This is a genomic window from Acinetobacter sp. ANC 7912, assembly GCF_039862785.1.
In the GTDB taxonomy this organism is placed as follows: domain Bacteria; phylum Pseudomonadota; class Gammaproteobacteria; order Pseudomonadales; family Moraxellaceae; genus Acinetobacter; species Acinetobacter thermotolerans.
Genome location: NZ_CP156795.1, coordinates 2,188,067 through 2,245,737, shown reverse-complemented (window position 1 = coordinate 2,245,737; position 57,671 = coordinate 2,188,067). Strand labels below are relative to the sequence as shown.

The 57,671-nt window shown below is 44.7% G+C and carries 50 protein-coding genes, 2 tRNA genes and 1 pseudogene (2 of these 53 running past the window's edge); 30 read left to right on the top strand and 23 right to left on the bottom strand.

Features of this window, described 5'->3' with window-relative positions:
* The 3 genes from ABEF84_RS11090 to ABEF84_RS11080 all read left to right on the top strand — a co-directional run.
* A protein-coding gene (locus tag ABEF84_RS11090) for a multidrug efflux RND transporter permease subunit (protein WP_034585319.1) crosses the window boundary here: on the top strand, positions 1-1,354 show its final stretch. Its footprint begins 1,748 nt before the window's first position; only the last 1,354 of its 3,102 coding nucleotides appear in the window; the start codon falls outside the window, past its left edge; it ends in the stop codon at positions 1,352-1,354.
* 109 nt (positions 1,355-1,463) lie between these two features.
* The gene (mgtE, locus tag ABEF84_RS11085; protein WP_347452980.1) at positions 1,464-2,795 is read left to right on the top strand and encodes a magnesium transporter; all 1,332 of its coding nucleotides are present in this window, start codon (positions 1,464-1,466) and stop codon (positions 2,793-2,795) included.
* 75 nt (positions 2,796-2,870) lie between these two features.
* On the top strand, positions 2,871-3,458 hold the full coding sequence (locus tag ABEF84_RS11080) for a DUF4112 domain-containing protein (protein ID WP_347452979.1): 588 nt from the start codon (positions 2,871-2,873) through the stop codon (positions 3,456-3,458).
* Positions 3,459-3,532: 74 nt separating this feature from the next.
* Here the strand turns inward: ABEF84_RS11080 and htpX are convergent, their stop codons facing one another.
* Both htpX and ABEF84_RS11070 read right to left on the bottom strand, forming a co-directional pair.
* Positions 3,533-4,438 (bottom strand): protease HtpX, encoded by a 906-nt coding sequence (htpX, locus tag ABEF84_RS11075; protein WP_034585327.1) that lies wholly within the window; start codon positions 4,436-4,438, stop codon positions 3,533-3,535.
* Between the two features lie 191 nt (positions 4,439-4,629).
* Positions 4,630-5,511, bottom strand: coding sequence for a lytic transglycosylase domain-containing protein (locus ABEF84_RS11070; protein ID WP_034585330.1), 882 nt, complete (start codon positions 5,509-5,511; stop codon positions 4,630-4,632).
* A 502-nt stretch (positions 5,512-6,013) separates the two neighbouring features.
* Between ABEF84_RS11070 and ttcA the strand changes: the two genes are divergently transcribed.
* A complete protein-coding gene (gene ttcA, locus ABEF84_RS11065) occupies positions 6,014-6,943 on the top strand; it encodes a tRNA 2-thiocytidine(32) synthetase TtcA (protein WP_034585332.1) in 930 nt (309 codons plus the stop codon).
* Between the two features lie 123 nt (positions 6,944-7,066).
* On the opposite strand, the pseudogene ABEF84_RS11060 reads toward ttcA, so the two are convergent.
* Together ABEF84_RS11060 and tnpA are read right to left on the bottom strand one after the other, a co-directional pair.
* A pseudogene (locus ABEF84_RS11060) lies at positions 7,067-8,296 on the bottom strand (transposase).
* 185 nt (positions 8,297-8,481) lie between these two features.
* Positions 8,482-8,895, bottom strand: a complete 414-nt coding sequence (gene tnpA, locus ABEF84_RS11055) for an IS200/IS605 family transposase (protein WP_347454804.1) — start codon at positions 8,893-8,895, stop codon at positions 8,482-8,484.
* 20 nt (positions 8,896-8,915) lie between these two features.
* Here tnpA and ABEF84_RS11050 point away from each other — a divergent pair, with 20 nt between their 5' ends.
* Both ABEF84_RS11050 and ABEF84_RS11045 read left to right on the top strand, forming a co-directional pair.
* Complete coding sequence (locus tag ABEF84_RS11050) at positions 8,916-9,974, top strand: transposase (RefSeq protein WP_347453584.1); 1,059 nt, start codon at positions 8,916-8,918, stop codon at positions 9,972-9,974.
* A 194-nt stretch (positions 9,975-10,168) separates the two neighbouring features.
* On the top strand, positions 10,169-10,552 hold the full coding sequence (locus ABEF84_RS11045) for an SCP2 sterol-binding domain-containing protein (protein WP_034585080.1): 384 nt from the start codon (positions 10,169-10,171) through the stop codon (positions 10,550-10,552).
* Positions 10,553-10,626: 74 nt separating this feature from the next.
* Here the strand turns inward: ABEF84_RS11045 and ABEF84_RS11040 are convergent, their stop codons facing one another.
* Positions 10,627-11,739 carry a transglycosylase SLT domain-containing protein gene (locus ABEF84_RS11040; protein ID WP_034582405.1) on the bottom strand — a complete coding sequence of 371 codons (1,113 nt, stop codon included), beginning with the start codon at positions 11,737-11,739 and terminating at the stop codon, positions 10,627-10,629.
* A 367-nt stretch (positions 11,740-12,106) separates the two neighbouring features.
* Between ABEF84_RS11040 and greB the strand changes: the two genes are divergently transcribed.
* The 5 genes from greB (at position 12,107) to epmA (ending at position 15,364) form a co-directional block, all read left to right on the top strand.
* The gene (gene greB / locus ABEF84_RS11035; RefSeq protein WP_034582408.1) at positions 12,107-12,601 is read left to right on the top strand and encodes a transcription elongation factor GreB; all 495 of its coding nucleotides are present in this window, start codon (positions 12,107-12,109) and stop codon (positions 12,599-12,601) included.
* Between the two features lie 88 nt (positions 12,602-12,689).
* A tRNA-Ser gene (locus ABEF84_RS11030) sits at positions 12,690-12,780 on the top strand.
* A gap of 240 nt (positions 12,781-13,020) precedes the next feature.
* Positions 13,021-13,111: transfer RNA gene (locus tag ABEF84_RS11025), tRNA-Ser, on the top strand.
* A 214-nt stretch (positions 13,112-13,325) separates the two neighbouring features.
* Complete coding sequence (locus ABEF84_RS11020) at positions 13,326-14,393, top strand: 4-phosphoerythronate dehydrogenase (RefSeq protein ID WP_034582410.1); 1,068 nt, start codon at positions 13,326-13,328, stop codon at positions 14,391-14,393.
* A complete protein-coding gene (epmA, locus tag ABEF84_RS11015; protein ID WP_347452978.1) occupies positions 14,390-15,364 on the top strand; it encodes an EF-P lysine aminoacylase EpmA in 975 nt (324 codons plus the stop codon). The genes ABEF84_RS11020 and epmA overlap by 4 nt, the downstream gene beginning before the upstream one ends.
* A gap of 38 nt (positions 15,365-15,402) precedes the next feature.
* On the opposite strand, the gene ABEF84_RS11010 is transcribed toward epmA, so the two are convergent.
* From ABEF84_RS11010 to radA, 10 genes are all read right to left on the bottom strand, one after another.
* Positions 15,403-15,843: a GNAT family N-acetyltransferase gene (locus tag ABEF84_RS11010; RefSeq protein ID WP_034582414.1), complete on the bottom strand. Its 441-nt coding sequence runs from the start codon at positions 15,841-15,843 to the stop codon at positions 15,403-15,405.
* A gap of 152 nt (positions 15,844-15,995) precedes the next feature.
* Complete coding sequence (locus ABEF84_RS11005; RefSeq protein WP_347452977.1) at positions 15,996-17,228, bottom strand: multifunctional CCA addition/repair protein; 1,233 nt, start codon at positions 17,226-17,228, stop codon at positions 15,996-15,998.
* Positions 17,229-17,311: 83 nt separating this feature from the next.
* Positions 17,312-19,591, bottom strand: coding sequence for an NADP-dependent malic enzyme (locus ABEF84_RS11000; protein WP_034582418.1), 2,280 nt, complete (start codon positions 19,589-19,591; stop codon positions 17,312-17,314).
* A gap of 140 nt (positions 19,592-19,731) precedes the next feature.
* Positions 19,732-22,608, bottom strand: a complete 2,877-nt coding sequence (locus ABEF84_RS10995) for an EAL domain-containing protein (protein WP_347454806.1) — start codon at positions 22,606-22,608, stop codon at positions 19,732-19,734.
* A gap of 193 nt (positions 22,609-22,801) precedes the next feature.
* Positions 22,802-23,512 (bottom strand): 16S rRNA (uracil(1498)-N(3))-methyltransferase, encoded by a 711-nt coding sequence (locus ABEF84_RS10990; protein WP_034582422.1) that lies wholly within the window; start codon positions 23,510-23,512, stop codon positions 22,802-22,804.
* A gap of 34 nt (positions 23,513-23,546) precedes the next feature.
* A complete protein-coding gene (gene metF / locus ABEF84_RS10985; RefSeq protein ID WP_034582425.1) occupies positions 23,547-24,380 on the bottom strand; it encodes a methylenetetrahydrofolate reductase [NAD(P)H] in 834 nt (277 codons plus the stop codon).
* 191 nt (positions 24,381-24,571) lie between these two features.
* Positions 24,572-25,954, bottom strand: a complete 1,383-nt coding sequence (gene ahcY, locus ABEF84_RS10980; protein WP_347460925.1) for an adenosylhomocysteinase — start codon at positions 25,952-25,954, stop codon at positions 24,572-24,574.
* A 306-nt stretch (positions 25,955-26,260) separates the two neighbouring features.
* Positions 26,261-26,785: a tetratricopeptide repeat protein gene (locus tag ABEF84_RS10975; protein WP_034582428.1), complete on the bottom strand. Its 525-nt coding sequence runs from the start codon at positions 26,783-26,785 to the stop codon at positions 26,261-26,263.
* A 148-nt stretch (positions 26,786-26,933) separates the two neighbouring features.
* Positions 26,934-27,938: a Tim44 domain-containing protein gene (locus tag ABEF84_RS10970; protein WP_034582887.1), complete on the bottom strand. Its 1,005-nt coding sequence runs from the start codon at positions 27,936-27,938 to the stop codon at positions 26,934-26,936.
* Between the two features lie 122 nt (positions 27,939-28,060).
* Positions 28,061-29,446, bottom strand: coding sequence for a DNA repair protein RadA (radA, locus tag ABEF84_RS10965; protein WP_347464185.1), 1,386 nt, complete (start codon positions 29,444-29,446; stop codon positions 28,061-28,063).
* Positions 29,447-29,634: 188 nt separating this feature from the next.
* On the opposite strand from radA, the gene ABEF84_RS10960 reads away from it, so the two are divergent.
* Positions 29,635-30,063 carry a hypothetical protein gene (locus ABEF84_RS10960; protein WP_034582882.1) on the top strand — a complete coding sequence of 143 codons (429 nt, stop codon included), beginning with the start codon at positions 29,635-29,637 and terminating at the stop codon, positions 30,061-30,063.
* A gap of 69 nt (positions 30,064-30,132) precedes the next feature.
* On the opposite strand, the gene ABEF84_RS10955 is transcribed toward ABEF84_RS10960, so the two are convergent.
* Entirely contained in the window at positions 30,133-31,479 is a 1,347-nt protein-coding gene (locus tag ABEF84_RS10955; RefSeq protein WP_034584741.1) for a sodium:alanine symporter family protein, read from the bottom strand.
* 322 nt (positions 31,480-31,801) lie between these two features.
* Here ABEF84_RS10955 and ABEF84_RS10950 point away from each other — a divergent pair, with 322 nt between their 5' ends.
* The 7 genes from ABEF84_RS10950 (at position 31,802) to ABEF84_RS10920 (ending at position 38,151) form a co-directional block, all read left to right on the top strand.
* A complete protein-coding gene (locus tag ABEF84_RS10950; protein WP_347454807.1) occupies positions 31,802-33,205 on the top strand; it encodes an amino acid permease in 1,404 nt (467 codons plus the stop codon).
* Between the two features lie 132 nt (positions 33,206-33,337).
* Positions 33,338-33,571, top strand: coding sequence for an LPS translocon maturation chaperone LptM (locus ABEF84_RS10945; RefSeq protein ID WP_347454172.1), 234 nt, complete (start codon positions 33,338-33,340; stop codon positions 33,569-33,571).
* Between the two features lie 24 nt (positions 33,572-33,595).
* Entirely contained in the window at positions 33,596-34,840 is a 1,245-nt protein-coding gene (lysA, locus tag ABEF84_RS10940; RefSeq protein WP_347452973.1) for a diaminopimelate decarboxylase, read from the top strand.
* A gap of 12 nt (positions 34,841-34,852) precedes the next feature.
* The gene (dapF, locus tag ABEF84_RS10935) at positions 34,853-35,698 is read left to right on the top strand and encodes a diaminopimelate epimerase (RefSeq protein ID WP_347454808.1); all 846 of its coding nucleotides are present in this window, start codon (positions 34,853-34,855) and stop codon (positions 35,696-35,698) included.
* An 82-nt stretch (positions 35,699-35,780) separates the two neighbouring features.
* A complete protein-coding gene (locus tag ABEF84_RS10930; protein ID WP_347473682.1) occupies positions 35,781-36,596 on the top strand; it encodes an enhanced serine sensitivity protein SseB C-terminal domain-containing protein in 816 nt (271 codons plus the stop codon).
* A 31-nt stretch (positions 36,597-36,627) separates the two neighbouring features.
* Positions 36,628-37,557: a site-specific tyrosine recombinase/integron integrase gene (gene xerA / locus ABEF84_RS10925; protein ID WP_347454810.1), complete on the top strand. Its 930-nt coding sequence runs from the start codon at positions 36,628-36,630 to the stop codon at positions 37,555-37,557.
* Between the two features lie 225 nt (positions 37,558-37,782).
* Positions 37,783-38,151 (top strand): hypothetical protein, encoded by a 369-nt coding sequence (locus tag ABEF84_RS10920; RefSeq protein WP_347452970.1) that lies wholly within the window; start codon positions 37,783-37,785, stop codon positions 38,149-38,151.
* Positions 38,152-38,206: 55 nt separating this feature from the next.
* Here ABEF84_RS10920 and ABEF84_RS10915 read toward each other — a convergent pair whose 3' ends face one another.
* A complete protein-coding gene (locus ABEF84_RS10915; protein WP_034584726.1) occupies positions 38,207-38,701 on the bottom strand; it encodes an Lrp/AsnC family transcriptional regulator in 495 nt (164 codons plus the stop codon).
* A gap of 113 nt (positions 38,702-38,814) precedes the next feature.
* Here ABEF84_RS10915 and ABEF84_RS10910 point away from each other — a divergent pair, with 113 nt between their 5' ends.
* From ABEF84_RS10910 to ABEF84_RS10885, 6 genes are all read left to right on the top strand, one after another.
* The gene (locus ABEF84_RS10910; RefSeq protein WP_347454811.1) at positions 38,815-39,420 is read left to right on the top strand and encodes a LysE family translocator; all 606 of its coding nucleotides are present in this window, start codon (positions 38,815-38,817) and stop codon (positions 39,418-39,420) included.
* A 534-nt stretch (positions 39,421-39,954) separates the two neighbouring features.
* Positions 39,955-40,707: an electron transfer flavoprotein subunit beta/FixA family protein gene (locus ABEF84_RS10905; protein ID WP_034584721.1), complete on the top strand. Its 753-nt coding sequence runs from the start codon at positions 39,955-39,957 to the stop codon at positions 40,705-40,707.
* An 18-nt stretch (positions 40,708-40,725) separates the two neighbouring features.
* A complete protein-coding gene (locus ABEF84_RS10900) occupies positions 40,726-41,658 on the top strand; it encodes an electron transfer flavoprotein subunit alpha/FixB family protein (RefSeq protein WP_034584718.1) in 933 nt (310 codons plus the stop codon).
* 255 nt (positions 41,659-41,913) lie between these two features.
* Entirely contained in the window at positions 41,914-42,099 is a 186-nt protein-coding gene (locus ABEF84_RS10895; protein ID WP_347454812.1) for a hypothetical protein, read from the top strand.
* A 580-nt stretch (positions 42,100-42,679) separates the two neighbouring features.
* Positions 42,680-45,646: a DNA gyrase subunit A gene (gene gyrA, locus ABEF84_RS10890; protein WP_034582707.1), complete on the top strand. Its 2,967-nt coding sequence runs from the start codon at positions 42,680-42,682 to the stop codon at positions 45,644-45,646.
* 67 nt (positions 45,647-45,713) lie between these two features.
* Positions 45,714-46,130, top strand: a complete 417-nt coding sequence (locus tag ABEF84_RS10885) for a DUF4878 domain-containing protein (RefSeq protein ID WP_034582715.1) — start codon at positions 45,714-45,716, stop codon at positions 46,128-46,130.
* 8 nt (positions 46,131-46,138) lie between these two features.
* Here the strand turns inward: ABEF84_RS10885 and ABEF84_RS10880 are convergent, their stop codons facing one another.
* The 4 genes from ABEF84_RS10880 to ABEF84_RS10865 form a co-directional block, all read right to left on the bottom strand.
* Positions 46,139-47,248, bottom strand: a complete 1,110-nt coding sequence (locus ABEF84_RS10880; RefSeq protein ID WP_034582704.1) for an ABC transporter permease — start codon at positions 47,246-47,248, stop codon at positions 46,139-46,141.
* Complete coding sequence (locus ABEF84_RS10875) at positions 47,245-48,387, bottom strand: ABC transporter permease (protein ID WP_034582703.1); 1,143 nt, start codon at positions 48,385-48,387, stop codon at positions 47,245-47,247. The genes ABEF84_RS10880 and ABEF84_RS10875 overlap by 4 nt, the downstream gene beginning before the upstream one ends.
* Positions 48,388-49,419, bottom strand: a complete 1,032-nt coding sequence (locus ABEF84_RS10870) for an HlyD family secretion protein (protein ID WP_404798881.1) — start codon at positions 49,417-49,419, stop codon at positions 48,388-48,390. It abuts the gene before it with no gap.
* A gap of 62 nt (positions 49,420-49,481) precedes the next feature.
* A complete protein-coding gene (locus ABEF84_RS10865) occupies positions 49,482-50,945 on the bottom strand; it encodes a TolC family protein (protein WP_347454814.1) in 1,464 nt (487 codons plus the stop codon).
* Between the two features lie 384 nt (positions 50,946-51,329).
* Between ABEF84_RS10865 and serC the strand changes: the two genes are divergently transcribed.
* Positions 51,330-52,412: a 3-phosphoserine/phosphohydroxythreonine transaminase gene (gene serC, locus ABEF84_RS10860; protein WP_034582698.1), complete on the top strand. Its 1,083-nt coding sequence runs from the start codon at positions 51,330-51,332 to the stop codon at positions 52,410-52,412.
* A gap of 620 nt (positions 52,413-53,032) precedes the next feature.
* Here serC and ABEF84_RS10855 read toward each other — a convergent pair.
* Positions 53,033-53,962, bottom strand: a complete 930-nt coding sequence (locus ABEF84_RS10855; RefSeq protein ID WP_347454815.1) for a hypothetical protein — start codon at positions 53,960-53,962, stop codon at positions 53,033-53,035.
* A gap of 248 nt (positions 53,963-54,210) precedes the next feature.
* On the opposite strand from ABEF84_RS10855, the gene ABEF84_RS10850 reads away from it, so the two are divergent.
* Together ABEF84_RS10850 and ABEF84_RS10845 are read left to right on the top strand one after the other, a co-directional pair.
* Entirely contained in the window at positions 54,211-54,699 is a 489-nt protein-coding gene (locus tag ABEF84_RS10850; protein WP_161788370.1) for a YaiI/YqxD family protein, read from the top strand.
* A gap of 12 nt (positions 54,700-54,711) precedes the next feature.
* The gene (locus tag ABEF84_RS10845; protein ID WP_034582692.1) at positions 54,712-55,611 is read left to right on the top strand and encodes a DMT family transporter; all 900 of its coding nucleotides are present in this window, start codon (positions 54,712-54,714) and stop codon (positions 55,609-55,611) included.
* A 13-nt stretch (positions 55,612-55,624) separates the two neighbouring features.
* Here ABEF84_RS10845 and ABEF84_RS10840 read toward each other — a convergent pair whose 3' ends face one another.
* Entirely contained in the window at positions 55,625-56,191 is a 567-nt protein-coding gene (locus ABEF84_RS10840) for a PilZ domain-containing protein (protein WP_034582689.1), read from the bottom strand.
* A gap of 26 nt (positions 56,192-56,217) precedes the next feature.
* On the opposite strand from ABEF84_RS10840, the gene ABEF84_RS10835 reads away from it, so the two are divergent.
* The gene (locus ABEF84_RS10835) at positions 56,218-57,453 is read left to right on the top strand and encodes a lipoprotein-releasing ABC transporter permease subunit (RefSeq protein WP_034582685.1); all 1,236 of its coding nucleotides are present in this window, start codon (positions 56,218-56,220) and stop codon (positions 57,451-57,453) included.
* Positions 57,446-57,671, top strand: partial view of a lipoprotein-releasing ABC transporter ATP-binding protein LolD gene (lolD, locus tag ABEF84_RS10830; RefSeq protein ID WP_347452957.1) — the beginning only. Its footprint extends 458 nt past the window's final position; 226 of the gene's 684 nt are visible here — the first part of the coding sequence; it begins with the start codon at positions 57,446-57,448; its stop codon lies off the right edge, out of view. Before ABEF84_RS10835 ends, lolD begins: the two co-directional genes overlap by 8 nt.

The window sequence follows — 57,671 nt, the reverse complement described above, 5'->3', positions numbered from 1 at the left end:
TGCCGCTGGTGAAAAGATTCGTGAATATTTCCTTGAGCAGGAAAAAGACAATATCAATCTAGTCATGATGCGTTATGGCCGTAACTTCTCTGGTACAGGCCAGAACCTGGCGACGGGTTTCGTGGCACTAAAACACTGGGATGAGCGTCAAGGCGAGGAAAACACAGCTCAGGCGATTCGTGAACGGGCCATGAAACATTTCCGTGGCTTTAAGGATGCACAGGTCAATATCAATATGCCAGCTTCGGTCAGTGGGCTGGGGCAAACCGATGGTCTGGAATTCTGGATTCGGGATGTAGAGGGTAATGGCCGCCAGTATTTAGAAGATCAATATAAGTTGATTGATGAACAGGCCAAGCGCTACAGTACCTTTGAAAATCTGGGCAAGCGAGCCAATCCGGAAAAAGCTGAACTCAAGGTCAATATCGACCAGAAACAGGCGATGGCCAATGGTCTGAGCCAATCTGCCATTAACAGCACCTTGTCTGCGGCTTGGGGCGGCAATTATGTGAATGACTTTATTGACCGTGGCCGCATCAAACGGGTGATGATGCAGGGTGATGCCGAATTCCGTTCTAAACCGGAAGATCTGGCGTTGTGGCATGTACGTAATGACCAGAACCAGATGGTGCCGTTTAGTAACTTCTCTACCGTGAATTGGAGTGGTGGTCCAGAAGTGGTGAATCGCTTTATGGGCTATACAGCCTTACAAATGGAAGCCGATGTCAGCAAAAATACCAGCAGTGGTGAAGCCATGCGTGATATCGAGCAGCTGGTAGCGGAGCAGAAAGGCATTGATGTGACCTGGAGTGGCCTGTCTTTTGAAGAAAAACAGTCTAGTAATCAGGCAATCATCCTGTATGCGGTGTCGATTGGCTTTATCTTCCTGTGTCTGGCGGCACTTTACGAAAGCTGGAGTATTCCAACCGCAGTAATGTCGGCGATTCCACTCGGCATTGGCGGTAATATCATATTTAGCTTTTTGGCCGGTTTCCCGAATGACATCTATCTCCAGATTGCTTTACTGACCACGATTGGCCTGTCCTGTAAGAATGCGATTTTGATTGTGGAATTCGCGGCGCTGGCCGAACAGCAGGGTAAATCGATTGTGGCTGCAGCACTAGAAGGCGCTAGCCTGCGTCTGCGTCCAATTTTGATGACTTCATTAGCCTTTGGTGCTGGAATTCTGCCACTGGTATTTGCCTTTGGTGCCGGCGCTGCCAGCCGTCAGGAAATCGGTGTCAGCGTGCTTGGTGGGGTGATTTTCGGAACCATTCTGGTCCTGATCTTTATTCCATTTATGTATGTGATGGTACGCAGACTGTTTCAGAAGAAAAAGATGCAACTCAACTAAACCATTTTACTTAATATAAAAATATTACAACGACAATGAGATAGAGCATGCCTGACTGAGGTCGGGCATGCTAAATTTCAGATCAAGCAAAAAATAATAAGAGGGCGGCATGCCGGATCAGCATCTTACACAGGTACGTGAATCGTTAAAACAGCAACAAGCCAATGTGGATCAGCAACTGTCTGAGCTAAATGTGGCCGATCAGGCTCGCCTGCTGTCTGAATTAAAACCCGGTGACCGGCAGTACCGTTTTGAACAGGTCAAGCATCCCGCACAGGTATTGGAATTCCTGCCTTTGGATCAGCAGCTGCAAATCGCGAATCAGCTTACTATTGAGCAGTTGGCGAATGTTCTAAATGCCATGCATTCGGATGATTTTATTGACCTGTACAAACAGTTGCCCATTGAAAAGCAGCAGCAATTGCTAAGTAAACTTTCAGTTCAAGCACATCATTCCCTAAAAGTTCTGCATGCCTATCCGGAAGAAACCGCCGGCGCTTTGATGAGTTCAGACTATGTGACCTTGTCACCTGAACTAACCATGCATGAGGCGATTGCAACCCTACGCGATATTGCCGGTAATCATGACACTCTATATCTGATTTATATTGTGGATGCCGAGCAGCACCTGGTTGGGGTGATTTCTTTACGCCAGATTGTTCAGGCCCAACCCACCGCAACAATTGCCGAAGTGATGACCCGAGAAGTGATTTATGGCACGGTGGATGAAGACCAGGAACTGATTGCCCGCAGGCTGGCTTACTATGACTTCATTGCCTTGCCAATTGTCGATGCCGAGCAGCGTCTGGTCGGGATTGTGACCTATGACGATGCCATGGATATTGCCGAAGCAGAAAGCACCGAGGACTTCTTGAAAGCGGGTGCGGTTGAGCCACTAGATCAGCTTAGCCTAAAAACTGCACCGATTCTGTCCCTATATCAGAAGCGCGTGTTTTGGCTGGTACTCTTGGTGTTTGGTAGTCTGCTTTCTAGCTTTGGCATCGCCAGATATGAAGATATTATTTCTGAACATATTGTCTTGGTCTTTTTTCTGCCACTACTTGTCGGGAGTGGTGGGAATGCCGGTTCACAATCTGCGACCTTGATGGTTCGTGCATTGGCAACAGGAGATGTGCAGTTTAAGGACTGGTTTAGGCTGATTAGACGGGAAACCTTGGTCGCATTGTGTCTGGGACTTACCATGGCACTGGCTGTGTCGATTCTCGGCTATATCCGTGGTGATCTGATGGTGGCTGTGGTACTGGCGATCAGTATGATGGGCATTGTACTGCTCGGTTGCCTGATTGGAATGAGTTTGCCATTTGTGCTAAACAAACTGAAACTCGATCCGGCCAGCGCCTCTGCGCCGCTGGTGACGTCGATCTGTGATGCTAGTGGGGTAGTAGTCTATCTGTTTGTGGCTTCCCAGTTATTATTTTAAGTAAATAAAAATACTCTATATTTTGGCTGCAATTTCAGTAGGCTGGAAATCATTAAAAGAAAAACGGTTAACTTAATGATCGAAACAGGTAATAAAAATCCCAAGAAGATGACTCAGCAGGAAGTGATCCGCCTGGAACGTGATCTGGCCAAGTTCGCCAACATGATGGACTCTGTGGTGCGGATTCCTTTTACCAAGCAGGGTGTTGGTGCGGATGCTGCGCTCAGTACTGTACCAGTAGCGGGGGATTTAGCCGGTTTTGCCATGACCTGTTATGCGATCTATAAGGCGCATCAGATTGGCGTGCCGCAGTCCAAGCTGAATCCGGTCATGAAACTGGCAGTGATGGACGCCTTGGTAGGATTTATCCCAGTGGTTGGAACGATTTTTGATGTGTTCATTCGTCCTAGCCGGAAAGCACTAGACATTGTGCATGAACATATTCGGGAAGAATACCAGATTCGCAGTGAACATCATGTGGTGCATCCTTTTCTGCATGAAAAACTGGAACAGAAACAGCAGCAATCCCCTTTCTGGCGTAATCCGGTGGTGGCCTGGATTTGGATTCATATTCCCGACATTTTAGGCACGATTTTCCTGATTCTGTTTATCCTCGCCATCGGTTGGGGCGTCATGGCGATCTATCAGTGGTGGAATCCATAATTACCATTTAATTGAGCCTAAAGAAAAAGCCTCCATTTCGGAGGCTTTTTTTATGTATCAGAGCAGTTAGCTGATTAAGGCAGATTCAGCTGTTGCAGCGCTGCAACACGTTGTTCGATGGTCGGGTGAGTCTGGAATAAAGCAGCTAGGCTGAAACCTTGTTCCTGACCTGCAGAGATGGCAAATGCTTTCATTTCTTTAGGCATCGCATCTGGCATTTCAGATTCAGCTTGTAAGCGTAACAGGGCAGAAATCATCGCCTGTTTACCTGCTAAACGTGCACCTGCTTCATCGGCACGGTATTCACGGTAGCGAGAGAACCACATTACGATCGCAGACGCCAGGATACCAAATACAATATCCAGCACGATGGTTGTTACGAAGTAAGCAATCCCCGGTGCTTCGCCATCTTCACGGCCGAAGACGTTACGATCGATAAAGTCACCCACCACACGTGCAAAGAACATCACGAAGGCGTTCACCACACCCTGAATCAGGGCCAGTGTCACCATGTCACCATTGGCAACGTGACCAATTTCGTGAGCCAGTACTGCACGCAGTTCATCTTTGTTCATGCGTTCCAGCAGACCGGTTGAAACCGCAACCAGTGCATCATTTTTGTTCCAGCCGGTCGCGAATGCGTTGGACTGGTAAGATGGGAAAATACCCACTTCCGGCATGCGAATGCCTGCACGCTGAGACAGCTGTGCAACTTCCTGTAATAACCATGCTTCTGCCTGGTTACGTGGAGCGTTGGGATCAATCAGTTCCGTACCGGTAGTCTTCTTTGCCATCCATTTTGACATGAACAGCGAAACCAGAGAGCCCACCATACCGAACACAAAACAGATCACCAGCAGGTTGCCTAGATTCAAGCCACCCGCGCCATGGTAACTACCGACACCGAAGAGTGACAAGATAATGCCAGCTACAACCAGTACCGCGAGGTTGGTTAGCAAGAACAAACCAATCCGCATCATTGAGAAATCCTCTTATTATATAAAAATAATCTGATTATCAAATTACAATCATTACCCTCAATATGAGGCGAAATGACTCAGATTTCAAGGAAAAAATAGCAATTTACTCAGAATTTCCCCAGCCTTTCATGAGGTTGTCTGACAGTTTGCAGACATCATGAACAAACAGCAGGGGAGTTTTGTGTGGTTATTTAGTCATGAATATAAATTCGGGCAGATGCCGTGGCATGCGCCGTTGCATAAGAACCTGCTGGTGCATCGGTAAAACTACCATCTCCATTGACAATAATTTTACGCTGATAATTATTGGCTTTCAGCGTTGGCGCAGCCGGTTCATGGTAATTGGCTGAGCTGGCAATCACCTTGTTATGCTCTGGTGATGCAGGTGTAGAAGAGGAGGATGCAGACGAAGCACTCAGGCCCACTCCATTTGAATACAGGTTGTGATAGCGGCTAGTGACACGACGCACATAATCCTGGGTTTCGCGGAAAGGCGGTATACCACCATATTTGGCGACATTACCTTCACCTGCATTATAGCCAGCCAGGGCTAAAGAAGTATTGCCATTAAAACGCTTGAGCAACCAGGCCAAATATTTGGCACCGGCCATAATGTTCTGATGCGGATCATAGGCATTGCTGACATTGAAACGGCGAGCGGTAGCAGGCATCAGCTGCATCAGACCCTGCGCACCTACAGGTGAACGCGCATGCACATTAAAGCCAGATTCAGTATGCATCACTGCCTTGATCAGTCCTTCCGATACACCGTGCTGCTGTGCGGCCTGTTTAATAATCGAGTCAAAGGCATTTTTATTTTTGCTATAGCTTGGCAAGACCGAAGCTTCGCTTGAGCCCCAGTTGCTGTAGCTATGAATATTACTATCGGGATAGTAGGTCACTTTAATTTTTTTTAAGGACTTGTCGGAGGTTTTTTTGTTGGTTAATAAGGTCGTGCCATTGTGATCTTTATACATGTAGATTTGTCCTGCATGCGTAAAGACAGAATTTCCTATCAAAAAACACAGACAACCGAGTACAGAAGTCCCCTTAAACCATGAATATTTTTTCATTGTAAGTATATGTCTTGAACATTTGTCCCCAAAACTTAATACAGAGTTTAACAAAATCTCCGGCAATGAAAAGTGACGAGCGGCGCATTTATAAACAAGTTTGTAAATGCAAGTCCCTAATGTTGAAGAACTAACCAAAAAAAAATTATTTTTTTTTTTAATATGATGTTCTTGACACACATAAAGAATTGATTTTAAATGTAAAATAAATTGGTTAAAAAATGATCAATTTAAATGGAAGCCTTAATTTTGCGGACGATAAAGCTGTCAAGTAGTTTTAAATCCACAAAGTTATCCACAGCTTTTGTGGAAAACTGTGGAAAAGTCCAAAAGATAAGCATCTGGGTCAAAAAATGAACTGTTTCGTTCAATTTATCAATATAAATAAAACATGAAAATGAAACTGACACATCCACTAAATGAAAATAAATTCTTTTAATGCGGGATCGGCACGAATCAGCTAAAATTGCGCGGTATTTTTATTTATGGGTTATTCTCGTCTATGTACTCACCAGTTGAATCCGAACAGGGATTTAATTTCAAACCGGAATTGCCAACAAGCTCTGCGTATTACCGTTTGTTGAAAAAGCTGCGCCGTCAGGTCGGACACGCCATTCGTGACTTTAAAATGATCGAAGACGGTGACAAGGTCATGGTGTGTATTTCTGGTGGTAAAGACAGTTATACCTTGCTGGACATTTTGCTGCAGTTCAAACGCATTGCACCGATCAACTTTGATGTGGTGGCAGTCAACCTGGACCAGAAGCAGCCGGGCTTCCCTGAAGATGTATTGCCACGTTATTTAGAAGAAAATAACATCCCGTATTACATCCTGGAAAAAGATACTTACAGCATCACCAAGAAGCTGACGCCAGAAGGCAAGACTTACTGTGCAGTATGTTCACGTTTGCGCCGCGGTTCGCTATATGGTTTTGCCCAGGAAATTGGCGCGACTAAAGTGGCGTTGGGTCACCACCGTGATGACATCCTGGCAACATTCTTCCTGAACCTGTTCCATGGCGGTAGCCTGAAAGCGATGCCACCAAAACTGCTGTCTTCAGACAAGAAAAATATCCTGATTCGTCCACTGGCTTATGTGGAAGAGAAGGACATCATCAAGTACGCACAAATGCGTCAGTTCCCAATCATTCCATGTAACTTGTGTGGCTCTCAGGAAAACCTGCAACGTGCCATCATCAATGACATGCTGCGTGAATGGGACAATGCTCATCCAAAACGTCTGCACAGTATTTTCGGGGCGCTGCAAAACGTGTCGCCATCACAACTGGCAGACCGAGAACTGTTTGACTTTGAAGCATTGGATAAAGAGCGTATTTTTGACTTTAAAGGTGGGGCGTGCTCAACCGAAGGTGCTGAAGAAGGCGAAAGCAAACGCATTAACATGGTCAATCTAGGCTACGCCGCTGACTAAGCATTGCTAACGCACTTTTAAAAATGATGTTTGGGCGGGCATTTAACTGGTTTGGATGCCCGCTCAGTTTTATCCCTTTAGCCGTAAAACCTCGCCCTTCAGGGCATAGGTATCTACACATCTTTAGGTACCTAGTGCAATAGTTGCGATTTCATTCAGTTCATCTATTGAATATTCTGAGAGCAGTTGAAGAGTATTTAGTAAAATCGAGAGTCCTGCCAATATGGCAGGCGCACTCTCTACCTTGCCTCTTTTCTGTTGTCTACCTGAAAGTCTAGTCAAAAATGCACGGACTTTCTGATTTTGTTCATCTGTACAACGCTGTACTCTCCACGTCAACACACAAGCCATACAACTGATTAGCAAACGCCTTAAAATCGCTTCTGGCGTAGTCTGAAGTCATGACTCAATATCATGGCCTGCTTGCTTGAGAAGTTTGAAATAACATTCGATTGACCAACGCCAGTAATACCAAGTCGTCAGTTCTACTGCGGTAATCTCAGTTGGTACATTACTGATCAATGACCATCTTGCAACTGTCTTTTCATTAATATCTTTAACCACCGCAATAATCAGTCTAGCCTCAATTGCAGCACCTTTCTGAGGAGCAACTCTTTGACCTAAACAATCTTTTTTATTTGATTTTGCAGCACGGGTAAGCCGAACATTGGTTTCTCCAACATAAAGCATATGTTGATTACCCTTATAAGAAATGGGTTTCACTTGCTGTATTTCGATACGTTCAGCAACTTCTCCAACTTTACATATTTCACCCTGATACTCAATCCGATTTCCTTCCTTTGCTCGAATAAGCCATTGAAAACCATGACTGCTTAATTCCCTGAGATGAGCAATGGAATCTCCTTCACGATCAATAATATGTACGCAGGTTTTATCAAGAGGAAACTGTTCAACTTTTTGAATTTGTTCAGAAAGGGAGTCTAAATGGGTTTTACGTTCGGTCTGTTGCTCATTGAATGTCGAATAGCAACCTGAAGCACTAGAAAGGGTCTGAGCTAATGGAGCAACAGGTAGTCCAGAAGCAGCATCAACAAGTAAGCTCGTTTGTAATTCATAGCCTGAGTCGTACTGATGTGTCCTTTGGAGTTTTTGGGTTTTATTACAATGTGTCACATATTGGATTTGTGACCAATCATGAATAACTAAAGCATAACGATGCAGCGATGTCTTAATCTGATCACAAGCAAGTTTTTGAATAGGTTCATTTAATTGTTTAAATGAGATTTTATCATTATTTAAAAACCGCCATACAGCTTGCGTCGTTGCGAAACTATTTTTTTGAGCAGAGGCAATATCTTTGATTGCAGGAGCAAGTGAAGCAAGAGGATTCATATTGAGTTGAACGAGGTTGTTGTAACGTTTGACAAGGCGCTGATCTAAGCGAGAGATGTTAAAATTGAAGAGCATGCTCTTCAATTTAACGCAAAACATGGAAATTGTGTAGATACCTATGCCTTCAGGGCGGGGATATAAGGCTGCAATCCGCTAGTCCCCCTTGTGGGGATTAGCTAGGATTGCTAATGCGGTGTTTGCTGTTGTTGGATATATTGTTTAATAATCCCAATGGGAGCACCTCCACACGATGCAGCGAAATAACTAGGCGACCACAAAGCATTCCTCCATAATTTGTTTTTAATTTCAGGGTGTTTAGTTCTTAAAATACGACTAGATGCACCTTTTAGGCTGTTAACCAAGCTAGAAATAGCTACTTTTGGTGGATAGTTCACAAGTAAATGAACATGATCATGCTCACCATCAAATTCTACCAACTTAGCTTCAAAGTCTAAGCAAATGCGCTTGAATACTTCATTCATAGTTTCGAGCATAGCTTTGGTAAAAACATCTCTACGATATTTAGCCACAAAGACTAAATGAACGTGCATATTAAAAACACAGTGACGACCTGTTCTAATCTCTTGACTATTATCCATAGACCAAATATATTTTAGTGATGAAGACACTTAAATTACGCATAAAAGACAAACATTGCAAGGTGCTAGACCAATTGGCATCTGAAGTTAATTTTGTCTGGAACTATGTCAATGATTTGTGTTTTAAACACTTGCAAAGAAAACAACAATTCTTTTCAGCTTACGATATTGCTAAATACACGAAAGGTACATCAAAAGAGTGCAATTTGCACAGCCAAACCATACAGGCAGTTGCGGAAGAATTAGTTACTCGAAGAAAGCAATTTAAAAAAGCCAAGCTAAAATGGCGTGTCAGTAACAAAAAAAATGCTAGACGTTCTCTCGGTTGGATTCCATTTAAAAAAGTGGCGGTGAAATATGCCGATGGGTATGTCCAATACGGCAAGCATCAATTCAAGCTATGGGACAGTTACGGACTAAGTAAATACAATGTTAAAACAGGCTCGTTTGTCGAGGATAGCCGAGGGCGTTGGTATGTATGTCTTGTGGTTGATTCAATTAAAACAGAGAAAACCACCGCTAAAACCTCAATTGGCATTGATCTAGGACTCAAAGACCTTGCGACTTGCTCAGATGGTGTAAAGTTCAAAGCGCCTAAAATCTATCGTCAATATGAACAAAAACTTGGTATTGCTCAAAAAGCAAGAAATAAAAAACGTGTCAAAGCGATTCATGCCAAGATCAAAAATCTACGTCAAAATATGCTGCATCAATTCAGTCATAAACTGGTGAATGAACATGCAGCCATCTTCGTTGGTAATGTGAATGCCAAAGCATTGGCACAGACAAAATTAGCTAAGTCTGTACTCGATGCAGGTTGGACGACCTTAAGAACCATGCTCAAGTATAAATGCGAGAACGCAGGGGTATGGTATGAAGAAGTCAATGAAGCCTATACCACCCAAACTTGCTCGTGCTGCGGCTCACGCTCCAGTAGTCTGAAAGGTAGAGCAGGACTTGGAATAAGAGAATGGCAGTGTGTGGAGTGCGGTACATTCCACGATAGAGATATAAACTCAGCACTGAATATTCTTGCGCTCGGACATGGGCGTCTTGCAGGAGGAATCTCCGTCCTTTAGGTCGGAGAGGATGTCAATTGTGGAAAGTAGAATACAGAAAAATAGTAAGTTCCCCACAAAAATTGAACGCTGCGTACAAAATTCGATAGCCATTCTGTAAATGATCGTGATATAACAATCTGCAAGCAAAATAGCTGCAAGATGATGTTGTCTGGATAGACGACACACACAAACTAATAAATTGAGGAAAGATCATGCCTGCTTTTTTAACTGATGATTGGTTTTCAACTGTAGAAACTCTAACTGCTCAGGCAGGTGACCTGAATCTGGCACCAGCGCTTGCAAATCTTGCAATTAATCTGGTGGTAACTGACACTACAGGTAATACTGAATTATCTTTAGATGGTGGATCGATCAAAAAAGGGTTGTCTGAAAATGCCAAGACAACTTTAAATATGGACGCAGAAACACTACGTAAAGTTTTCCTTGAGTTTGACATGGCTGCTGCAATGCAAGCTTTCATGACTGGCAAAATCAAGGTGCAAGGGGATATGTCCCAGTTGATGGCACTGCAAACTGCCAAGCCAAGCCAAGAACAAAAAGACCTGTTCAAAAAAGTGCTTGAGCAAACTACCTGATAGATTGCTACGAATAAAAAAGCTTACCCAAGGGTAAGCTTTTTTAATGTCTGCTTTTTTAGATTAGCCATAGCTTAGATGTTGACCAGCTCGGAGCTTTTGATCTGTTCCAGATAAGAACGGATACGGGTCACATATTGCAGTGCCTGGCGATAACGGCCATTGCTGGCTTTATTACGTTCCAGATAGCTATAAATATTTACCCAATTGTCCGGATCCTTGCCTTGGCTACGGATACGGCTTTGGATTTTCTCTACTGCACCGGGCCCCATGTTATAAGCCACCAAGGCATACCAGTTACGGTCCGGCATCGGGATATGATCAAAGCGTGATAGCATCTGGTCATAATATTTCGCACCACCCTCAATGCTCTGCGCAGGGTCGGCACGGTTACTTACGCCCATCGCTTTCGCGGTTGAGCTGGTCAGCATCATCAGACCACGGACACCGGTCGGGGATACTGAGCTTGGCTTGAGATAAGATTCCTGGTAGCCGATCGCGGCGAGCAGGTGCCAGTCCAGACCGTATTGCTGAGCAGATCTCTGGAAGCTGGCCTTGTAAATGGGGAGGCGCTGACGCAGATCCTGATGGATATCATCCTTAAAATGATCTTCGACTACATTCTGATTGTAAAAGGAAGCGAGCTGATTGATTGCGCCGCTTTGCTTGCTGTTACAGACGAAATTACTAGCAGTCTGACTTAGAGGATCATTGGCGGACTTAAATACCCAGTTCAGATTGGAATTCAGGCCTTTGGACGATAGCGCACTGCCATCACCACAAGTTGCAGAGAATGCTGTCAGTTTTTTGCCTTCAATGCTGCTGATGCTGGTTGTGGTCATTGCCATATTGGCCTGGCCTTGAGCCACCATTTTCAGTGCAGTAGCATCATCATTTACAGTTTTGAATTCCAGTTTGACATTCATGTCTTTGGCATAGTTACGCACCAGGTCATAACCAAAGCCATGCAGGTGCCCGCCATCTTCAAACACGGTGGTCGGACTCTTGACCGCAACGACGGTCAATTTGTTGCTGTTGACGACATTGTTAAATTGTGCCGTGGTCTTGCTTGCATTGATGGCATGGAAGGGAACCATGGCAGTACCTAATACAAGCGCTTTTACAGGGAGAGAGTTTAATAAAGATCTTAGGCAAAGCCTCGACCCAGAAGATGAACTACTGTGCATGTTGTCTCCGCTACAAGTAATTTATGCCCTCGAAAGTTTTAGGCAAAAGAAACCACAGAACTTTCTTAAAGTTGATAAATTCAATTAGGGTTGGGCAGTCATGACGTCATTCAAAATGACTTGGGATTAACGGTATATGTGTAGAAAAACTACACAGAATAAAAAATAAGCAAAGTGAACAAGATGTGCGCATGGTAATGGTCAAAAAATGAATTGTCAAATTTTGTACTGAAAATTGTTTTAAAATGTAATTTAAGTGATTAAAATCATTAGAGAATTTTTTTGGTCTTATTTCACCTGTAGAAAATAGTGAATAAAATAGGGCTGTTAGGGAGGAAATTATGGTCATGCAAGGTGCTGAAACGCGATGAAATCGAATCTGATTACCCGGGCTGGACATGATAAATTGGTGGCAGAACTTAAATATCTGTGGCATGAAGAGCGGCCGGAAATCACCAAAAAAGTAAACTGGGCAGCCAGCCTCGGCGACCGTTCGGAGAACGCAGATTACCAGTATAATAAGCAGCTGTTACGCAAGATTGACCGCCGGGTGCGTTATCTGGGGAAGCGTCTGGAAGAACTGCGGATTATCGATTTCTCTCCAGAACAGGAAGGCAAGGTGTATTTTGGTGCCTGGGTGGAAATTGAGAATGAAGCTGGTGAGCAGAAAACCTTGCGTATTGTCGGAGTGGATGAAATTTATGATCATCATCCGCAGCATATTTCCATAGATTCTCCGATGGCGCGTGCCTTGCTAGGCAAGCAGGTGGATGATGAAGTAGAAGTGATGACGCCATCAGGCAAAAAACTCTGGTATATCAATTCCATTCGTTACGAAAAGCCGGAAGATTCCGCAAAGTAAGAAGATTGATTTTATTTTGCGCAATTGATGCTGAAATTGCTGAAAAATAATTGCCAAGCCGGATTTTTATTTATATGATTGCCGGCATGGAAGCGTGGCAGAGCGGTTTAATGCACCGGTCTTGAAAACCGACGAGGGCTTATACCCCTCCGTGAGTTCGAATCTCACCGCTTCCGCCAGATTTGCAAAACCCCAGTCGAAAGGCTGGGGTTTTTTTTATGGCGATATTTTATTAATAGATTTTCTTCACCTTAATTTTACCCGTTCGAAGTCTGCCTCTAGACCATTTTCAGGAGGATATTGTGAATATGTGGATCCGCTACTATCTGACTGAAAAATAGCTGATCGAAAGGAAATTTTTATAAGTTTTACGAAAATTTATTGCCAAAAAACAGAAATATTTATATGATGGCGGCCATGGAAGCGTGGCAGAGCGGTTTAATGCACCGGTCTTGAAAACCGACGAGGGCTTATACCCCTCCGTGAGTTCGAATCTCACCGCTTCCGCCAGATTTGCAAAACCCTAGTCGAAAGACTGGGGTTTTTTTATCGGTTTAGGAAGTGGAGTGTTTTATTTACCCGATTTCCTTAAAAGTCGATTGGCTTTTAAAGATATATAAGTCACCGCAAAATTGAGAGTACTGCTTGGAGAAGATACGGCTATACATTGGTCATTGCGTACATCCCGCGTTAAGATAGAGAAATTGTGTTGTTGGAAGGCCTTATGAAAATTGTCGCAGATGAAAATCTGGCATTCACCGATTATTTCTTTCAAGAATTTGCCGAGATTCAGCACCGTGCAGGCCGTACCTTAACTGCGGCAGATGTACAGGATGCCGATGCCTTGCTGGTTCGTTCAGTGACTAAAGTCAATGCCGAGCTGTTGGAAAGCAGCAAAGTAAAGTTTGTCGGCAGTGCGACTATTGGTACCGATCATCTGGATATTGCTGCACTGGAAAAACTAGGCATTAACTGGAGTAATGCAGCCGGTTGCAATGCACAGGCTGTCGCTGAATATGTGATTACCGCTTTATTAAAACTGCGTCCTGCATTACTCGAAGCAGGGCAGAACTTTACCTTAGGTATTATTGGTCTGGGCAATGTTGGTCGCCGTCTGGTATATATGGCAGGTTTACTCGGTTGGCGCGTGATCGGCTGTGATCCTTTTGTACAGCGTGACAATATTACACAGGTCAATCTACAAACTTTATTGGCTCAGGCAGATGCCATCAGTATTCATGTGCCCCTGACCAAACAGGGCGAACATCCTACTTATCATCTGATTAATGCCGAAGCCTTGGCACAGATGAAACCCGATACCATTCTGATTAATTCTGCACGTGGCCCGGTGGTAGAAGAAGCTGCTTTGATCGCTGATATCAAGACAACTGGGCGTCAGGTGGTGCTGGATGTATTTGAGCATGAGCCAGTGATTTCTGCGGAAGTACTGGATCTGGTCAGTCTGGTGACGCCACATATTGCCGGTTATAGCCTGGAAGGCAAGGCACGCGGTACGCAAATGGTTTATGAAGCTTTCTGCCAGCATTTTGGTTTTGCAAGCAATAAACAGTTTGAAAGTCAGTTGCCGGAATGTGCCCAATATTTTGCCGGGCAGACTTTAAAAGCTGCTTTAAAACAGCATCTCAATGAAATCTACGATATCCAGCGTGATGACACCAATCTACGTGCCTGCCTGAAAGAGGGCAAGGTCGATCAGCAGGCCTTTGACCATTTGCGTAAGACCTATCCACTGCGCCGTGAATGGGCGGCACATGGAGGGCCAAAAGCATGAGTATCGCTTATCAACCGACTTGTGATCTGAAAGCCATGCGTGCACGTGCTACCTTATATACACAGATACGCAAGTTTTTTGCTGAGCGTGATGTGCTTGAGGTAGAAACGCCGATTTTGTCCCAGGCGGGTGTAACCGATGTGCATCTGGCCTCTGTTCAGGCACAACGTCATGTTATGGGCAAACTTAGTACACATTATCTGCAGACGTCTCCAGAATTTGCCATGAAGCGCCTGCTAGCGAGTGGCAGTGGTCCGATTTACCAGATCTGTAAAGTCTTTCGCGATGATGAGCATGGACGTAAGCACAACAGCGAATTTACCATGCTGGAATGGTACCGACCGGGCTTTAGCCTGAAAGACTTGATGTTTGAAGTGACTGATCTGCTCAATGTGGTGCTGAAACAGCGTTTTGGCGAAGTTCGTCCAACTATCCTCAGTTATAAGCATGCGTTTATGGATCGGCTGGATCTGAATCCATTACAAGCAACGTTAAAAGAGTTGAAAGACTGCTGTCGCCGTGTCGGATTAAATCTGGATTTAGGTGAAGACCGTTTGGCGTATATCGACCTGTTGTTCTCACATATGGTTGAGCCAAGTTTGGGTTTTGATACACCAGTATTTCTGACCGATTTCCCACCTGAACTGGCTTCCTTGGCGAAAACCAGAACGGATGAAGATGGCGAATTGGTCGCTGCACGGTTTGAGCTGTATATCGAAGGGCTGGAACTGGCCAATGCCTATGATGAGTTGGTCGATGCTGAGGTGCTGCGTTCCCGTTTTGAAGCGGATAATGCTGAACGGGCTAAACTGGGCGTGCATGTGATGCCAATTGATGAATATTTGCTGGCAGCTTTACCGCATATGCCAGAATGTTCCGGGATTGCCCTGGGGATTGACCGTCTGCTGATGATCGCCACCAATCAGCTCAAGTTGGAAAAAGTGATTACGTTCCCGGCGGAAATTTCATAAGTTTTTGTAATGATCAGCCTGTAAGTCATATGGGCTGATCAGTCCAGATATTTACGAAAACCGATACTGTAAGCATCAAAGCCTAAGCTGTTATAGAAAGCATGGGCGGGCAGGCGTTCCTCACGGTTACCACTATTCACCTGAATCAGTTTTAAATTTCGCTCTTTCGCCAACTTTTCAATCGCTGTAATTAAACGTTTACCTACGCCTTGTCCGCGATAAGCCTGATCTACCACGAAGGCCTGAATCCGGATATAGCCCCCATCAAATTCCCAAGTATATTCTTCAATCACACCCGCATAAGCAATCACACGGTTGTCATGCTCTACGACGAGGGTCTGGTAGTGGGGATTTTGATGTAGTTTCTGCCAGCGTTGCTGGATATTCTCAGGTGTGGCAGGATAACCCAATTGTGCAGTCAGTAGATGAATATCACGCAGGTCTTGTTCTAGCTGTAAAGGGCGAATTATGAAAGTCATAATGAGGAATGAAAGTCAAATATAAATCATGCCTCAATTTTAAGTGAAAGAGGGCTTCTCAGAATTCTAATCATTTCCGCTATTTTTATTATTTTGCAGAATAAGGAATTGGGAATCTAACTGTGAATAAGAAAGCTCCCGAAGGAGCTTGCTTAGATCACAGCGGTATGGCGTTCTTTGAGTTCACCTAGGGCATGGATACGACGTTCAATTAGCATTTCGCCAATATCGGGGCCTTGGATTTCTGGTGGCAGATCCTGCGCTTTAATCCCGCGCACCACTTGCATGGCTTCCAGCACATATTGCGCTTGCGGGTAGGCGCGATCTTCCAGACCCAAACGGCCACGCGAGTCACATTCACAAGCCTGGACAAAAGCTTCAACTCGTTCCGGACGACGCAAGACATCCAGACGTTGCAGCAAACGCCATAAAGTCCCTGGTTTGAGATTCAAAGCTTGGTGGCATTTCAGGTGCTCTTTACACACCGCAATGGCTAATTGCTTAGTATAAGTTGGCACTTTCAGACGTTCACACAGTTCGGTTACCGGCTGCACACCACGCTCTTCATGCATGATATGCCGTGGTAATTCTTCAACCGGGGTAAGGGCCTTACCTAAATCATGCACCAGGACTGCAAAACGCACATCCAGATTGTAATTCTGGCGGCAGGCCTGCTGCAGTGACATCATGGTATGAATACCACAGTCGATTTCCGGGTGATATTCAGGACGTTGTGGAATACCGAATAAGGCATCAATTTCCGGAAACAGCACTTTTAACGCGCCACAGTCGCGCAGCACTTCAAAATACACTTCAGCATGCGGTTCCATCAGGGCACGGGATGTTTCTTTCCAGACTCGTTCCGGTGTCAGTGCATTCAGTTCGCCAGTCTCTGTCAATCGGCACATTAACGCCAACGTTTCTTCTGCAACATGGAAGCCCAAGCCGTGATAGCGTGCCGCAAAACGCGCGACACGCAGTACGCGCAGTGGATCTTCAACAAATGCTTCTGAGACATGGCGCAGGATCCGGTTTTCCAGATCCTGCTGACCGCCATACGGATCATGTACTTTACCGGATTCGTCCATCGCCATGGCATTGATGGTCAGGTCACGGCGAATCAGGTCCTGTTCCAAGGTGACACTGGTATCGGTATGAAATTCAAAACCATGATAGCCGGTACCGGATTTCCGTTCGGTACGTGCCAGTGCATATTCTTCTTTTGTTTCAGGATGCAGAAAAACAGGGAAGTCTTTCCCAACCGGCTGATAGCCTAGGCTGAGCATTTGGTCGGGGCTGGCGCCAACGACGACATAATCTCTCTCGTGATAGGGGTGTCCGAGCAAGTGATCTCGCACTGCACCGCCTACTAAATAAACTTGCATGAAAAAACCTCTATTCTTAGAAGCATCATGCTACAGAATAGAGGTTTTCTCAAGTCAAGAAACTCGGCGTTCGCCGTGTTTGCTTATAGGGCGTCTTGTTCCGCTTGCTGGATTTCTGCAACTGTCAGTGCAGTCATGTTCACCACACGGCGAGTGGTCGCTGTCGGGGTCAGAATGTGCACTGGTTTAGCAGCACCCAGCAGGATAGGACCAATGGTCACGTTGTTGCCCGAGGTTGCTTTCAGCAGGTTAAACGAAATGTTCGCTGCATCCAGGTTTGGCATGATCAGCAGGTTCGCAGAACCTTTGAAGCGTGAGTTCGGGAAAGCAAAGTGACGGATATTTTCGTCCAATGCTGCATCACCGTGCATTTCACCTTCAACTTCCAGTTCAGGTGCGATTTCAGACAGAATATCGAACACTTTACGCATTTTTTGCGCGCTCAGGTCATCCTGATCTGAACCGAAACTGGAGTGAGAAAGCAGGGCAACACGTGGGGTAATACCAAAACGACGTACTTCTTCAGCTGCCAGAATGGTCATTTCTGCTAGCTGTTCCGCAGTTGGATTGCGGTTGATGTAAGTATCCGCGATGAACAGGTTACGTTCTTCCAGCATCAAGGCATTCAGGGTAAAGAAAGTGTTATGGCCTTCTTGTTTGCCAATCACATTGCTGACGAAGTCCAAGTGAATGTCGTAGCTAGAGTAAGTACCACATAACATACCATCCGCTTTACCATGACGTACCAGCATGGCTGCAATCAGGGTAGAACGGCGACGTGCTTCACGGTGCGCATATTCAGGTGTAACACCTTTGCGCTTCATGATGTTGTAGTAGTCTTCAGCAAACATTTCGTAGTCAGGGTTGTTTTCCTGATCCACGATGGTGATATTCACACCATTTTCCAGACGTAGGCCCAGTTTTTTGATATTGGCTTCGATCACGGCGGTACGACCCACTAGGATCGGTTCAGCCAGACCTTCATCCACTGCGATTTGAACCGCACGAAGTACGCGCAGGTCTTCACCTTCCGCATAGGCAATACGTTTCGGATTGGTTTTTGCCTGAGCGAAGATTGGTTTCATCATGAAGGCTGAGTTATACACGAACTCAGACAGACGTTGACGGTATGCAGAGAAATCTTTGATTGGGCGAGTTGCCACGCCAGAATCCATCGCTGCTTGTGCAATGGCAGGGGCAATTTCCAGAATCAGGCGTTGATCCAATGGACGAGGAATCAGGTAGTCACGACCAAATGAAGCTGATTTTTCACCATAAGATGCAGCATCAGCTTCTACGTGTGCCATACGTGCAATCGCGTGTACGCAGGCAATCTTCATTTCTTCGTTAATCGTGGTTGCACCAACATCCAAAGCACCACGGAAGATGTACGGGAAGCACAGTGCATTGTTCACCTGGTTTGGATAGTCGGAACGACCAGTCGCCATGATCACGTCAGGACGTGCTTCATGTGCAAGCTCAGGCAGAATTTCTGGATCTGGGTTTGCCAGTGCGAAGATGATTGGATCTTTGGCCATTTTCTTGACCATGTCCTGAGTCAGAATGCCAGCAGCAGACAGACCGAGGAACATGTCTGCGCCTTCCATTACGTCTTCAAGCTGAGTCGCTTCGATGTCTTGCATGTATGCTTTTTTAGACTCGTCCAGACCTTCACGCTTAGTCGTCAACAGACCACGTGAATCGGCAACAATGATATTTTCTTTACGGGCACCCAGCGCGCACAACAGGTTCAGACATGACAATGCCGCTGCACCCGCACCTGAAGCCACGATTTTGATGTCTTCAATTTTTTTGCCATTAATCAGCAGTGCATTCAGCAGGGCAGAGCCGACGATGATTGAAGTACCGTGCTGGTCATCGTGGAACACAGGAATGTTCATGCGTTCACGCAGTTTTTGCTCAATATAGAAACATTCGGGTGCCTTGATATCTTCAAGGTTGATACCACCAAAAGTTGGCTCTAGTGAAGCGACGATATCGACAATTTTATCTGGGTCATTTTCTGCGATTTCGATATCGAATACATCTACACCCGCGAATTTTTTGAAGAGTACGCCTTTACCTTCCATAACCGGTTTAGACGCTAAAGGACCGATGTTACCTAAGCCCAGTACAGCTGTACCATTACTGACCACTGCGACCAGGTTACCGCGTGCAGTATATAAAGCCGCAGTCGATGGATCGCGTTCAATCTCTAGACAAGGTGCAGCCACACCTGGCGAATAGGCCAGAGCTAAATCACGTTGGTTGACGAGTTGTTTGCTTGGAGTGACGCTGATTTTGCCTGGGGTTGGAAATTCGTGGTAGTACAGGGCCTGTTGTTTTAAAGATTGATCGTCCATTAGTCTCTCGAGTATTTCAATGGTTACCCAATTGCAGGTAACAAAACCGTTGAATACAGGAGAATATATCACTAGTTCCCTACTTCGCACAGTAAAACACCAGTGATTTTTCGAATAAATTATGAGAATGAAGACTTTATTTATACCTGATAGGTATAAGTCTCAGGCTCCATATTTTTTTCAAGATATTCAGTTGCCTGCTGTTCCGGCAGCGGTTTTGCGAACAAATAGCCTTGGGCAATATCGCAGTCCAGCTTATGCAGGAAGCTCATCTGTTGATCATTTTCAATACCTTCAGCCACAACGATCATGCCCATGGCCTTGCCCATCGCGACCATCGCACTGACAATCGCTTCCTGTTTGCAGTCACCAATTTTGGACACAAATGCCCGGTCAATCTTCAGAATATCAATCGGGAAATCTGCTAAGTAAGAGAGCGAAGAATAACCAGTTCCGAAGTCATCCAGCGAGATCTTGATGTTACGTTCCTTGATCTGGTTGAGTACATTCTTCACCGTTTCCGAGTTTTCAACCAGTGAAGATTCGGTAATTTCCAGTTCCAGACTTGAGCCAGAAATGCCATTGGCTTTAATTGCTTCATCCAGATCATCAATCAGCTGACCACGACGTAGCTGTAGTGCCACGATATTCACTGATACACAGATATTCAGGAAACCTTGTTCATTCCATTTGCGGATCTGTTTGGCCGTTTGCTGAATCACCAGCTGACCAATTTCCGAAATCATACTGGTCTGCTCGGCCAGTGGAATAAACATGCCCGGTGGAATAATGCCTTTTTCCGGGTGATTCCAGCGGATCAGGGCTTCAAAGCCATAGATACTTTGGTCATTAAAATTGATTTTTGGCTGGTAATACACAATCAGCTCACCATTCTGAATCGCTTTACGCAGATCGCGTTCGATGAAAATCCCTTGTTCCAGTAGTGCGGTATTCTCATTGGAATAGAAGTAAACCGTATTTCCGCCGAGATTTTTCGCTTCAGCCAGCGCCTGTTCGGCGCAGTTATTTAGATAATCCAGCTGACGGCCATGCTCTGGATAATAAGCAACACCCATCGAAACCGTGATTTCATAATCCTGTCCAAAGACATTAAATGGCTTAGTAAAAGCTTTGGCAATACGATCACAATGTTCCTGCACCGAAGGACGGATATGCGAGATTTCATACAGAATTGCAAAATCATCACCGTTGAGATGCGCAACAAATAGCGCCTCTGCATTGGTCAGGCGTAAACGCTGAGCCACCTGACGTAAAAGTTCGTCACCGCCATTATTGCTCAGGTATTCATTTAGCGGGCGGAAACGGTCGATATTGAGACGGATCACCGCCATCTGCTTGATCGAGTCTTTCTGGGTGACCAGATACTGGTGCAGCTGGTAGTTGTAATAGAAACGGTTTGGCAGATCAGTCAGCGTGTCATAATTTTCTAAATAGGAGAGACGCTGTTCCTGTAACTTGCGCTCGGTCAGGTCTGACACGATCCCGATATAGTGAGTAATTCGGCCTTCATCATCCATGATGGCATTGATATGCAGCCAGAGCGGCATTTCCTTGCCAGACAGGAATTTCTCATTCAGCTCACCATCAAAGGAACCGATCTTCACCACCTGTTTGATGATGCTGGAATGAATACTGCGCTGTTGCGACTTGTGATTTGCCGTAATATCAAACAGATGTTTGCCGATAATCTCGTGACGCTCAAAACCGGACAGATGCTCGAAGAAGGGGTTAACTTCGATATAGCGTAGCTCATTGTTGAGGATGAAAATCCCTTCAGCGGCCTGTTCCAGTACGCTGGCTGCCAGTTTTAAACGTTCCTGAGAATTACGTTCTTGTTGGATATCGCGACGGATGCCGACCATGCGTAGTGGCTTATGGGTTTTCGGATCACGGCTAATCACGCGACCAATATCATGTACCCAGTTCCAGACTCCTTGGGTATTCTGGATACGATAAGTCGCTTCATAGCGCTCACTGAGACCACGCAGATGCTGCTTCATCATAGCTCTAAAGTGGGCAATATCATCCGGATGGATCAAATGATGCAACTGCGCCTGATGTTCACGGGAATTACGCTGGATTTGTTCCTGCTTGAAATTGGTCAGGGTGATTTTACGGTCTTTGATATTCCAGTCCCATGGGCGGATCCCGGCAATCTCGTGCGCCAGTTCCAGGTTTTGATGCTGGTCTTGCAATGCACGGTTAATCTGCTCGATATCAAAAGTCCGTTCACGAACCTTCTGTTCCAGTAACTGGTTATTCAGTTGCAACTGCAGTTCAATATCTTTGGATTTATTGACTTCGGTCTGCAGCTGTTTGCACAGTTCATCTGTCCAGGAAACCTGCTGTTCAGCATTGGTAACCAGCAAATTGTTTTGTGCATACAGACGCGAAGTCCGTCGATGAATCCGGTAAGTACTGTTGGCACAGAGCAGAATCACAATCATCGAGAAATTCAGCGCCAGGCTGATAAATGGATTGATGGAATGTAATTCGGTGATCTGTAAATAGAAAAATGGCACTAATGATGGCAAAAACACCAGACAGAAATAGCTGAGTTTCTGGGTTAGATAGGTCAGACCGAAAGCTTGGGTGACCATAATCAGCAAGCCGGTCAGTGTCAGTGCTTCAACCTGCTCGAATGCAGGATTGACCTGTGGCAGATGGAAATAGATGGTAAAGAGACCAACCGCAATACAGATGCCCACCAGCAGACACTGGGTTTGCAGCCAGCGATGTGCAGTCTCGAGTTTATAGGCATTGGGCTTGAAATGAATGGTACTGATCAGCCAGCACATACTGACCACAATTTCGGTCAGGATAAACCAGAGGTTGAAATAGCTGTCCGCCGGGTGATAGTGCAGCTGGTAAATGCAGTAAATATAAAGGCAAACGAGCAAAATACTCAGCAAAAAGTATCTACTGTGACGAACCGTATTCACGATTTGTGCACTATTGAGATGCTGCTGGATATAATCATCCTGATTATTGATCATTACTTAAATGCCTTTTTCTACACTGCGTAATTCTGCGTTGTTTTTATTAGTGGCCCTATAAGAATTTGTCTTATCATTTAATAGGTCATTCATTTTTATCTGCTTAATACTAAAGCGGTTAGAAATAAAAATCTATCAAATACATGACAAATTTTTACAATTGATAGTGAATCAAAATTGGGCATGGGAGAGATTAGAATTTGTAATTCAAAATAGACAATGCCACCACAGGTGCAGTCTCGGTACGTAATACACGTTCACCAATGCACCAGTTCACAAAGCCTTTAGTATTCGCTGCTGTAATTTCAGCTTCACTCAAACCACCTTCTGGGCCTATCAAAAGTGCCAGTTCAGGAGTAGCTTCTTTAAGGACATCCACTTCATTTTTGTTCGGTGCCAGTACCAGTTTTGTTGCCGGTAATTCACTGTTCAGCCAATTTTCTAGAGAAAGTGGCGGCAGAATTTTGGGAACAATATTCATTCCACACTGTTCGCAGGCTGCAATTGCTACACCTTGCCAGTGATCCAGTTTTTTCTGGTCACGGTCGTATTTTAGGCGCATTTCGCAGCGTTCAGAAGTGAGAAGTTGAATTTCTGAGACACCTAGCTCAACCGCTTTTTGAATTGCATAATCCATGCGATCACCTTTGCTCATCACTTGACCGAGCAGGGCTTTGAATTTTGGTGTACGGTTGGCTGGATTAAAGCTGTTGACCTGAACTGAAGCCGATTTTTTAGATACTTCGGTCAGTTCAACTTCATATTCTCCCCCTTGTCCATTGAACAAGGTGGCGATTTCACCGACTTGAGCGCGTAAAACTTTAACCCAGTGATGAAACACGGTTTCAGTCAGTTCAATAGTGCTATCTACTGCTAAATCGGCTTCAATATAAAAACGTGGCATTAAAGTTTTACTCGCAAATCAGTGAATTTACTTGTTAAAGGCCGAGGTCTTTAACCAGTTGACGGGTTGGATCAGTAGTATTCATGGTGTAGAAGTGCAGGCTCGGCGCACCGCCAGCAATCAGGCGTTCACAGAATTTCACTACAACTTCATGACCAAACTTTTTGATGCTTTCAGTGTCATCACCATAAGTCGCCAGTTGCTTGCGGATCCAGCGAGGGATTTCTGCACCTGTACCATCGGCAAAGCGAATCAGGTTGCTGGCATTGGTGATTGGCATGATGCCGGGTGCTACTGGAATATCAATTCCTGCTTTCTGGATACGCTCTACAAAGTAGAAATATGCATCTGGATTAAAGAAGAACTGAGTCAAGGCCGCATTAGCACCTGCTTTGACTTTTTCCACAAAGTGCTGAATATCTTTGTCAAAGCTTTCAGCTTGCGGGTGCATTTCCGGATAGGCCGCTACTTCGATATGGAAATGATCGCCACTATGCTCACGGATAAAGCGAACCAGATCCTGAGCATATGGCAGTTCACCTAAACCCACCTGACCTGATGGTAGGTCACCACGCAGGGCAACAATACGGTCAATACCTTGTGCCTTATAGATATCTAGCAGTTCAGCAATACGTGCCTTGTCATCACCGATACAAGATAGGTGAGGGGTAACCGGTGTGCCTTTACCGTTAAATTCCTCAATGGTATAAAGCGTACGTTCACGTGTTGAACCACCTGCCCCATAAGTCACAGAGAAGAATTCCGGATTCAGTAGTTGCAGTTCTTGGTGCACAACTTTTAGTTTTTCCGCACCAGCATCAGTTTTGGTTGGGAAAAACTCAAAAGAAATTGGAATTTGTTTAGACATGTTCAAATCCTTTTTATAAATACTTATTGATTTGACCTCTCCCTAACCCTCTCTTGCGCTTCGCTTTAAAGCAGTGCTTAAAGCTTGCTCAGGAGAGGGAGCTTTTCCCCTAAATTAATCAAGTGATAAGTCCCTTCTCTTGCGCCATATATGGCTCAGGGAGAAGGTTAAGATGAGGGTGAAATTAAAAATTAGTATTTATAAGCGTCAGATTTAAACGGACCTTCAACAGATACGCCCAAGTAGTCTGCCTGTTCTGGAGTCAGTTGAGTCAGAACACCACCGAAACCTGCAACCATCGCAGCAGCAACTTCTTCGTCTAATTTCTTAGGCAGAATTTCTACACGGATGTTTGCAGCTTTTTGATCTTCTGGAAGGTCAGCAAATTTCTCAGCGAACAAGTGCATTTGCGCCAGAACCTGGTTCGCGAATGAACCGTCCATCACGCGTGAAGGGTGACCAGTCGCATTACCCAGGTTCACCAGACGACCTTCAGACAGCAGGATCAGGTAATCATTTTCATTTTCTGAACGATACACCTGGTGGACTTGAGGTTTCACTTCAACCCATTTGTAACCACGTAAGTAGTTGGTATCAATTTCAGTGTCGAAGTGACCGATGTTACAAACCACTGCACCAGCTTTAAGGGCATCCAGCATTGCAGCATCACATACATGGTAGTTACCAGTTGTAGTAACGATCAGATCAGTATTTTGTAGAAGATCAACGTTTACGTCTTCTTTTTTGCCTGTTTGAACACCGTTTTTGTATGGAGATACAACTTCGTAACCGTCCATGCATGCTTGCATTGCACAAATTGGATCGATTTCAGATACACGTACGATCATGCCTTCTTGACGAAGAGACTGCGCAGAACCTTTACCTACGTCACCATAACCAATTACCAGCGCACGACGGCCAGAAAGCAGCATGTCAGTTGCACGTTTGATCGCATCATTTAGAGAGTGACGGCAACCGTATTTGTTGTCGTTTTTAGATTTAGTTACTGAGTCGTTTACGTTGATCGCAGGAACTTTTAGCGAACCTTCTTTCCACATTTCGTGCAGACGAGCAACACCTGTAGTGGTTTCTTCAGTAATACCGTGAATTTTTGCAAGAAGTTCTGGATATTTTTCGTGAACAAGTGCAGTTAAGTCACCGCCATCATCCAGAATCATGTTGGCATCCCAAGGTTTGCCATTTACATTAATTTGTTGTTCCAGACACCATACATATTCTTCTTCTGTTTCACCTTTCCAAGCGAATACAGGAATACCGCGAGCAGCGATTGCAGCAGCAGCGTGGTCTTGAGTAGAGAAAATGTTACAAGAAGTCCAGCGTACTTCAGCACCCAGCTCAACCAGCGTTTCAATCAGCACTGCTGTTTGAATGGTCATGTGGATACAGCCGAGGATTTTTGCACCAGCAAGTGGTTTAGCCGCTGCATAGCGTTTACGCAGGCCGATCAGGGCTGGCATCTCAGCTTCAGCAAGTTTGATTTCTTTACGGCCGTAGTCAGCTAGGGAAATATCAGCAACTTTATAATCTGTAAATGAAGCATTAACCGCGTTCATCACGATCTCCTTATAAAAACAATAATTGATCATTCAGTTCGCGGATGCCGTTGTTGGTGGGTCTTGAACAAGACTACCGATCGTCGAGCCTGGCTATTCTTACATTTATGTGCCTGTAAGACAGTTGCAGCATCCCTCGACTAGCGGGCTATTGTACTTGGAAATTAATTTGGTTCCAATCCGAAATTGTTTAATATCTGACTAATAAAAAAATTTTGAAAATATTTTGAGAAAAAACCTGATATTTGAAAACTGAAATAAAGTTTTATTCTCGTAAAAAAGCCCATCATTGGATGGGCTTCTTATTTACTCTATTTCTTGTTCAATTTCATCTGCTTTTGTAGTCCAGTAATCTGCCTGTATGTCATCAGCTTCAATACCTAAACCGTTGGCATAGATAAATGCCAGGTCACGCATCGCCTGAACGTCTCCCCATTCTGCTGCCTGTTTCACCAGATCAATCGACTTGGCAACGTCTTTTTCGACTACATCACCACGGCGGTAAAAAGCAGCCAGTTCTAAGGTTGCTGCCGGGTGTTTTTCGAAATGGGCTTTGCTGAGCCAGTAATAGGCTAACTCAAAGTGAGCCTTAGACTCTTCAGGATCTTCCTCAACGATTTCTTTCGCATACACGGTATAGCCTTCGCCTAGCCAGTACATAGCTTCCACCAAACCATTGTTGGCAGCTTTTAGTGCCCATTCTTCAGCCAGAATGATGTCATCTTCATGCTCGCTGTGCATATACAGCTCAGCCAGTTCAAATTGTGCTTCGGCATCGCCAGCTAGGGCACGGTTTGCCAGAGTGGCAGGGGGAGAAACACGCTCAGTCATTTTTAAATCTCAATAATCTTTTGTGTAGATTAAAAGGTTCAAAATAAAAAAGCCAATATTGAAATAGTGATAAAAGATTTTTTGATAATTTTAGAGAAATAAAAAACAGCGACCCGAGGGTCGCTGTTTGATTTAAAAGAATTAGGTCTTAGCTTTCTTGCTGAATACCTGCAACTAACCAGTCCTGATTAGAGCCAGCAGGTTTCACAAAGTGCCAAATTTCCGCAAATGGCTGTGGCAAGCTGTTCAAGTCTTCGCTCACAGTACCTGTAAAGCGTACGCTCACTACGTATTGACCATTTTCATTGGCAGAATCGACTACCATAGCATTCAGGTTAGAGAACTCAGCCACGTCCTGATCCTGGTTCGCCATGATGTCGTTGTACATTGACTGGTACAGATCAGGAGTCAGGTAACGCTTGATTTCTGAAATGTTGCTTGCCGTATTCATAGACTGAATATGATTAAAACGCTGACGCGCAACACGCAGGAACGCAGCAGGTTCAGTGCCATCAGGCAGCTGGTTGCCACTGTTGGTGTAGGCTGCGCCAAACGGAGCATTGTTCACTGGCGCAGAACCAAATGGTGCATTATTGGTTGGCGCACTGCCACCGACATTTTGACCAAAGATATTGGTGTTATCACCACCGCGAGGAGGTGTTTGACCAAATGGCGCTGCATTACCAGCACCACTGTTTGGCGCGTATGGATTAGAAGCTAGTTTTTTTTTTGCGCCCATCTTGCGGAAAATGAAGAAGGCAACAGCAGCAGCGAGTAAGATCCAGATCCAGCCTGGAATACCACCTTTTTCCTCTTGCTGTTGAGCTGCTTGAGCTTCAGACGCTGCTTGTGCATCTTTATCATCAGCCAGGGCATTCGCCGCTACCGCACCAATTGCAGCACCTGCCACACCCGCTGCCACCATGCCACCAACACCTGAACCAGATTTCTGTTGTGTCGCTGCACCAGCAGTCGGTGCCTGTTGTACAGGAGCGGTCTGGCGAGGTTGCTGATAAGACTGAGTCGGTGCAGCAGAACGTTGCATACCGTGGCTTTTACCACCACCGGCACGTTTTGCTTCAGCAGCCAGAGGAGCAACTAATAATGCTGCAGTCAATAAACCCGCGATCAAACCGCGCTGTCGAACTTCCATTCAATTTTCCTATAAAAATAAAACTTCATTGAGCTTTATAGTTATATAGGCTTTCAATGGAATTTCAATCAAAAATCTGTATTTTTTAATCAAAAGAAAAATCTAAATGTCCAGATTCAGGATTAAAGTTCATCACTTAAAGTCATCGCTTCTGTGAGGGCTTCATGCAAGCGGGCAACCGCAATAAAGCGGACACCCGGTACTTCTTTTTGCGGGGCATTGGCACGTGGAAGAATGATGTATTTAAAGCCGTGCTTGATGGCTTCTTTGAGACGTTCTTGACCGTTTGGAACTGGGCGGATTTCTCCTGACAGACCCACTTCACCAAACACCGCCAGTTGCTGTGGCAGAGCCTTACCACGAATACTTGATGCACAGGCAAGCAGAACAGCCAAGTCGGAACCGGTTTCGGTAATCTTTAAACCGCCAACAATATTCACATAGACGTCCTGTCCGGAAGTCTGCACGCCGCCATGACGATGCATCACGGCAAGCAGCATATTCAGACGGTTCTGTTCCAGACCAAGCGCTACCCGGCGTGGCTGACCATGAGCATCATCGACCAAAGCCTGTACTTCAACCAAAAGCGGGCGTGTGCCTTCACGGCTAATCATCACGATGGAACCGGGAATGGCTTCATCATAACGACTGAGGAAAATCGCAGAAGGATTGGAGACTTCACGCAGACCTTTGTCTGTCATACCGAAAACACCTAGTTCATTCACCGCACCGAAACGGTTTTTTACCGCACGGATCATGCGGTAGCGAGAATCGGACTGACCTTCGAAATACAGGACGCAGTCGACCATGTGTTCCAGCACACGCGGGCCGGCCAGTGCACCTTCTTTAGTGACGTGACCGACAATAAACAGGGCAGTGCCGCTGTTCTTTGCAAAGCGAGTGAGTAGAGCAGCAGATTCACGGATCTGTGATACGCCACCTGGTGCAGATTGCAGAGTTTCGGTATATAAAGTCTGAATCGAATCCAGAATGGCGACAGCAGGGCGTTCCTGTGCCAGCACTTCACAGATACGTTCGACACAGGTTTCTGCCATAACTTTGAGATGTTCAGTTGGTAGGCCCAAACGCTGGGCGCGTAATGCAACCTGTGACAAAGATTCCTCACCCGTCACGTACAACGCCGCGCTATTCCGAGCCGCCATATGCGTCGCGGTCTGTAGCAGAATGGTGGATTTACCAATCCCTGGGTCACCACCGATCAGTACCACGGAGCCAGTAACCAGACCGCCACCAAGGACACGGTCAAATTCACCGATCCCGGTAGGCATACGAGTTTCATGTGAAACCGAAACTTTATTTAGTGTGGTAATGGCTGATGCCTGTCCGGCATAACCACCGACTTTCGGCTGGGCACGGTGTGTCGTTGCAGGGGCAAGGGTGACTTCCAGTAGGCTGTTCCATTCCCCACATTCAGCACACTGACCAGACCATTTCGGATGATCTGCACCACATTGCTCACAACGATAGACACTTTTTGCTTTAGCCATAGTTTCCGAAAAATAAAATAGAGGGAATGGGGCTACAGCATAGCGGTGAATGAAGAAAATTGCCAAGAGATTGATTGCAAATTCAGCAGCTTTGCGTCAAGCAATGACGTCGATAAATCTGCAGATCTACATATCCATAAAATATTCTCTATAATCGGATGATTCATCACGGGAACAGGAAACCGGATATGCCACAATTACTACAACATATCGATGCGATTGCACGTGAAAAAGGCCGTGATGTTTTATTTGTTCATTTTGAAAATTATGAACATAACAATGCTGAGGCTGAATCCTATCATCTGCGTCAAAATTTAATGGAATGGCTACAGCAAAAACAAATTACCTTCACACCCTGTATGGGAATCGAACAGCCGGGCGTGATTGAAAGTTATTCCGGTGATCTTTATATCGATGTGCCATTTGATGAAGTCGATTCAACATATCAAATACTCAGTGATCATCTCGAAGACACCGAAGGCGAAATGAAAATTCCTGGCGTACTGTTCTTTGTCTTGTCTCTGGAAACTGCGCTGGAGATTGAAGCAGACCGTGAGGATTTTCTGAATTGTGAACTCAATCATGATGAAGATGAATTTTCCGGTCGTCTCAACTGATCTCATTTAGAAAATTGATACCATAAAAAAAGCCACGATGAACGTGGCTTTTTTAAGGATTCGATTTACTTAATACAGCTCACCAGATTTACGACGTTCAATAAAGTCTTTGGACTCTTTGACAATCACACCAGACAACAATAACAAGCCGATCAAGTTTGGAATCGCCATCAGACCGTTGAACGTATCGGCAAACAACCAGACCAGATCCAGAGTTGCTACACAGCCAATAAATACCGATGCGATATAGAGGATACGGTACGGCAGAACAAAGTTGTCACCGAGCAGGTAAGTCGCACATTTTTCACCATAGTAACTCCAGCCCAGAATTGTGGAATAGGCGAAGAAAATAATACCGAAGGTCACGATCCAGCCACCGACACCTGGCAGCAGTTTGTCAAAGGTCGAAACAGTAAGGACCGCACCAGTTTGTCCACCAAAATCGCTACCAGCAATGATGAAGCCCATCACCAGCACGATACCTGTAATTGAACAGACAATAATGGTGTCAATAAAAGTACCGGTCATCGATACTAAGCCTTGACGAGCTGGATGATCGGTTTTTGCAGCCGCAGCGGCAATTGGGGCAGAACCCATACCCGCTTCATTCGAGAATACTCCACGAGCGACACCGTAACGGATCGCAGCACCAATGGCACCGCCGACCGCAGCTTCACCGGTAAAGGCATAGGTGCAGATCATTTTCAGGGCAGGACCAACCAGTTCCAAGTTATTGAAAATGATGATCAGACCACCCGCGACGTAGCCAATCGCCATGATTGGGACAATAAAGGAAGAAGCGCGTGCAATCCATTTAATCCCGCCGAGAATTACCAGTGCCGATAATACAGTGATCACGATACCAGTGATCCAGGTTTCCAGACCGAAACCATTTTCAACGGCTAGAGCCACCGTATTGGATTGTACTGAACTGCCAATCCCGAAAGAGGCTACAGCACCAAAGAAGGCAAAGATCAGCGCTAGCCATTTCCATTTTAGGCCACGTTCAATGTAATACATTGGGCCACCGGACATTTCACCGCGTTCATTTTTAACACGGTATTTGACTGCCAGTACGCCTTCACCATATTTGGTCGCCATACCGAACAGCGCCGTCATCCACATCCAGAACACGGCACCCGGTCCACCCAGGACACATGCAGTTGCGACACCGGCAATATTACCGGTACCAATGGTGGCGGAAAGGGCGGTCATCAGTGAGCCAAACTGGGAAATGTCGCCTTCATGAGAGGGATGTTTGCCAAAAACCTGTTTAAAAGCCAGTGGCAACATGCGGAATTGCCAGAACAGCAGGCGGAAAGTCAGGAATACACCGGTACCGACAATCAGTACCAGCATAAATGGACCCCAAACCCAACCGCTGATGGTTTCCATGATGCTTTGTAAATTTTGCATAAAATTCTTCTTGTTCGTCCTGAGTTAATTTAAATTTCACTTAATTCTAATCAAGCAATTCATATGCCATGCGTGCTCATCCTCAGCACGTTTCATAACATTTATTTAGATTTATTTTTTTACACAGTTTAGGAACTTTTACAATAAAAAGGCTGGAAAAATGTCTGTCCGTTCTACGACTAAAGAGAACTCATTTGCTATATAAGAAAAATAAATTAACTTTTAAGATTAGGCCGAAAATACAAATGAAGTGAATTTTTCTTTTTGTATTCCCCCCATTTTGCGTTAATTTGTCGCGATTAGACATCGAAGTTGAAAAATAATGTCAGGTCATCATACCGGTTCGTCGTCCGAAAACGGCGAGCTGCAGCGTAGTTTATCCAATCGACACCTGCAGCTGATTGCGATTGGTGGTGCTATTGGTACCGGTCTGTTTATGGGTTCCGGTAAAACCATTAGTCTGGCAGGACCCTCGATTCTGCTGATTTATATGATCATCGGTTTTATGGTCTTTCTGGTAATGCGCGCATTAGGCGAGCTATTGCTATCCAATCTACAATATAAGTCTTTTATCGACTTTACCACCGATCTGATTGGTCCTTGGGCCGGTTACTTTGTTGGCTGGACCTACTGGCTATGCTGGATCACCATCGGCATCGCCGACCTTTCTGCGATTATCTACTATTTACAGTTCTTTAATAATGGCATGCCATTTACCCCGGGCGAAGGGGTGCTGATCAGTATCGCTTCCATTGTGTTCATCATGGGCCTGAACCTGGCAACAGTAAAACTATTTGGTGAGATGGAATTCTGGTTTGCCCTGATCAAGATCATTGCCATTGTGGTGCTGATTTCCGTGGGACTGTGGATGATCTTTACCGGCTTTACTAATGATGCCGGTACAGTCGCGTCATTTGCGCATATCTGGGATCATGGTGGTTTATTCCCGACAGGTACCATGGGCTTCCTGGCAGGTTTCCAGATTGCGATCTTTGCCTTTGTGGGCGTAGAACTAGTTGGTACGACTGCTGCGGAAACCAAGGATCCAGAGCGTAATTTGCCTAAAGCGGTGAACTCGATTCCGATCCGTATCATTATTTTCTATGTGTTGGCTCTGATCATTGTGATGTCTGTAACCCCATGGGATCAGATCAATCCAAGCGTTTCTCCGTTCGTAAACCTGTTTAGCCAGGCAGGTATTGCTGCGGCTGCGATCATCATGAACTTGGTGGTACTGTCATCTGTAATGTCATCTATGAACAGTGGTGTGTTCTCGACCAGTCGTATGCTGTTCGGTTTGTCCCGTGAAGAACAGGCACCGAAAGCATTTGGTCGTCTGAACTCGCGTGCAGTACCAGCGAATGCACTGTATTTCTCTGCAATCTGCTTATTGCTTGGCGCAGCATTACAGTACTTTGTGCCAAATACCGTTGAAGCTTTCACACTGGCGACGACTTTATCGACCATTCTATTTATCTGTGTATGGCTGATGATCATCTGGAGTTACATGATCTATTACCGTACCCGTCCAGAGCTACATGCCAAATCGGTATTTAAGCTGCCTGGCGGTCTGGTGACGTGTTGGATCGTGATCATTTTCTTTGTTGGCATGATTGGTGTGTTATCGCTAGAAGATGATACTCGTCGTGCCTTAATGGTCAGCCCGATCTGGTTTATTCTGCTGATTTTGGGCTATTTAGGCTTCTATAAACAGAAACATAAATAATCCATATCAATAAAAACGTCAGCGATCTGCTGGCGTTTTTTTTTGTCTAAAGATACTCTCTAGCGTTTAACGCTTTGGTCATGGCGAATGATCGCGTTATACTTCATCGAAACTATTCAATTAGGTGGTCAGATGCGCCAAGTCATTTGCTACATCAGTCTCTTAGCAACAGGTCTTGCTCTTGTGGGTTGTGGTCAGTCCGGTGCCTTATACATGCCGAATGATCCGAATTACGACAAGCGTGCCAAGTTCCTGCTCTATAAAAATACCGAAGCTGAGTCTAAAACTGCCGATGAAGAACGGGATGCGCCTGTGCAACAGCAGTTTTCTGCACCTGCAGTATCAGATTCAACTACCACACCTTAACGCTTTCAAAGAAAGGATACCTTCATGAGTTTTACCCGCATTAATGGGGTATTGCATGCCGAACAGTGTTCATTGCAACAGCTGGCAGAGCAATTTGGCACACCACTCTATGTTTATTCAAAAGCGACTTTTGAAAAGCATTATCTGGACATGGACCGTGCATTTGACTTTATCGATCATCAGATCTGTTTTGCGGTGAAGTCAAACTCCAATCTTGCGGTATTGAATGTACTAGCAAAGAAAGGTGCAGGCTTTGATATCGTCACTGGCGGTGAGCTAGCACGTGTGCTAAAAGCCGGTGGTGATCCATCGAAGATCGTATTCTCAGGTCTGGGTAAATCTGAAGCAGACATCAAAAAAGCACTGGAAGTCGGCATTGCCTGCTTTAACGTGGAATCTTACGCCGAACTGGACCGTATCCAGAAAGTAGCCGCTGAACTTGGCAAAAAAGCGCCGATTTCTTTGCGTGTAAATCCGGATGTGGATGCCAAAACTCATCCTTACATTTCTACAGGTCTGAAAGAAAACAAATTTGGTATTCCATCAGACAGCGTATTTGAAACTTATCAATATGCAGCGTCATTGCCAAACCTGGAAGTGGTGGGGATTGACTGTCATATCGGTTCACAGCTGACTGAAACCCAGCCATTTGTGGATGCGCTGGATCGTGTGATAGTGATGATCGACAAGTTGAAAGAGCTTGGCATTACCCTTAAACATATTGATATTGGTGGTGGTTTAGGTGTGACCTATAAAGATGAAACACCGCCATCAGTTGCAGAATATGCCAATGCACTGCGTCCAGCTTTGGAAAAACTGGGCCTGAAAGTGTATATGGAACCGGGTCGTAGTATTTCTGCCAATGCGGGTGTGTTGCTGACCAAAGTCGATTTGCTAAAACCAACCAATCACCGCAATTTTGCCATCATTGATGCAGCGATGAATGACCTGATTCGTCCGGCTTTATATGAAGCTTGGATGGACATTCAGCCTGTCACTCCGCGTACTGATATCGAAGCCAAAGAATGGGATGTGGTTGGTGCGATCTGTGAAACTGGCGATTTCCTCGGTAAAGAGCGTGAGCTTGCGATCAAGGAAAATGATGTATTGGCAGTATTGGGTGCTGGTGCATACGGTTTCGTGATGAGCTCAAACTACAACAGCCGTGGCCGTGCGGCTGAGGTGATGGTGGATGGTGATCAGGCACATCTGATTCGCGAACGTGAAACCATCGAATCACTGTGGGAACGTGAACGTTTATTGCCTTAAGGAGACTAAAGAATGTTGCTTGAATTTACCAAGATGCATGGTCTGGGCAATGACTTTATGGTGGTGGATCTAATCAGCCAGCGTGCCTATCTGGACACCATGACTATTCAGCGTCTGGCGAACCGTAACTTTGGTGTCGGTTTTGACCAGTTACTCATTGTTGAACCACCTGATGTTCCAAGTGCCGATTTCAAATACCGTATCTTTAATGCCGATGGTTCGGAAGTTGAGCAGTGTGGTAATGGTGTACGCTGTTTTGCCCGTTTCGTGCACGAGCGTCAGTTGACCACCAAGAAAAAAATCAAGGTGCAAACTAAGTCTGGCATTGTTGAGCCTGAGCTGGGTGCCAATGGTTGGGTGCGCGTGAATATGGGCTATCCAAAGTTCCTGCCACATGAAATCCCATTCCTGGCCGATGAACCCGACAGCTTGTATGACATCAATCTCGCTGATGGTGAGAAGCTGACCATCGATGTGGTCAATATGGGCAATCCACATGCTGTGACCATCGTACCGGATGTGATCAAGGCAGATGTGCTACGTATTGGTCCACAAGTCGAATCCCACGAACGCTTCCCGCAACGTGTCAATGCCGGCTTTATGCAGATCATTGATGAAAAACATGCACGCCTACGTGTGTTTGAACGTGGTGTCGGTGAAACCTTGGCCTGCGGTACTGGCGCCTGTGCTGCTGCGGTTTCGGGCATGCGCCGTGGTCTGCTGGCCAATAATGTTGAAATCGAACTGGCTGGCGGTAAGTTGCAGATCGAATGGAAAGAGGGCGATGTAGTCTGGATGACCGGTCCGACTGCAACCGTTTATGAAGGTCGATTGGACTTACGTTACTTCCAAGGTTAAGCTTGAAAGCCCTGATCCGTCAGGGCTTTTTTATATCCATAACAATTACAAAAACAACAATTCAAACTGATGAGAATCCAATATGGAACATAATGAAAAACAATTAGAAGAACTTCTGGTTAAAGCCAGTCTGGAACCGAATCAACGTCCGGTATTTTTAGAACAACTTCTGAATGCTGATATTTATTGTATTGGATTTGCAGATCGACCCGTCCAACAAGGAGGTGAACGTGTACTCGAAGAAGGAAGTCAGGTGCGTTTGATGCATTTGCAGGATGAAAAGGGCGAACCTTATTTACCATTTTTCCTGTCTTTGGAAAGTCTGCAAAAGGGGACTCAGGAAGAGCAGTCATATCTGCGTATACCCGCGAGAAGTTTTTTTGAAATGACCCTTGGTGCGTCGTTGGTATTGAATCCATTTAGTGAGTATGGAAAGGAATTTGTTCCACAGGAAATAGAGGCACTTTTGCAAGGTGGTTATGGTTCTAAACTGGAAAGCTATGAATATCAGGAACAAACAGAAGTCTTGCTAGGACAGCCTGCAGAATACCCGCATGAAATGGTTGATCAATTGTGTATCCTGCTCAAAACTAAGCCAGAAGTGAAAAATGCATATCTCGCGCAGATGCATGACCAAAAGCGTGACCCGGAGCCTACACTACTGATTGGTTTTGAAACAGATCAGGCATTGGATCACGAATCATTCCAACGCTTAAAAAATCAGATTGGCCATGTGGCTTATGACAGTTTGGTTAGAAAAAGAATGGTTGATCTGATCCATTTGGATAATGCTGATGCAACCAGTGCATTGCAGCATTATTTGCGTGAGGAAACCGAAGCATTTTATGTGCGTATAGATGCGAAGAAGAAAGGATTTTTTGCTAGACTGTTTTCCTGATTCAATTTAATAGGCACATGGGGGTAATGAAATGACGGCAGATGCAACAACATTACTGTCCATGTGGCTCAAAGAACGTGAAATCCAGAACCAGTCCAAACACACTTTGCAGGCTTATGAACGTGATGTGTCTGACTTCCTCAATTTTTGTCAGCGCAATTCATTGGCTCTAGCTGATGTCGAAGCCACTGACCTGCGCCAGTTTATGGCAGAAAAAGTTGAACAGCAGGGCTTAAGCTCCAGCAGCCTGCAGCGTTTACTTTCTGCCGTTCGTCAGTTTATGAAATGGGCTGAGCAGGCGAATTACCTCAGTTTCAACCCGGCGGATGATTTTCAGTTAAAACGCCAATCGCGTCCTTTACCTGGGATGGTAGATATTGAAACCATCAACCAGATTCTGGATCAGCCGGAGCCAGAAGGTGAAGTGTCGCAGCAGATGTGGAAGCGCGATAAGGCGATTCTAGAATTGCTGTACTCCAGTGGTCTGCGTCTAGCAGAGATTCAGGGATTGAGAATCAAAGATATTGATTTTAACCGTCAGTTGCTTCGTATTACTGGTAAAGGTAACAAAACCCGGATTGTACCTTTTGGTTCCAAAGCCAAAGACAGCGTCATGGCTTGGCTGCAGATTTATCCTTTATGGAATGGCGATTTTGTGCCAGAAGCGCATGTATTTATTACTCAAAAAGGTAATCCACTCGGTGCACGACAGATTGAAAATCGGGTCAAACTGCAGGCGCAGCGGGCAGGGGTAAATGTCGATTTGCATCCACACTTGTTACGCCACTGTTTTGCCAGTCATATGCTCTCCAATAGCCGGGATTTACGCGCAGTGCAAGAAATGCTCGGACATAGTAATCTGACCACCACCCAGATTTATACCCATGTCGATTTTGATCATCTGGCGCAGATTTATGATCAGGCACATCCACGGGCGCAGCAACAAACGAAAAGCAGCTGAACCACTTTGCTGATAAAAAACGACCAGTGCCGATAAACTTGGCATAAAACTTTCATAATGAAAAGATACACTCAAGTCAGAGCAAAGAATGACCATGGAGAATATTTCACCATTGTCTTATTCGCGCTAAGCTTAAATTCAGGTATAACACAACAATAGAATTTAGGCGAAAGATTGAGCTGAATTGGATTCAGCACGAGAGAAATGGAACAATAGGGCAAAGACATGATTGCGGATATAGAGCAAAAATACGAACAGCTAACTGAGGCACAAAAAGAAATTTTTGCTGGCTATGGCTTACGCCAGATTAAACACTTTGTAGAAATTAGCCTGCCAGAAATGGAAGCGACCTTGCCGGCAGGTGCGCATGTGCAGGGCATTAATGCGGATGGTAAAGTACAGGCTTATGATCCGGACCATAATCAATACTATTTATGGATTTCAGACCTGCATTGGCAGGAAACCAATCGCGCCACCAAAGCAGTGGATCTGAAAGAAGATGCTTTAGAAATCTGGAAAATTTTTGATCTGAAATCTTATGCGTTGATTGACCTGAGTCATGTGCACCGCGATTTTTTAGAAAGCCGGGTTTAGGAAAATCTTGAAGAGCAAAAAGGACGAAAATATTCGTCCTTTTTTATTGGACTTGTTACAGGTCATCCAAGGGTAACTGGAAACTCTGCTTGATGATCTGGCTGGGCAAGTCGGTTTTGACACTGGTAATGCCATTTTTCTTGGTTAAATGGGTGGACTGGAATTTACGGTAACTTTCCAGATCAGGTACCACCACTTTCAGCATGGCATCACATTCGCCCAGAATGATATAACACTCCATCACTTGCGGTAGTTCCTTCATCGCTTCAATAAAAGTATCAATGGTTTCCGCATCCTGACCCACTAGCCAGATTCGAGAAAACAGGATCAACTGTAAGCCGATTTTCTGGGGATCAACTACGGTCGTGTAGTTTTGAATCACGCCTGCTTCTTCCAGTAGTTTGACTCGACGTAAACAGGAGGAAGGAGATAATCCAATCTCGCGTGCCAGGTCATTATTCTGCATCCGACCATTGGCTTGCAGGTGTTGAATGATACTTTTATCAATACGATCGAGTTTTACTCGAACAGACTTAGAAGATATTTTCATATATTCGAATAAAATTCTAAAAATAAGCCTCATTATAAAATAAATTGAAAGCCTATTTTGTAAAATTTCGCAGATACTAATTTCACTTTCCGACATGCAACAAGGAAAAGGAAATGTCTGTATTTGCACTCTTTGCACTGACCGTGCTACCCCTGATTTTTACACCTGGACCCGATATGCTGTTTATTCTGTCTCAAGTGATGGGTAAGGATGCAAAAGCAGGCATGATGGCAACCATCGGTGTCTGTTCAGGTTATCTGGTACATTCGATTCTGGTGGCATTGGGAATTGCTGCGATTATTGTGTCTTTCCCGCTGCTGTTTGAAACCATCCGCTGGTTAGGCATTGCTTACCTGTTATTTCTGGCTTTGCATCTGGTGAAATCCCTCTTCAGTAAAAACCAGCTGAACATTGAGAAGAAAACCGCAGCCAATCCGGTGAAAAAAGGCTTCTTTACTGCCTTGCTAAATCCCAAAGGCATGCTGATTTATTTTGCGATCCTGCCGCAGTTTATTGATAAAAGCGGAAATACTGTGAGTCAAGGTCTGATTTTATCCTTTATCTTTATTGGGCTGATCTTTGTAGTATATTGTGCCTTAAGTCTGCTGTTTGCCAAACTGACCCAGTCTGCCCAGATTGATGAGCGAAAGCAGAAATGGATCGATGGTACTTCGGGTGGTTTACTTGCACTCGCTGCGTCATGGTTGATCATTAACTAAAGTGATTTAGTTATCCCATGACATCAACATAGAATTTCAAAAGCACCTTTTAATCAGGTGCTTTTTTTATTTTTATAGCCTTTTAAAACAGATTTGTCTGCGCTCAATTGAGGATTATTTTTGGTCAATACAGTCACTAGAAAACTGAATGACTATATCGGCTATTCTTATGTCTGAAATGACAGATTTAGATATACGTTATGGATAGAAAGTTAATCTGTACTGGCCGGTCGAGCTTTTTTAGGTCTTAAATTTGGATCAAATCTTTTGATGTGATTAATCAAATAAAAAGATATTAAAAATCAATACTTAAATTTTACATAAATTGATGGGTAAATAAGCGGCATAAATGTCAAATCTCGATTTGTGAACGCGACGTTCAAGGAAAATTACCGATTTTTACAGCGGATTGCTGAATTGTGACTTGACCGAAATGCCGTACACATTGCAAGATAGGGCACCTAAAAAAATTTAAGTGAAGAGTTATCCTAACTTTTCTAAATATTTACATTTGCTAAAACAGCCGAGGATTACATGAAGGCTCTTGTTGCTGTAAAACGTGTGGTTGATGCCAACGTTAAGGTTCGCGTTAAGCCGGACAACAGTGGTGTTGACTTAACAAACGTTAAAATGTCAATTAACCCATTCTGTGAAATCGCAGTGGAAGAAGCGGTTCGTTTAAAAGAAAAAGGAACTGTTTCAGAAATCGTTGTTGTTTCTATTGGTCCTAAAGAAGCGCAAGAACAAATCCGTTCTGCAATGGCGCTGGGCGCTGACCGCGGTATTCTGGTTGAAGCTGATGACAGCCAACTGGGTGCGCTGGAAGTTGCTAAAATCCTAAAAGGCGTTGTTGACGCTGAACAACCTCAATTGATCCTTCTTGGTAAACAAGCAATTGATGACGACTCTAACCAGGTTGGTCAGATGCTTGGTGCATTGTTAAATGCAGGCCAAGGTACTTTCGCTTCTGAAGTGAAAGTTGAAGGCGACAAAGTACAAGTTACTCGTGAAATCGACGGTGGTCTGCAAACTGTTGAGCTGTCTCTGCCAGCAATCATCACAACTGACCTGCGTCTGAACGAGCCACGTTACGCTGCTCTTCCTAACATTATGAAAGCACGTAAAAAACCGCTTGAAACTAAAACTCCTGCAGATTTCGGTGTAACCGCTGCAACTAAACTGAAAACAGTGAAAGTTGAATCTCCTGCAGAGCGTAAAGCTGGCGTACAAGTGAAGTCTGTAGATGAGCTTGTAGAAAAATTGAAAAACGAAGCGAAAGTGATCTAATACAGAAGGATAAAAATCATGAGTATTTTAGTTATCGCTGAGCACGACAACAAAGCATTAAACGCTGCTACTTTAAACGTTGTTGCTGCGGCGCAAAAAATCGGTGGTGATATCACTGTATTGGTTGCTGGTTCTGGCGCTCAAGCAGTTGCTGATCAGGCTGCTAAAGTTGCTGGCGTAAGCAAAGTATTACTTGCTGACGATGCTGCTTATGCTAACCAACTGGCTGAAAACGTAGCGAAACTGGTTGCAGAATTAGGTAAAGGCTACAGCCATATCCTTGCTGCTTCTACAACTACTGGCAAAAACATCCTGCCACGTGCAGCTGCACTTCTTGATGTCAGCATGATCACTGACGTAATCGCTGTTGACTCTGCTAACACATTCAAGCGTCCTATCTACGCAGGTAACGCGATTGCGACTGTAGAATCTTCTGAATCAGTTGTTGTTGCAACTGTTCGTGGTACAGCATTTGATGCTGTAGCTGCAGAAGGCGGTTCAGCAGCAATTGAATCTGTTGCATCTGCTGGTGACGCTGGTATCTCTAAATTCATCAACGAAGAAATCGTGAAATCTGAGCGTCCTGAATTGACAGCTGCTCGTATCGTGGTTTCTGGTGGTCGTGGTGTGGGTTCTGGCGAGAACTACCACAAAATCCTTGACCCACTTGCTGACAAGCTTGGTGCAGCACAAGGTGCATCCCGTGCAGCTGTTGACGCTGGCTTCGTTCCTAACGACATGCAGGTTGGTCAAACTGGTAAGATCGTTGCGCCTGACCTGTACATTGCTGTAGGTATCTCTGGTGCGATCCAGCACTTGGCAGGTATGAAAGAGTCTAAAGTGATCGTTGCCATCAACAAAGACGAAGAAGCACCAATCAATGCAGTAGCTGACTACTGGTTGGTAGGTGACCTGAATACTGTGGTTCCAGAACTGGTTTCTAAACTGTAATTCTGACCGCAGTCCAAAAAATGCCTCGAAGTGAAAACTTTGGGGCATTTTTTATTTATACTGAAAAAAATAATAATGAATGATTTTTTATGCTGTCTCTATATCAGCCTTTAATCGAAAATGCCCGATTTTATCGACTGTTTTGTCTAACGCTGATTCTTTTTATGCTCGCTGTATTGGCTTATTTGGTGGGATTAATGCAGATGGCTTATTGTGGCTGTCTGTAGCCTTATAGGACTTATCTATCTGATCTACTTGTATCGACTTACAGATGCACAGGTACTGGCGAAAGCAGAGCAGTGGATTGAGCGGCATAATCAACGCTTGCAAAACAGTGCTGATGGGCTACAGGCTGATGCATTGGCGCTATTAGTGCTAATTTTTCCTTTTGTATTGATGACATGGTTACTGTATGGAGGTTCCACGTTATTAAAAAAATAAGATCTTGGTTCGATTTATGATGAGATGATGAATCTGAAAATAAAAAAAGTAGATACGCTGTTTTTTGGTATATAAAGATGAGAATCAACATATCTCAGATGAGATAAAAATAATGCTTCTATTCATGTTTTATTGATGAAGGTCATTTTCTGAAAACTTAAATGATCTGTTGCTAGAATTCCCGATAGGTTGGATAGAAAATCACTTGGTTTTTAATTGCCTGATTATGATTCCAATGAGATTTTAAAGTAAGGTCAAAACAGCTTTCACCCCTCGATTGCCCAGATAAAATTACAGATTCCGAAGTGAAAATTTCCATACCTGAACCCCCATAAATCAGGTTCAAAATGAACCTCTGTCTGGGGAGGTTTTTTTATACGTAAAAATCTGTGAATTGGTTAAAATTTCTACTGAAAATCCTTTAGATAGTTGTATCGGAAACGGCTTAATTTGGGCGGTTTTATGCTATACTGTCCGACTGAATTTTAATATTGGTTCAACCTTTTTTTGGGCCAATTTTTAGCTAGATTTACGACATATAAATACAGGTCAACCTGGACCTGTAGAATAAGGAGTATGCATGAGCGTATCGGAAATTAGACCGATTGCCATTGAGGATGAACTTAAAAGCTCATATCTCGATTATGCGATGAGCGTGATTGTGTCACGTGCATTGCCCGATGTACGAGATGGTTTAAAACCGGTTCATCGTCGTGTGCTTTTCGCAATGCACGAATTAGGCAATGACTATAACAAAGCATATAAAAAGTCTGCACGTGTAGTCGGTGACGTAATCGGTAAATATCACCCGCATGGTGATTCTGCCGTTTATGAAACCATTGTCCGTATGGCCCAGGATTTTAGCTTGCGTTACCAGTTGGTAGACGGTCAAGGTAACTTCGGTTCTGTCGATGGCGATAGTGCAGCGGCAATGCGTTATACCGAAGTACGTATGCGTAAGCTGACCCATGAACTCCTTAGCGATCTTGAAAAAGATACCGTGGAATGGGAAGACAACTATGACGGTTCTGAACGCATTCCACAAGTGCTGCCAACGCGTATTCCGAATCTGCTGGTGAATGGTGTTGCTGGTATCGCCGTGGGTATGGCAACCAACATGGCACCGCATAACATGACTGAGGTCATCAATGCCTGCCTGGCGTATGCCAATGATCCAAATATCAGCATTGAAGGGTTGATGGAGCACATATCAGGTCCTGACTTCCCGACAGGCGGCATCATCTACGGTAAATCTGGCATTGTCGACGCGTATCGTACCGGTAAAGGGCGTCTGTTCATTCGTGGTAAATACCATATCGAAGAAGATGCGAAATCTGGTCGTAGCACGATTGTCTTCACTGAAATTCCATATCAGGTTAACAAGGCGAAAACCATTGAACGTATCGCTGAACTGGTCAAAGAGAAAAAACTGGAAGGTATTTCAGAACTGCGTGACGAATCCGACAAGGAAGGGATGCGTATTGCGATCGACCTGAAGCGTGGTGAAAACGCTGAAGTGATCGTGAATAACCTGTTCCTGAATACCCAGCTACAAAATGCTTTCAGCATCAATATGGTCTGCTTGGATAATGGCCAGCCGAAATTGATGAACCTGAAAGACATTATTGCCGCGTTTATCCGTCACCGTCAGGAAGTAGTGACTCGTCGTACCATGTTCGAACTGCGTAAGGCACGTGAACGTGGTCATATCTTGGAAGGTTTGACGGTTGCACTGGCGAATATTGATGCCATCATTGAAACCATCAAGACTTCTGCAAACCCACAAGAAGCACGTGAACGTTTACAGGCCGGTGAATGGGCTGCAGGTGGCGTGGCTGCATTACTGGAAAAAGCGGGCGCGGTTTCTGTACGCCCTGACGAAATTGAAGGTGAAGATCCAAGCCGTCCATTCGGTATTGATGGCGAGATTTACCGTTTGTCTCCAACCCAGGTCGGTGCAATTCTGGAATTACGTCTGCACCGTCTAACTGGTCTGGAACAGGACAAGTTACAAGCAGAATATACCGAGATTCTGGGACAAATCGCAGAATACACCGCGATTCTGAATGACTTTAACCTGCTGATGAACGTGATCAAAGAAGAACTTTCTTTAATCCTGCAACAGTATGGAGATGCACGTCGTACCGAGATCGTGGAATCTCGCGTGGACTTCTCTCGTGAAGACCTGATTCCAGAAGAACAGGTGGTATTGACTGTTTCGAACTCTGGTTATGCGAAAACTCAGCCATTATCTGACTATGCGGCACAACGCCGTGGCGGCCGTGGTAAATCAGCCACTTCGATGAAAGAAGATGACTATATCCGTCATCTGATCGTCACTTCGAACCATGCGACTGTACTCTGCTTCACCAATGTCGGTAAGGTTTACCGTCTGAAAGTCTTTGAAGTACCTCAAGCCTCTCGTGGTTCCAAAGGTCGTCCAATGGTGAATCTGTTACCGCTTGAGGACAACGAAACCATTACAGCAATTCTGCCGGTGATTGATGCGCCAAAACGCTTCAAGGATCGTCTGGCAGATTTCCGCAGCTTCGTGAAAACGAATAAAGACAAGCTGCTAGAAAATGACATCATCAAGTCACACTATGCCGAGCTAGAAGCAGCCTTTGCTGAACTGGCAGATGGTGATGACTTATCCGATGCACTGCGTTCACAGCTGAAACAGCTGGGTGTAGAACTGTCTGCAACTGATCTGGATGATGAAGTCGTTGCCGAGTTTGCTGAACAGGCAGAAAACCTGCGTAAAAACTTCTACGTATTCATGGCAACCGAGTACGGTACCATCAAGCGTGTTGAGCTGGAACAATTCTCGAATGTCCGTTCAAATGGTCTGCGTGCCATTGAACTGAATGGTGATGATACCCTGATAGGCGTGGCAATTACCGATGGCGAACAGCAAATCATGTTGTTCTCGAATGAAGGTAAAGCAATCCGTTTTGCTGAAACTGACGTTCGTGCCATGGGCCGTTCAGCGAAGGGTGTACGCGGTATGCGTGTGACCATCGGTGCGTCTCAGGTAGAAGATGTTGAAGATGTCGATGTTGAATCGGATGATGAAGACTCTTCAGAAAGCAACCTGGTTAGCCGTATCGTATCACTGGTAGTGGTTCCAGAAACTGGCGAAGTGCTGTGTGCTTCTGCAAACGGTTATGGTAAACGTACGCCGGTCGATGATTTCCCAACCAAGAAACGTGGCGGTAAGGGTGTGATTGCAATCAAGACCTCTGAACGTAACGGTGAGCTGGTGGGTGCAGTTGCGATTGATGCTTCTAAAGAACTGATGCTGATTTCTGATGGCGGTACGCTGGTTCGTACCCGTGCATCTGAAGTGGCACAGACTGGCCGTAATGCCCAAGGTGTACGTCTGATCCGTCTGGCAGAAGATGAAAAACTGGTCGGTGTTGAAGCGATCGAAGCAGTTGACGATGAAGAAGAACTGGATCTGGTTGAAGAAACCGAACAGACTTCATCTGAAACGACTGATGCTGCTGAAACAGCTCAGGATGAAGACAACACCACAGAAGAATAAGCTGTATTCTTCTTATAAAAAGGGCGCTTCGGCGTCCTTTTTTACAGATTTGATTGGAAATGAGATGATGAAAACCAAACTGATGTTACTGGCTGGACTAGGTCTGCTGGCAGGTTGTAGCAATACAGATCAGGTGCCGAATCCGAGTCCTGCGCAGGAAAAGGTAGCTGAAATTGCTTACAACGACCTGCGTGATGGCAAGTATGAGGAATTCCTAAGCTATCTGGATCCTAAACTTCAGCAGTATTTCCAGGAAAACCAGAAAACCATGAAAAAGTTTTCACATTCCATTCCGGAGGGTGAATACAAGTCCAAGACCTTGATGGTGAAAACCTTTGTGGAAGAAACCGGCAAACCGAGTGAATACAAGGTCAGCTATGAAATTGCCTATCCAAAGAATCTGGTGCAGTACGATGTCAGCTTTGACAAGCCCAATGGCAGTACCAAAATCCAGAATTTCTATATTCGGGTTTACGGGGAATAAGCTCTAGTTTAATCAAACGAAAGCTGTTTATTTTGTCGGTTTAAACGGTAATAGCCTAAGCATAAACAAATGCTTCCCACAGCCAGCAAATAGGCTAACTTGCCAAGTATCAGCGAGGTCGGCACACCCATCTGATTGAGTTGAATAAATAAATGCACGGCTTGTGTTGAAGGCAGAGTTTGTCCCAGCATTTGCATCCAGGCAGGCATGGCAGCATAGGGCCAGGCTACGCCCGAGAGCATAAACAGCGGAATCGAGGTAAACACGATGACGTGTCCAGCACGTTCCGGCATGTCCAGAAAGCTGGCAAACAGGGTGGAAATCCCAATGATGCAAAACACAAAGATAGGTACAGCCAACAGCATACCCCAGAAATTCCCGCCACGCGGATAATCAAAGTACCAGAAGGTAAAGCCAAACAGGTAGTAACAGCCCAGACAACCAATGGTCAGAATGGCCAGACTAATCCCGGACAAACGGGTCAGATTGATGATCTGTTTATTTTCCCGATACAGCGCCAACAGCATGCTCAGTCCCAGAAAAATCGTCTGATGAATAATCAACGGTGCTACAGCTGGAAATACATAACTGCCATAACCTGACAGCGGGTTAAATAGCGGAATCTGGTGAATGGATAGGGCAGGAGAAAAATGCGAAATCTCGCTAAAGCGTTCGGCATATTCACTTAAAGTATTTTCAACTGATGAAACCAATCCTAAACCGATCTGTTTAGTAATCAGGAAATTGGCAGCACTTAAATACAATCCGATCCCGCCATTTTCTCCATGCCGGATGGTCTGGGAAAGATTGTCTGGCAATAATAGGATGCCATCGGCTTGCTGGGTTTCGACCATGTGTTTGGCTTCAGCAAAATTTCCGGTAACTGCTGTAATCTGCACATTGGGACTCTGGCTAACATGACTGATAATGGTGTTACTTAGCGCACTCTGTTCTTCATCCACGATAACAATAGGTAATGCTTCTGCCTGTTCCGCCTTATATGCGGTTGGATAGAAAAAACTGTAAAACAATACCGATAAAATCAGTGTCGTGAAGATGCTGGTATTAGCAATAATATCCTTAAAAGTTTGGCAATAAGCTGCCCAAAGTGCTTTCATGAGGACACTCCTTGGGCTGTTCTTTTCAGAAAAATATAAGCTAGCACCGCATAAAGTATTACATAGACAGCGAGTACCAATAACGGTTGCAGGGACAGATAGAGCGGACTGCCAATCACCCATTGCTCAGTTTGTAATTTGGCATAGGGCGTATAGGGAATGATATTGGCCCAGAACTGGGTAAACAGTGGGGCATTGTTCAGGGGTAAAGTAACTCCAGCAAAGCTGAGCGATGAACCGCCATAGACTGCGAGTAGGCCAAAAGATTTGGTGAGATCCTTCGTGACAAGTACAACAGCACTACTGAGAAAGGCATAAGCACTATAGAACAACACTTGTGTCAATAAAATCAGTCCTAGTGATCCGGCAATAAACCAGCCACGAATTTCCACTATCCATATCATCCAGATCCAGGTCCAGACGCAGAAGATTGCCACATAGACCAGATTTTTAGACAGCAGCGCTGACCACAGGCTTTGCTGACTGATCCATTCCTGAAAGGTATGCCGTTTCAGTTCCTGACCTACCGTAAATGCCACACAGCAGCAAAGTAGCAAGTGTAGAATCGCCGGAACCATATAGGGTTCCAGATAAAATTCATAATTCAGCTGTGGGTTATACAGTGGGGAAATTTTAATATTCGGTGTAGGTGCATTCAGATAGGGGAGCGTGTTAACTAGATACTGCTTACCAGTAAATTCAGCTAGGGCTTGCAAGGTGCTGAGTAGCATGGCTGAAGAAATGGTATTACCGATACTGAAATAGCTTTGGTTGAAAGCAATACTGATTTCGGCATCTTGGGCCTTGACCAGTCGCTGCTCGGCTCCGGCAGGAATATGAATATAGCCCCAGATTTTATTTTCGTTTAATAGCTTTTCGATTTCGACCATTTGATCGGAAACGGTATGCACTTGTAAGGTATGATTCAAAGATAAATGATCATAAATCTTACTGCTCAGGCTGCTTTGATCCTGATCAATAATCGCAATCGGTAAATGATCCGGTTTGCCTTGAGCAAACATGCCGCCCAGCAGAATCAGGATGCAGGCAGGTGCAAGCAGAACCAGTGCCAGATCCCACTTTTCGCGGAATAAATAGCGCAGTTCGCGCTGGATGCCTGCCCAGAATCCTGTTTGCATTTATTTTGGCTCTTGCAGTTTAAACAGCACACTCATACCGACTTTTAGCCCGGGAATGTCGTTCACTGGAACCAGATGGACTTTAAAGCTGCGCACATCATAACCGCCAGTCTGTCGGGTGGTTTTAATGGTGGCAAATTCACCTTCGGCACTGATACCTTTGACTTTAAAGGTTGCAGTTTTATTGAGTGCTGGAATAAAGCCTTCCAGCTGTTTGTTTTCACCGAGAGCCGCATATTGGTCTTCGCGAATATTCACGCTGATCCAGCGTTTTGCAGAAATTAGGCTGACCACCGGCACAGCAGCAGCGACCAGTTCAGAGACATTGCCATAGGTTTTAGATACTGTCCCATCAATTGGTGACAGCAGTTCGGTCTCGGCTTCAAGTGCATCGGCTTCCGCGACTGCTGCACGGGCAATTTCTACCTGAGCATCAGCTGAGCTTTTTTGCTGTGGGGTACTACCACGTTGAGCGCGAAGATATTGCTGATAAGCGGCTTCAGTCATTTGTGCAGCAGACTGCGAAGCGGCATACAGCTCATCCCGGCGCTGGCGGGAAATGACACCTTCTTTGTATAGGTTCGCACCACGTTGATAGGAGGTTTTAGCGAGTTGTTCCTGTGCCTTAAGGGACTGCCAGTTGGCATATAGTGAAGCAACATTTTCGTCCTGGGAGCCACGTTCGGCGGTGGATTGCAAAGCCAAGGCAGATTGCAAAGCTGCTAAAGCCTGCTGTTTTTTTGCTTCCACTTCAGGGCTATTCAGTTTGACCAGTACTTGGCCTTTTTTGACTTCATCACCTTCATGGATATACACCGCTTCAATCCGGCTTGGCACTTTAGTCGCAACTTGCACCGTTTCTGCTTCAACCCGGCCTTGCAGTTCAATGTCTTTGGGCTGATAGGTTTTCCATAAGCCAAAACCGATTAGCGCTAGGAGTATAGGAAGCGTAGCGAGTAACAGGTATTTTTTTACAGGTTTTTCTTTTGCTGTTTCAGTCGAAAGATCCTCAGTCTGATGGTCTTGATTCATTTCTGAAGCCTGCTCATCAACTGGGTGTTCTGGCTTTTGCGCATCAGTCATGTGTGGCTCCATTAACGAATATAGTGGGTATTGGCATGTTGCATATAGTTGGGAAATTCTGCAAGCGAACCATGACTTTGCAACAGGGTGGCCAATGACATTACATATTTATAGGCATTCACCGCCATTTCCGCTTTCAGGCTACTTAGCATGTTTTGTGCATCAATCACCTGATTGGCCGTCCCAACATCTTCTTTAAAAGATAATTCCTGAATCCGCAGATTTTCCTGAGCCGCTTTTAAGTTCTGTTGTAGTAATACGTCACTTTGCTGAGCACTGACGGCTTCACTAAAGGATTTATAAATCAGGTTTTCAATTTCTTGCTGAGTGCGCGCCGTCATGAGTTCAGCAGCAAAGCGTTTCAGCTCTGCTGCCTGAATAGACTTGTTTTTATCCACGCCAGAGAACAGGTTATAGCGTGCTGCGACACCCACAATCCAATTTTCATTTTCATCCAGACTGTATTCGCCAAAGGCAAACACATTTGGTTTTTTTGCTGCTTGTTGGGCTTTGACATTGGCTTTGGCCAGTTCGGTATCCAGCTGCATTTTTTTGATCAGTGGGGAGTTCTCACTAAAGCTGCTGAGCAGAACATTGACATTTTGCGGTTCAGCACGATTGACAAATAAAGGTGTACTCAGTTCGGTAATGCTGTTGTCCTGCAACAGGTTATTCAGCTGGAACAGTGCGGCCTTGAGGTTGGTTTGGGTATTTTGCTGGGCACGCTCTGCATTGTTACGCGCTACTTCAAACTGCATACGTTGCCCTTTGCTGATAAAGCCCTGCTGTTCTATTTTCAGGGCATTGCGATAATGCTGCTGCATAGCAGTTGCGTTAAAACGCGCTGCTTCGAGTAGCTGCTTTTGCAGCTGTACATTGAAATATGCCTGAATCAGTTCAAAGCGTTGAGTGTCCTGCTGCTGTTGATTGCTGAGTTCACTGCGACCCGCCTGAATATTGGCAATTTCTTTGGCACTACGGGTCAGGCCACCGGTATAAAGTGGCATCATCACGGAAACAGTCGGGCGAATAACTTCATCTCTCAGCACTACATTGGATGAATCAGGAATTAAACCCACTCCATCATGAATAGGTTGTTTCAGGCCTTCTTTAAGCGGGTCAGCAATATTTTGATCTAAATTAAACTCATCAATTTTATTATTTAAGCCATTGGTAAGTGACTGCTCAAGGTTATTTTTAACAGCACCTAAAGGAATATCTAATTCATTACGAAAGGCATAAGCCCGAATATTCAGATCAACCCTTGGCAAACCTATACCTTTAACCGCTTCTGCTTCAAGTTTTGCAGCCTGTTCCAGACTTTGGAAAGCCTGGTTGCTATAGCTGCGTTGTAATAACTGTCGTTCAGCATCGTGAAAGCTGATGCTTTGCGCATGTGTAAGGGTGCCATACATCATGGATGCAAGCACGGTCAAACCCCAGCAGACACGTCGTTTATTGTTCTTTATGCTCATAAAGTGGTGATGTAATTGTTACATTCATTCAGTTTAAGCTGCATTATAAATCAAGTGCTTGCAAGTCAGCGACAGATTCAGTTGTAGTATTGTGTCATCGAAAAGAGGTTTACTTTTAAAGTACTCATCAACATTGAATGAACCATGATTAAATTTCAGCCCATTGCCAAAGGATTTATTTTGATATTTGCTCTAGAAGATTACACACAAATAAAATCACTCAGTTAAGCTCTGAAAAATAAAACACATTCAAATTATCCCTCGAATCTACATTGATTTTTTGACTCTATCTTCATTCCTAGATAGAAATAATTTTGTGCAAGCTACGCCGAGATATGGTTAAATGCCATCATTTTATTGTGTTTCACTCTGAAAGGAAAAATCATGCGCGCGTACAACTTCTGTGCTGGTCCTGCTGCATTACCTACTGCCGTACTTGAAAAGGCTCAAGCTGAAATGCTTGACTGGCAGGGCAAGGGTCTTTCGATCATGGAAATGAGCCACCGTAGTGCAGACTATGTCGCGGTTGCGGAAAAGGCCGAAGCAGACCTACGCAAACTCATGAACATTCCTGAGAACTATAAAGTATTGTTCTTACAGGGTGGTGCATCTCTGCAATTCTCAGCGATTCCACTGAACCTGCTGGGCAAAAATAACAAAGCGGATTATATCCATACTGGTATCTGGTCTGAAAAAGCGTTAAAAGAAGCAAAACGCTATGGCGACATCAATGTTGTTGAAGCAGGTACCAAAACTGCAGACGGTAAATTGGCCATTGCCGATCAAAGCACCTGGAACCTGTCTGATGATGCCGCTTATGTGCATTATGCAGATAACGAAACCATCGGTGGTCTGCAATTCGCCAATATTCCAGAAACTGACAAGCCACTGGTTTGTGACTTCTCTTCAAGCATTCTGTCTGCTCCGATCGACGTGTCTAAATTTGGTCTGATCTATGCCGGTGCGCAAAAGAACATCGGTCCTGCAGGTCTGACTCTGGTGATTATCCGTAACGATCTTTTGGATCAAGCTAAACCAGAAATTCCAAGCATCCTGAAATATGCAGACCAAGCGAAAAACGGTTCTATGGTGAATACACCATCAACTTATGCTTGGTACCTGTCTGGTCTGGTATTCGAATGGTTACTGGAACAGGGGGGTGTGGAAGCGATTCACAAAGTGAACCTGCAAAAAGCGGAATTGCTGTACAGCTACATTGATTCTAGCGACTTCTATGCAAATCCGATTGCACCAGAAAACCGTTCAATCATGAATGTACCATTTACTTTGGCTAAGCCAGAGCTGGAAAAACAGTTCCTGAAAGAAGCTGAAGAAAATCACCTGTTGAACTTGGCGGGTCACCGTTCAGTCGGTGGTATGCGTGCAAGTATTTACAATGCCGTTCCGCTAGAAGGTGTACAAGCCCTGGTGAAATTCATGGATGAGTTTGCAAAACGCAATGCTTAATGTCTGAATGCGAAAAACCCAGCTCAGGCTGGGTTTTTTATGCGAAAAATTCTGGAAAAATAATTTTAAAAAACGAAGTGGTGCAATACTAAGCCACAGATCAGCATGCCCAAGACAAAAAATAGTCCTGACATCATATCAATGTCATACCCCGAGCTCAGATGAGGCTGCTCAACCTGATGTATATTTTCTTCCTGCACGATTTTCATAGATATTCTTGTCCGATCTATTTATCGTTAATTCATATTTGTTATCCGCCTTTTTATCATAAAAAATTGATTAAATAAAGAACAATCTTAATTTAACTTCACAAAGTTTTTATTTTAATTAAACCATTGAGATAAATCGGCAAATTTCCTGTTTAAATCTATAATCCACGATTGATAGGGCATTCACAATTTCCTAGATAATATTAGCGTGATTTAAAAATGAGTTTATTTAAATTTAAAACTGTGGATAAAGTGATTATTTATGAATTTAAATTTATATTTTTAATATCAGCTTGTGGATAAAAATTAATCGAAAACTAAAAATAATGAATAAAAATGAAGCGTTAAAAAATAAAGGGATATTCAGTCACGGTGAATACCCCTTTATTTTGAATTTAAACTGTGGGAAATTTAGGCAGGATGATAAATGTTGGCCTGAATCCATAAATTACCGCGAATGTATTGGCCAATGGTGAAATCCTTATGTGCAGGATTACGGGTTGCCACACGGATCAAAGTTGCCGGACGGCCTTGGTCATGAATCAGCGTCACATCATAAAGCGTGAATTCCTGATCCATAAACTGCATTGAGGTTTTCCCGACGATATTGCCTTGGAACCAGGCTTCATCTTCCTGACCAACCGTTTCACCATACAAGTAAGCTACCATTTTTGAGAAATCGACAGTGACCGGAGCCTTGTCATCTTCAGATTTTGGCTCCCAGGCATCAATCTGTTCCTGCAGGTTATCCGGTGCAATGCCATTATTGGCTGCCAGAATGTCATTTAGGGCACGGTGATGCTTGATTGAAGCTGGATCATCGACAACCAAATGTTCATGTTCAGCCACAGGTTCCAGTTCATAAGCCCAGGCATTCAGATTGACCTGATAGCTTTGATCCTTGTCATAGTGTGCATGATTGACGCTATACAGGCTGTCAAAAGCATAGACAATATTATTCAGTCCCAGATTCAGGCGTAATACCGCCTGGGTATTGGATTTGCAACTGATAATCCGTTCAATCTGTGCCTTCACTTTATAAGGACTATCAAAAGTCGGGAAAGCAGTTTTGACGGATTTAGGCTTGTTATTTTCTACCGCAATAATCTGGCTCAATTGTACAGCAGCCTTGGATGGCCCCTGGATCAGCCAGGTATTTTCATCCATATCGCATTCTTGCGTACACAGGCCCATCGGCATGACAGGCGCATCAAGTGCCTGAGTTAACCATTTCGGTACATCTGTGTCTGGGTTGTCTGTGAGTAGATTCCAGTGTTCAACATGACTACCGAAATTTTGGTCATCAACGGTGATAATCTCAGGACTGTTTGGATTTTTCATATGCACAATTGATTCAGGATTGCTGATTTATAATTAGTTAATCGAGGGTTATTCTGATTTTTCAAGTCAATCAGGTGAAATTTAAACTTAAATTGCAGTGGAGAGCTTGTCAATTTTTCCTTGCAACTGGCTATTCACCTGAGTTTAAACTTAGCAATGCCAAACAGTTACTGAATCATATCAAAAGGGTATGCAGAATCTCGGGTCGGGTCGGGCAGCATTTGCTAGAATAGCATTTATCATTTTTCATGCCAGGCTATTGCGTGTTGCCATTTAAACTTTGGGTCGATGCCGATGCATTGCCCCGTATTCTTCGAGATGTAATTATCCGTGCCTCAGACCGTTATCAGCTGGAAGTAACTTTCGTTGCCAATCAGCCGGTGGGGATTACGCCCTCAATCCGGATCAATTCTATTCAGGCTTTAAGCGGGGCAGATGCAGCAGATCAGGAAATCGTGGATCGCATGAAACAACACGACATCGTGATCACGCAGGATATTCCGCTGGCAGCACAGGTGATTGAAAAGGGCGGTATTGCCATTCATCCACGTGGGGAAATCTATACTTCCGCTAATGTCAAAGCACGCCTGCATCTACGTGATTTTATGGATACCTTGCGAGGTGCTGGTGTGCAAACAGGTGGACCTCCACCCATTTCAGAACGTGATAAACGTGAATTCTCAAGCGCTTTAGACCAGACCATCCAGAAACAGAAACGTAAAACTGCTATTAAATAGAACGAGATTTATATGCCCAAACCAAGTAACCTGATGGTGACCTATGCTTTATTGGTTTTCATCTGGTCCACCACACCACTGGCAATTGTCTGGAGTGTGGAAGATCTGCATCCGATGTGGGCATTGGCGATCCGCTTCTTTTTGGCACTGCCTTTGGCGTTAGGGCTACTCTGGTTATTCAAAACCAAACTGCCTTTGGATCGTGTTTCCCTGCATAGTTATCTGGCGGGTGCCTTCAGTTTTATCGGTTCGCAAATCTTTACCTACTGGTCTACGGAATATTTAAGCTCCGGCATTATTGCCTTGATGTTTGGGCTGTCACCGCTGATTGCCGGATTAATTGGCCGTTTTGTCTTTCAGATGCATCTGTCTCTAAACCAATGGCTCGGCATGGCCATTGCCTTAACCGGACTTTCCATTATTTGTCTGGGTGATGCAAATCAGCATGTACAGCCGGTCGGGATTATCATTGCCCTTACCGGGGTGCTGGTTTACTGCATGTCGATGTATTGGGTGAAGAAAATCAATGCACCGATTGATCCGATGGCTCAGGCAGCGGGTTCGATAGCTTTATCGGTCATTTTCTCGATCGGCATGTTGCCATTTATCTGGCAATACGCACCCACAGCAATGCCGCATGCCAAGTCCTTGTTCGGACTGGTGTATGCAGTGATTATGGCTTCATTGATCGCGATGTTCTGTTATTTTAAACTGGTTCAGAAGATTAAACCGACAACCTTGTCTTTAACCAATGTATTGACGCCGATGCTGGCTTTGATGATTGGGGCGGTATTGAATAATGAAAAGTTGCCGCTGATTGCTTTAGTAGGAGTGGTGATTTTATTGTCTGGTCTGGTGGTGTATTTCTTGAAAGAGATTCGGGCGAGCCTGCAAGCCCGCCAGGATATTTAGTCACTGAACTGCTTTATTGTTCCAGTGACGCTTTCACACATTCTCCAATTTTGGCACGGTCCTGCGGATGCAAGGTCACAAAGTAAGCACCGGTACGATATTTACCATTTTCTTCCGCACGGCTATAAACCACCTGTGCAATCGCAGCGACATGGAAGAAGTTTTCCGGGTGGCTTAAGGTCAGGTGAATATAGGTACCATCACTGATTGGATCATCACTAAAGAAGCTTAAACCCGACTCGGAAAAGTTGACCTGCTCCGGTACCGGTAACATGGTTTGTACAATGGCGTCGTACAAAGAACCGGTAATCAGGTTTAATTTTTGGTTGAATAAGGATAAGATTCGAGCAATTTGTTGATCTTTTTCAGCTAATTGTTCTAATTCGTAGTTGAGCGCGTGATCAAATTGATCTAACTCCGCAAGTAGTAGAAAATAGCGGGGCAATGCGAAATTTGGATCATAAGGATCGTTTAAGGCAACATCGTCGGAAATAATCTGATAATTAATTCGTATGGCAGCATCAATACGTGACATGACGCGTCGTTCTGCGAATCCGTTCTGATGCTGTGAATTTTCCATAATTTATTACCTCGGACTAGATGGTTATGTTCAAACCAATCTCGCTGTACATAGGGTTGAAATATACTCGCGCACGGCGCAGTAACCACTTTATCTCTTTTATCGCTTTAGTTTCTATGATCGGCCTCACGCTCGGTGTGGCAGTCCTCATTACCGTGTTATCGGTAATGAATGGTTTTGATCGAGAATTGAAAAATCGCGTCTTGGGAATGATACCTCAAGCCACTGTTTCCTCAACACAAATTTTAACAAATTGGCCTGAACTTGCAAAGAAAGTTGAACAGCATGAACACGTTCAAGGCGTAGCTCCCTTTACCCAGTTACAGGGGATGTTGACGGCACAAGGTCAGGTTGCCGGGATTATGGTGACCGGGATTGAACCTCAGTATGAGAAAAAAGTTTCGATCATTCAGAACCATATGGTCGAGGGTAGCATTGATCAGCTGAAAAAAGGTGAATTTGGCATTGTTTTAGGCAAACAAATGGCGGACTCGATGGGTGTCGGATTAAACGATAGTATTACCCTTGTATTGCCAGAAGCGACGCCGTCACCAGCGGGTGTGGTGCCACGATTTAAACGCTTTAAAGTTGTGGGTATTTTCAGTATCGGCGCTGAAGTTGATTCGATGATGGGCTATATCGCTCTGAATGATGCTGCGACCTTATTGCGTCTGCCTGATGGTGCACAAGGCATTCGTATGAAGCTGGATGACATTTTTATGGCACCGCAAGTTTCACGTGATATCGTGATGAATCTACCTGCGAATTTCTATGCATCAGATTGGACATATACCCACGGTAATCTGTTTAGTGCCATTCAGATGGAAAAGGCGATGGTCAGTCTGTTATTGTTCCTGATTGTTTTAGTTGCGGCATTTAACATCGTTTCATCGTTAGTGATGGTGGTCACTGACAAAAAATCTGATATTGCGATTCTGCGTACCTTAGGCGCTTCACCAGCTACCATTACCAAAATTTTTATGGTGCAGGGGACTGTGATTGGTGTGATTGGGACCTGTGCTGGGGCTATCCTCGGCATTATCGCGGCGACCAGTATCAGTAGTCTGGTGGGTTGGCTGAACAATAGCTTAGGTCTGCATATGTTTGATGCCTACTTCATCAACTATTTGCCATCTTATCTGCGCTGGCAGGATGTGGTGGTGATTGTAGCGTTATCGCTTGGTTTAAGTTTTGTGGCAACTATCTATCCAGCCTTCCGTGCAGCGAAAATCCAGCCAGCGGAGGCATTGCGTTATGAGTAATCTGATTTTAGATGCCCAGAATATCCAGAAATCTTTTACCGATGGCAAATCTACTGTTGAGGTGATTCGTGGCCTGTCGCTACAGGTGCAAGCAGGTGAGTTTGTTTCAATTGTCGGTTCAAGTGGTTCAGGTAAAAGTACTTTGCTGCATGTGTTGGGTGGTCTAGACCGTCCAACTGCGGGTCAGGTCTTAGTGAACGGTAAACGTTTCGATACTT

Excerpts from the sequence above, each read along its gene's own strand:
- ABEF84_RS10920 (WP_347452970.1), top strand. The coding sequence starts at position 37,783 with ATGATTGCGGATATAGAGCAAAAATACGAACAGCTAACTGAGGCACAA.
- ABEF84_RS11000 (WP_034582418.1), bottom strand. The coding sequence starts at position 19,591 with ATGGACGATCAATCTTTAAAACAACAGGCCCTGTACTACCACGAATTT.
- ABEF84_RS11005 (WP_347452977.1), bottom strand. The coding sequence starts at position 17,228 with ATGCAAGTTTATTTAGTAGGCGGTGCAGTGCGAGATCACTTGCTCGGA.
- ABEF84_RS11010 (WP_034582414.1), bottom strand. The coding sequence starts at position 15,843 with ATGACTTTCATAATTCGCCCTTTACAGCTAGAACAAGACCTGCGTGAT.
- xerA (WP_347454810.1), top strand. The coding sequence starts at position 36,628 with ATGACGGCAGATGCAACAACATTACTGTCCATGTGGCTCAAAGAACGT.
- ABEF84_RS10970 (WP_034582887.1), bottom strand. The coding sequence starts at position 27,938 with ATGGAAGTTCGACAGCGCGGTTTGATCGCGGGTTTATTGACTGCAGCA.
- ABEF84_RS10850 (WP_161788370.1), top strand. The coding sequence starts at position 54,211 with ATGCCAGGCTATTGCGTGTTGCCATTTAAACTTTGGGTCGATGCCGAT.
- ABEF84_RS11020 (WP_034582410.1), top strand. The coding sequence starts at position 13,326 with ATGAAAATTGTCGCAGATGAAAATCTGGCATTCACCGATTATTTCTTT.
- ABEF84_RS10945 (WP_347454172.1), top strand. The coding sequence starts at position 33,338 with ATGCGCCAAGTCATTTGCTACATCAGTCTCTTAGCAACAGGTCTTGCT.
- metF (WP_034582425.1), bottom strand. The coding sequence starts at position 24,380 with ATGTCTAAACAAATTCCAATTTCTTTTGAGTTTTTCCCAACCAAAACT.
- ttcA (WP_034585332.1), top strand. The coding sequence starts at position 6,014 with ATGTACTCACCAGTTGAATCCGAACAGGGATTTAATTTCAAACCGGAA.
- ahcY (WP_347460925.1), bottom strand. The coding sequence starts at position 25,954 with ATGAACGCGGTTAATGCTTCATTTACAGATTATAAAGTTGCTGATATT.
- radA (WP_347464185.1), bottom strand. The coding sequence starts at position 29,446 with ATGGCTAAAGCAAAAAGTGTCTATCGTTGTGAGCAATGTGGTGCAGAT.
- ABEF84_RS10855 (WP_347454815.1), bottom strand. The coding sequence starts at position 53,962 with ATGAAAAATCCAAACAGTCCTGAGATTATCACCGTTGATGACCAAAAT.
- htpX (WP_034585327.1), bottom strand. The coding sequence starts at position 4,438 with ATGATGCGGATTGGTTTGTTCTTGCTAACCAACCTCGCGGTACTGGTT.
- epmA (WP_347452978.1), top strand. The coding sequence starts at position 14,390 with ATGAGTATCGCTTATCAACCGACTTGTGATCTGAAAGCCATGCGTGCA.
- ABEF84_RS10885 (WP_034582715.1), top strand. The coding sequence starts at position 45,714 with ATGAAAACCAAACTGATGTTACTGGCTGGACTAGGTCTGCTGGCAGGT.
- ABEF84_RS10995 (WP_347454806.1), bottom strand. The coding sequence starts at position 22,608 with ATGATCAATAATCAGGATGATTATATCCAGCAGCATCTCAATAGTGCA.
- ABEF84_RS10835 (WP_034582685.1), top strand. The coding sequence starts at position 56,218 with ATGTTCAAACCAATCTCGCTGTACATAGGGTTGAAATATACTCGCGCA.
- greB (WP_034582408.1), top strand. The coding sequence starts at position 12,107 with ATGAAATCGAATCTGATTACCCGGGCTGGACATGATAAATTGGTGGCA.
- ABEF84_RS10905 (WP_034584721.1), top strand. The coding sequence starts at position 39,955 with ATGAAGGCTCTTGTTGCTGTAAAACGTGTGGTTGATGCCAACGTTAAG.
- ABEF84_RS10865 (WP_347454814.1), bottom strand. The coding sequence starts at position 50,945 with ATGAGCATAAAGAACAATAAACGACGTGTCTGCTGGGGTTTGACCGTG.
- ABEF84_RS10960 (WP_034582882.1), top strand. The coding sequence starts at position 29,635 with ATGCCACAATTACTACAACATATCGATGCGATTGCACGTGAAAAAGGC.
- serC (WP_034582698.1), top strand. The coding sequence starts at position 51,330 with ATGCGCGCGTACAACTTCTGTGCTGGTCCTGCTGCATTACCTACTGCC.
- ABEF84_RS10930 (WP_347473682.1), top strand. The coding sequence starts at position 35,781 with ATGGAACATAATGAAAAACAATTAGAAGAACTTCTGGTTAAAGCCAGT.
- ABEF84_RS10845 (WP_034582692.1), top strand. The coding sequence starts at position 54,712 with ATGCCCAAACCAAGTAACCTGATGGTGACCTATGCTTTATTGGTTTTC.
- ABEF84_RS10870 (WP_404798881.1), bottom strand. The coding sequence starts at position 49,419 with ATGAATCAAGACCATCAGACTGAGGATCTTTCGACTGAAACAGCAAAA.
- ABEF84_RS10900 (WP_034584718.1), top strand. The coding sequence starts at position 40,726 with ATGAGTATTTTAGTTATCGCTGAGCACGACAACAAAGCATTAAACGCT.
- ABEF84_RS10955 (WP_034584741.1), bottom strand. The coding sequence starts at position 31,479 with ATGCAAAATTTACAAAGCATCATGGAAACCATCAGCGGTTGGGTTTGG.
- ABEF84_RS11050 (WP_347453584.1), top strand. The coding sequence starts at position 8,916 with ATGAAGACACTTAAATTACGCATAAAAGACAAACATTGCAAGGTGCTA.
- ABEF84_RS11040 (WP_034582405.1), bottom strand. The coding sequence starts at position 11,739 with ATGCACAGTAGTTCATCTTCTGGGTCGAGGCTTTGCCTAAGATCTTTA.
- gyrA (WP_034582707.1), top strand. The coding sequence starts at position 42,680 with ATGAGCGTATCGGAAATTAGACCGATTGCCATTGAGGATGAACTTAAA.
- ABEF84_RS10880 (WP_034582704.1), bottom strand. The coding sequence starts at position 47,248 with ATGAAAGCACTTTGGGCAGCTTATTGCCAAACTTTTAAGGATATTATT.
- dapF (WP_347454808.1), top strand. The coding sequence starts at position 34,853 with ATGTTGCTTGAATTTACCAAGATGCATGGTCTGGGCAATGACTTTATG.
- ABEF84_RS10950 (WP_347454807.1), top strand. The coding sequence starts at position 31,802 with ATGTCAGGTCATCATACCGGTTCGTCGTCCGAAAACGGCGAGCTGCAG.
- ABEF84_RS10840 (WP_034582689.1), bottom strand. The coding sequence starts at position 56,191 with ATGGAAAATTCACAGCATCAGAACGGATTCGCAGAACGACGCGTCATG.
- lysA (WP_347452973.1), top strand. The coding sequence starts at position 33,596 with ATGAGTTTTACCCGCATTAATGGGGTATTGCATGCCGAACAGTGTTCA.
- mgtE (WP_347452980.1), top strand. The coding sequence starts at position 1,464 with ATGCCGGATCAGCATCTTACACAGGTACGTGAATCGTTAAAACAGCAA.
- ABEF84_RS10990 (WP_034582422.1), bottom strand. The coding sequence starts at position 23,512 with ATGCCACGTTTTTATATTGAAGCCGATTTAGCAGTAGATAGCACTATT.
- ABEF84_RS10975 (WP_034582428.1), bottom strand. The coding sequence starts at position 26,785 with ATGACTGAGCGTGTTTCTCCCCCTGCCACTCTGGCAAACCGTGCCCTA.
- ABEF84_RS10915 (WP_034584726.1), bottom strand. The coding sequence starts at position 38,701 with ATGAAAATATCTTCTAAGTCTGTTCGAGTAAAACTCGATCGTATTGAT.
- tnpA (WP_347454804.1), bottom strand. The coding sequence starts at position 8,895 with ATGGATAATAGTCAAGAGATTAGAACAGGTCGTCACTGTGTTTTTAAT.
- ABEF84_RS10910 (WP_347454811.1), top strand. The coding sequence starts at position 38,815 with ATGTCTGTATTTGCACTCTTTGCACTGACCGTGCTACCCCTGATTTTT.
- ABEF84_RS10875 (WP_034582703.1), bottom strand. The coding sequence starts at position 48,387 with ATGCAAACAGGATTCTGGGCAGGCATCCAGCGCGAACTGCGCTATTTA.
- ABEF84_RS11070 (WP_034585330.1), bottom strand. The coding sequence starts at position 5,511 with ATGAAAAAATATTCATGGTTTAAGGGGACTTCTGTACTCGGTTGTCTG.
- ABEF84_RS11045 (WP_034585080.1), top strand. The coding sequence starts at position 10,169 with ATGCCTGCTTTTTTAACTGATGATTGGTTTTCAACTGTAGAAACTCTA.
- ABEF84_RS11080 (WP_347452979.1), top strand. The coding sequence starts at position 2,871 with ATGATCGAAACAGGTAATAAAAATCCCAAGAAGATGACTCAGCAGGAA.